Annotated in this window: 43 protein-coding genes; 20 read left to right on the top strand and 23 right to left on the bottom strand. The window is 65.5% G+C overall.

Translation table 11 applies throughout. From position 1 onward, the window contains the following. The first annotated feature begins 152 nt into the window (after positions 1-152). The 7 genes from VFG49_RS03610 to VFG49_RS03580 all read left to right on the top strand — a co-directional run bounded on the left by VFG49_RS03610 (position 153) and on the right by VFG49_RS03580 (position 7,066). On the top strand, positions 153-755 hold the full coding sequence (locus VFG49_RS03610) for a hypothetical protein (RefSeq protein WP_324858140.1): 603 nt from the start codon (positions 153-155) through the stop codon (positions 753-755). A 14-nt stretch (positions 756-769) separates the two neighbouring features. Beyond that, on the top strand, positions 770-964 hold the full coding sequence (locus VFG49_RS03605; RefSeq protein ID WP_324858139.1) for a helix-turn-helix transcriptional regulator: 195 nt from the start codon (positions 770-772) through the stop codon (positions 962-964). A gap of 48 nt (positions 965-1,012) precedes the next feature. Further along, positions 1,013-2,599: an alpha/beta hydrolase gene (locus VFG49_RS03600; RefSeq protein WP_324858138.1), complete on the top strand. Its 1,587-nt coding sequence runs from the start codon at positions 1,013-1,015 to the stop codon at positions 2,597-2,599. Continuing rightward, positions 2,596-3,330 (top strand): ATP-binding cassette domain-containing protein, encoded by a 735-nt coding sequence (locus VFG49_RS03595; RefSeq protein ID WP_324858137.1) that lies wholly within the window; start codon positions 2,596-2,598, stop codon positions 3,328-3,330. Before VFG49_RS03600 ends, VFG49_RS03595 begins: the two co-directional genes overlap by 4 nt. 2 nt (positions 3,331-3,332) lie before the next feature. Beyond that, positions 3,333-4,535, top strand: a complete 1,203-nt coding sequence (locus VFG49_RS03590; protein WP_324858142.1) for an ABC transporter permease — start codon at positions 3,333-3,335, stop codon at positions 4,533-4,535. Positions 4,536-4,765: 230 nt separating this feature from the next. Then, complete coding sequence (locus tag VFG49_RS03585; RefSeq protein WP_324858136.1) at positions 4,766-6,466, top strand: dipeptidyl-peptidase 3 family protein; 1,701 nt, start codon at positions 4,766-4,768, stop codon at positions 6,464-6,466. Positions 6,467-6,577: 111 nt separating this feature from the next. Beyond that, positions 6,578-7,066: an REP-associated tyrosine transposase gene (locus VFG49_RS03580; protein WP_324858135.1), complete on the top strand. Its 489-nt coding sequence runs from the start codon at positions 6,578-6,580 to the stop codon at positions 7,064-7,066. Positions 7,067-7,290: 224 nt separating this feature from the next. Here the strand turns inward: VFG49_RS03580 and VFG49_RS03575 are convergent, their stop codons facing one another. Then, on the bottom strand, positions 7,291-9,165 hold the full coding sequence (locus tag VFG49_RS03575; RefSeq protein ID WP_324858134.1) for an aspartyl protease family protein: 1,875 nt from the start codon (positions 9,163-9,165) through the stop codon (positions 7,291-7,293). Between the two features lie 74 nt (positions 9,166-9,239). Then, positions 9,240-10,037, bottom strand: coding sequence for an AraC family transcriptional regulator (locus VFG49_RS03570; protein ID WP_324858133.1), 798 nt, complete (start codon positions 10,035-10,037; stop codon positions 9,240-9,242). A gap of 227 nt (positions 10,038-10,264) precedes the next feature. Between VFG49_RS03570 and VFG49_RS03565 the strand changes: the two genes are divergently transcribed. After that, entirely contained in the window at positions 10,265-10,708 is a 444-nt protein-coding gene (locus VFG49_RS03565) for a hypothetical protein (protein ID WP_324858132.1), read from the top strand. A 23-nt stretch (positions 10,709-10,731) separates the two neighbouring features. On the opposite strand, the gene VFG49_RS03560 is transcribed toward VFG49_RS03565, so the two are convergent. Together VFG49_RS03560 and hemH are read right to left on the bottom strand one after the other, a co-directional pair. Then, entirely contained in the window at positions 10,732-11,595 is an 864-nt protein-coding gene (locus VFG49_RS03560; protein WP_324858131.1) for an alpha/beta hydrolase, read from the bottom strand. Further along, positions 11,592-12,644 carry a ferrochelatase gene (gene hemH / locus VFG49_RS03555; RefSeq protein ID WP_324858130.1) on the bottom strand — a complete coding sequence of 351 codons (1,053 nt, stop codon included), beginning with the start codon at positions 12,642-12,644 and terminating at the stop codon, positions 11,592-11,594. The genes VFG49_RS03560 and hemH overlap by 4 nt, the downstream gene beginning before the upstream one ends. A gap of 110 nt (positions 12,645-12,754) precedes the next feature. Between hemH and VFG49_RS03550 the strand changes: the two genes are divergently transcribed. From VFG49_RS03550 to VFG49_RS03530, 5 genes are all read left to right on the top strand, one after another. Next, positions 12,755-13,444: a lipid-binding SYLF domain-containing protein gene (locus tag VFG49_RS03550; protein ID WP_324858129.1), complete on the top strand. Its 690-nt coding sequence runs from the start codon at positions 12,755-12,757 to the stop codon at positions 13,442-13,444. Positions 13,445-13,510: 66 nt separating this feature from the next. Beyond that, positions 13,511-13,744 (top strand): twin-arginine translocase TatA/TatE family subunit, encoded by a 234-nt coding sequence (gene tatA / locus VFG49_RS03545; RefSeq protein ID WP_324858128.1) that lies wholly within the window; start codon positions 13,511-13,513, stop codon positions 13,742-13,744. A 24-nt stretch (positions 13,745-13,768) separates the two neighbouring features. Further along, positions 13,769-14,176, top strand: a complete 408-nt coding sequence (gene tatB / locus VFG49_RS03540) for a Sec-independent protein translocase protein TatB (protein ID WP_324858127.1) — start codon at positions 13,769-13,771, stop codon at positions 14,174-14,176. Continuing rightward, positions 14,163-14,927 (top strand): twin-arginine translocase subunit TatC, encoded by a 765-nt coding sequence (tatC, locus tag VFG49_RS03535; protein ID WP_324858126.1) that lies wholly within the window; start codon positions 14,163-14,165, stop codon positions 14,925-14,927. The genes tatB and tatC overlap by 14 nt, the downstream gene beginning before the upstream one ends. Continuing rightward, entirely contained in the window at positions 14,924-15,403 is a 480-nt protein-coding gene (locus VFG49_RS03530) for a cupin domain-containing protein (protein WP_324858125.1), read from the top strand. Before tatC ends, VFG49_RS03530 begins: the two co-directional genes overlap by 4 nt. Before the next feature lie 305 nt (positions 15,404-15,708). On the opposite strand, the gene VFG49_RS03525 is transcribed toward VFG49_RS03530, so the two are convergent. Then, entirely contained in the window at positions 15,709-17,073 is a 1,365-nt protein-coding gene (locus VFG49_RS03525) for a S41 family peptidase (RefSeq protein ID WP_324858124.1), read from the bottom strand. Positions 17,074-17,197: 124 nt separating this feature from the next. After that, positions 17,198-18,397 carry a murein hydrolase activator EnvC family protein gene (locus VFG49_RS03520; protein ID WP_324858123.1) on the bottom strand — a complete coding sequence of 400 codons (1,200 nt, stop codon included), beginning with the start codon at positions 18,395-18,397 and terminating at the stop codon, positions 17,198-17,200. Positions 18,398-18,781: 384 nt separating this feature from the next. Between VFG49_RS03520 and gltB the strand changes: the two genes are divergently transcribed. The 5 genes from gltB to VFG49_RS03495 all read left to right on the top strand — a co-directional run bounded on the left by gltB (position 18,782) and on the right by VFG49_RS03495 (position 29,786). Then, positions 18,782-23,227 (top strand): glutamate synthase large subunit, encoded by a 4,446-nt coding sequence (gene gltB / locus VFG49_RS03515; RefSeq protein WP_324858122.1) that lies wholly within the window; start codon positions 18,782-18,784, stop codon positions 23,225-23,227. Beyond that, a complete protein-coding gene (locus VFG49_RS03510; RefSeq protein ID WP_324858121.1) occupies positions 23,224-24,669 on the top strand; it encodes an FAD-dependent oxidoreductase in 1,446 nt (481 codons plus the stop codon). Before gltB ends, VFG49_RS03510 begins: the two co-directional genes overlap by 4 nt. Positions 24,670-24,858: 189 nt before the next feature. Beyond that, positions 24,859-25,731, top strand: a complete 873-nt coding sequence (locus VFG49_RS03505) for a methylglyoxal synthase (protein WP_324858120.1) — start codon at positions 24,859-24,861, stop codon at positions 25,729-25,731. Positions 25,732-26,121: 390 nt separating this feature from the next. After that, complete coding sequence (locus VFG49_RS03500) at positions 26,122-28,926, top strand: TonB-dependent receptor (RefSeq protein ID WP_324858119.1); 2,805 nt, start codon at positions 26,122-26,124, stop codon at positions 28,924-28,926. A gap of 95 nt (positions 28,927-29,021) precedes the next feature. Then, complete coding sequence (locus VFG49_RS03495; protein ID WP_324858118.1) at positions 29,022-29,786, top strand: NRDE family protein; 765 nt, start codon at positions 29,022-29,024, stop codon at positions 29,784-29,786. A gap of 200 nt (positions 29,787-29,986) precedes the next feature. Here VFG49_RS03495 and VFG49_RS03490 read toward each other — a convergent pair whose 3' ends face one another. The 15 genes from VFG49_RS03490 to folE form a co-directional block, all read right to left on the bottom strand. Beyond that, positions 29,987-30,409, bottom strand: a complete 423-nt coding sequence (locus VFG49_RS03490) for a YchJ family protein (protein WP_324858141.1) — start codon at positions 30,407-30,409, stop codon at positions 29,987-29,989. 65 nt (positions 30,410-30,474) lie between these two features. Continuing rightward, complete coding sequence (locus VFG49_RS03485) at positions 30,475-31,068, bottom strand: DUF938 domain-containing protein (RefSeq protein ID WP_324858117.1); 594 nt, start codon at positions 31,066-31,068, stop codon at positions 30,475-30,477. Next, positions 31,069-31,266 (bottom strand): hypothetical protein, encoded by a 198-nt coding sequence (locus VFG49_RS03480; RefSeq protein ID WP_130619198.1) that lies wholly within the window; start codon positions 31,264-31,266, stop codon positions 31,069-31,071. It lies immediately after the preceding gene. 69 nt (positions 31,267-31,335) lie between these two features. After that, positions 31,336-31,914 carry an NnrU family protein gene (locus VFG49_RS03475; RefSeq protein WP_324858116.1) on the bottom strand — a complete coding sequence of 193 codons (579 nt, stop codon included), beginning with the start codon at positions 31,912-31,914 and terminating at the stop codon, positions 31,336-31,338. A 192-nt stretch (positions 31,915-32,106) separates the two neighbouring features. Further along, positions 32,107-32,661 carry a HutD family protein gene (locus tag VFG49_RS03470; RefSeq protein ID WP_324858115.1) on the bottom strand — a complete coding sequence of 185 codons (555 nt, stop codon included), beginning with the start codon at positions 32,659-32,661 and terminating at the stop codon, positions 32,107-32,109. Beyond that, positions 32,658-34,760, bottom strand: coding sequence for an ATP-dependent DNA helicase DinG (gene dinG / locus VFG49_RS03465; RefSeq protein ID WP_324858114.1), 2,103 nt, complete (start codon positions 34,758-34,760; stop codon positions 32,658-32,660). The genes VFG49_RS03470 and dinG overlap by 4 nt, the downstream gene beginning before the upstream one ends. Before the next feature lie 101 nt (positions 34,761-34,861). Next, positions 34,862-36,496, bottom strand: a complete 1,635-nt coding sequence (locus VFG49_RS03460) for an NAD(P)/FAD-dependent oxidoreductase (protein WP_324858113.1) — start codon at positions 36,494-36,496, stop codon at positions 34,862-34,864. A gap of 163 nt (positions 36,497-36,659) precedes the next feature. Then, positions 36,660-37,313 carry a DsbA family oxidoreductase gene (locus VFG49_RS03455; RefSeq protein ID WP_324858112.1) on the bottom strand — a complete coding sequence of 218 codons (654 nt, stop codon included), beginning with the start codon at positions 37,311-37,313 and terminating at the stop codon, positions 36,660-36,662. A 148-nt stretch (positions 37,314-37,461) separates the two neighbouring features. Continuing rightward, the gene (locus tag VFG49_RS03450; protein WP_324858111.1) at positions 37,462-37,968 is read right to left on the bottom strand and encodes a DUF1993 domain-containing protein; all 507 of its coding nucleotides are present in this window, start codon (positions 37,966-37,968) and stop codon (positions 37,462-37,464) included. After that, positions 37,965-39,314: a TCR/Tet family MFS transporter gene (locus tag VFG49_RS03445; protein WP_324858110.1), complete on the bottom strand. Its 1,350-nt coding sequence runs from the start codon at positions 39,312-39,314 to the stop codon at positions 37,965-37,967. The genes VFG49_RS03450 and VFG49_RS03445 overlap by 4 nt, the downstream gene beginning before the upstream one ends. Positions 39,315-39,514: 200 nt before the next feature. Continuing rightward, positions 39,515-39,859, bottom strand: a complete 345-nt coding sequence (locus VFG49_RS03440) for a hypothetical protein (RefSeq protein ID WP_324858109.1) — start codon at positions 39,857-39,859, stop codon at positions 39,515-39,517. Then, positions 39,856-42,648, bottom strand: coding sequence for an AAA family ATPase (locus VFG49_RS03435; RefSeq protein ID WP_324858108.1), 2,793 nt, complete (start codon positions 42,646-42,648; stop codon positions 39,856-39,858). The genes VFG49_RS03440 and VFG49_RS03435 overlap by 4 nt, the downstream gene beginning before the upstream one ends. Beyond that, positions 42,641-43,378 (bottom strand): hypothetical protein, encoded by a 738-nt coding sequence (locus tag VFG49_RS03430; RefSeq protein WP_324858107.1) that lies wholly within the window; start codon positions 43,376-43,378, stop codon positions 42,641-42,643. Before VFG49_RS03430 ends, VFG49_RS03435 begins: the two co-directional genes overlap by 8 nt. Continuing rightward, entirely contained in the window at positions 43,371-44,666 is a 1,296-nt protein-coding gene (locus tag VFG49_RS03425; RefSeq protein ID WP_324858106.1) for a hypothetical protein, read from the bottom strand. Before VFG49_RS03425 ends, VFG49_RS03430 begins: the two co-directional genes overlap by 8 nt. Positions 44,667-44,679: 13 nt before the next feature. Continuing rightward, the gene (gene folE, locus VFG49_RS03420) at positions 44,680-45,282 is read right to left on the bottom strand and encodes a GTP cyclohydrolase I FolE (RefSeq protein WP_324858105.1); all 603 of its coding nucleotides are present in this window, start codon (positions 45,280-45,282) and stop codon (positions 44,680-44,682) included. A gap of 173 nt (positions 45,283-45,455) precedes the next feature. Here folE and VFG49_RS03415 point away from each other — a divergent pair, with 173 nt between their 5' ends. Further along, positions 45,456-46,322, top strand: coding sequence for an energy transducer TonB (locus tag VFG49_RS03415; RefSeq protein WP_324858104.1), 867 nt, complete (start codon positions 45,456-45,458; stop codon positions 46,320-46,322). A gap of 7 nt (positions 46,323-46,329) precedes the next feature. Here VFG49_RS03415 and VFG49_RS03410 read toward each other — a convergent pair whose 3' ends face one another. Together VFG49_RS03410 and VFG49_RS03405 are read right to left on the bottom strand one after the other, a co-directional pair. Continuing rightward, positions 46,330-47,190, bottom strand: a complete 861-nt coding sequence (locus tag VFG49_RS03410; RefSeq protein WP_324858103.1) for a hypothetical protein — start codon at positions 47,188-47,190, stop codon at positions 46,330-46,332. A 52-nt stretch (positions 47,191-47,242) separates the two neighbouring features. Beyond that, a complete protein-coding gene (locus VFG49_RS03405; RefSeq protein WP_324858102.1) occupies positions 47,243-48,013 on the bottom strand; it encodes a hypothetical protein in 771 nt (256 codons plus the stop codon). Between the two features lie 476 nt (positions 48,014-48,489). Between VFG49_RS03405 and VFG49_RS03400 the strand changes: the two genes are divergently transcribed. After that, on the top strand, positions 48,490-48,693 hold a 204-nt coding region (locus VFG49_RS03400), incomplete at its 3' end, for a helix-turn-helix domain-containing protein (protein ID WP_324858101.1).

Here is a 48,693-nt window from a genome sequence, read left to right as displayed (position 1 = left end):
TGTGTCACATTTTGAGAACTTTCTTATTGCTGAAGGCCTTAAGTTAGGCGTAAGGCTGCCGATAACCTTGGCGCTGTCAAGCGAGCTTGACAACAGCTCGAAATGTCCTCACTCTTGTGTCAAGTTCGCTTGACACAGGGTTGAGGCATTCCATGGCACGTCTATCCGGCAAGCAGTACGAGCAACGCATGCTTGGGGCCATGGCGGCCTACACCGCCTTCATGCTGGCGGGTTGGCCGATCGTGCGGACCACCGCTTCGCTGCCGCTCAAGGTGCTGCTGGCGCTGGCCCCGCTGCTCCCCATGTTCTACGTGCTGGCGCTGATGGCGCGGCGCATCCGCGAGAGCGACGAGCTGGAGCAGCGCACCCATCTGGTCGCCCTGGGCGTAGCCACCGGCGTCACTGCGGCGCTCAGCCTGGCCGGCGGCTTCCTGTCCATTGCCGGGCTGGTCCCGCTGGACGGCTCGGTGCTGATCTGGATCTTCCCGCTGATGATGGTTTGCTACGGCACTACCCGCTGGCAGGTGGGGCGCCGCTACGGTGTGGACGTGGGCTGCGATGAACACGACCGTCCCGGGCGGCAGGTCCGCTTCCTTCTCATGGGCGTCATCCTGGCGGTATGCGCGGCCTACGCATGGCTACGCCACTGGGACGACTTCAAGGTCGGGCTGCTGTGCGGACTGGCGCTTTCGTTCCTGGTGGTGGCTGCGCTGATGGGCCTGCGCCGCCGCGCGGCGGAATTCCCGGACGAGTAACCGGACCCCGGCCCATGAACAACCACCTGCGTGAACTGCGTAACGACCACGGCTGGTCGCAGGCCGACCTGGCCGAAAAGCTGGAGGTCTCGCGGCAGACCATCAACGCCATCGAGACCGGCAAATACGATCCGAGCCTGCCGCTGGCCTTCAAGATCGCGCGGCTGTTCGGTCTTTCCATCGAATCGATTTTCGAACCCGCGCCATAGGCTGCGCGGGCCTGTACTGCAACCCGAAGGGGCGAGGGGTAAGCGGATATGGCAATCAACGGACGGACGGTTCTGCGCATTGGTGTGGTGGCCATCGGCCTCGCCACGCTGGGCTGGAACCACTTCAATCATCGCGCCGCGGCGCCGGACCAGGATGAGCAGGTCGTCGAGGCCACACCTCAGGCCAGCAAGCCCTTGGCGCCCGCCAAACCGCAGACCTGGCAACTGGGTTCGCTCACGCTGACACCTTGCGAACTGGGCCAGCCCAACAGCGGCCTCTCGACGGCGGCGTGGTGTGCACCTTTTGAAGTGCCTGAGAATCGCGACGATCCGCACAGCCGCAAGATCGAGCTGAAGCTCGCGATCATCCGCAGCAGTGCCCAGGTAGCCAGCAAGGACATGCTGGTGATGCTGGCCGGCGGCCCCGGCCAGGCCGCGACCGAATCGTGGCCGGGCGTGGCGGCGGCGCTGCAGCCGCTCACCGCGCATCGCCACGTGTTGCTGCTCGACCAGCGCGGTACCGGCGGCTCACACCCGCTTACCTGCAAGGAAGACGAATCCGCCGGCACCGAAGGCGGCGTCGACAAGCCCGAGGCTGGCGTCGAACGGGAGCGCGAGGAAACCGAGCGCTGCCTCAGGCAGCTCGCCGGTCATGCCGACCCGCGCTACTACACCACCACCGTCGCCGTGCAGGATCTGGAAGACGTGCGCAAGGCGCTCGGCTCGCCCACCTTCGACCTCGTCGGCGTGTCCTACGGCACGCGCATGGCGCAGCAATACGCCATGCGTCATCCCGATGCCGTGCGCAGCCTCGTGCTCGACGGCGTGGTGCCCAACGAACTGGTACTGGGCGAGGATTTCGCGCAGAACCTGGACGACGCGCTGAAGGCGCAGTTCGCGCGCTGCGGCAAGGACGACGCCTGCCGCCAGCGCTTCAACGATCCCTACCAGACGCTCTACCAGCTGCGCGACGCGCTGCGCGCGAACCCGCACAAGGTGACGTTCCGCGATCCGCAGACCTACCAGAGCGTGCAGCGCGTGCTCAACGAGGCATCGCTGGCCAGCGTGGTGCGCATGTTCGCGTACACGCCGCTTACTTCCGCGCTGCTGCCGCTGTCGATCGATGCCGCTGCGCACGGTGACGTCGGCCCCCTGCTGGGACAGGCGAAGCTGCTGTCCAGCGACCTTTCGGACACCATGAACGGCGGCATGCAGCTGTCGGTGATCTGCAGCGAGGACGCCGACCTGCTCACGCCGCGCCCGCAGGATGCGCACACCATTCTTGGCACGCGCATGATCGATACGCTGGAGAACGTCTGCGCGCTGTGGCCCAAGGGCACGCGACCGGACGACTTTCACCAGCCGTTGAAGACCGACACGCCCACGCTGCTGATGTCGGGCGAGTTCGACCCCGTCACGCCGCCGCGTTACGGCGATCAAGTGGCCAAGAACCTTTCGAATGCGCGCCATGTGGTGCTCAACGGGCAGGGCCACAACGTCATCAATGCGGGCTGCGCGCCGCAGCTGGTCAAGCATTTCATCGAAGACCTCAAGCCCCAGTCACTCGACGTGAAATGCCTGGCTCACTTGCGCGCCACGCCGATCTTCACGGACTTCAACGGAGCTTCGCCATGATCGAGGTAAAGGATCTGCACAAGGCCTTTGGCACCGTGAAGGCGGTCGATGGCGTCAGCTTCACCGCACGCGACGGCGAGATCACCGGCCTGCTTGGCCCCAACGGCGCCGGCAAGACCACCTCGCTGCGCATGCTCTACACCCTGATGAAGCCCGACCGCGGCCAGGTATTGGTAGATGGCATCGATGCCGCGGAAGATGCGCTGGCCGTGCGCCGCCGCCTGGGCGTGCTGCCCGACGCGCGCGGCCTCTACAAGCGCCTTACTGCGCGCGAGAACATCGACTATTTCGCGCGCCTGCAGGGCCTGCCCGAGGACGTGCTTGCCACGCGCCGCGAAGCGCTGGTGCAGGCGCTGGAAATGGAGGACATCGGCGACCGTCGCACGGAAGGCTTTTCGCAGGGCCAACGCGTGAAGACCGCGATTGCCCGCGCGCTGATCCACGATCCGCGCAACGTCATTCTCGACGAGCCCACCAACGGCCTGGACGTGATGGCCACGCGCGCGCTGCGCCAGTTCATGCAGCGGCTGAAGGCGGAAGGCCGTTGCGTGCTGTTTTCCAGCCACATCATGCAGGAGGTCGCCATGCTGTGTGACCGCATCGTGGTGATCGCCAACGGCCGCGTGGTCGCCGACGAATCGCCCGCCGCGCTGCGCGAGCAGACCGGCGAGGCCAACCTGGAAGATGCCTTCGTGAAGATCATCGGCAGCGAAGAGGGACTCGCCGCATGAACATGGATACTCGCCTGACGCTCGGTCGCACGCGCGCCTTCCTCACCGTCTTCCTCAAGGAAGTGAAGGAAAACCTGCGCGATCGCCGCACCATCATCAGCGCCTTTCTCACCGGTCCGCTGCTGGGGCCGCTGATCCTGGTGATGCTGCTCAACATCAACCTCAACCGCGAACTCGACAAGGCCGAAAAGCCGCTGCCCGTGCCCGTGATTGGCGCCGAATACGCGCCCAACCTGATCGGCGCGCTGAAGGCCGAAGGCATCGTGCCGCAATCACCCGTCGCCAATCCCGAAGTGGCCGTGCGCAAGCAGGACGCCGACGTGGTGCTGCGCATCTCGCCGGACTATCCCAACGCCTGGCACAAGGGCGAGTCGGTGCAGGTGGAGCTGATCTACGACTCGTCGCAGCGCGATGCGAACACTGCCGTGATGCGCGTCAGCCAATTGGTGGAAACCTATGCGCGCCAGCAGGGTGCCATGCGCCTGGTTGCGCGCGGGCTGTCGCCCGGCACGGCATGGCCGGTGGTGGCGGCGCGACGCGACCAGGCCACGGCACAGGCACGTGCCGCGTTGATGTTCTCCATCCTGCCGTACTTCTTCGTGCTCAGCGTGTTCATGGGCGGCATGTATCTCGCCATCGACCTCACCGCAGGCGAGCGCGAGCGCCAGTCGCTGGAACCGCTGTTCGCCAACCCGGTGCCGCGCTGGAAAATCCTTGCCGGCAAACTCGCGGCGATCTGCGTGTTCTCGGCGGCCAGCCTGCTGATCTCGCTGATGGCATTCGCCGTGGTGGGACGCTTCATTCCCACCGAAAAGCTGGGCATGGAACTGGAGCTTGGTTTCAGCTTCGGCAGCCGCGTGCTGCTGTTGATGCTGCCGCTGATCGTGCTGCTGGCGGCGTTGCAGTCGATGGTGGCGGCGTTCGCCAAAAGCTATCGCGAGGCGCAGACCTATGTGTCGCTGCTGATGTTCGTGCCAGTGATACCGAGCATCCTGCTCTCCACCATGCCGATCAAATCGCAGATGTGGATGTATGCGGTACCGCTGCTGGGCCAGCACCTGGGCATCATGCAACTGCTGCGTGGCGACGGCATCGAGCCGCAGCAGCTGGGCCTGTGCCTGCTGGGCAGCCTCGTGGCCGCGGCACTGGGCGTGCTGGTGACGGCAAGGTTGTATCAGTCGGAGAGGCTGGCGATTTCGGGCTGACGCCTTTGACTCCTTCTCCCCTTCGGGGAGAAGGCTGGGATGAGGGGCGGGTGCTCGCGGTACGGTTTCATCAAAAAAGCCCGCTCAAGTAATTGCTACGGCAAGACTGCCCCTCACCACCGTAAAGGCATTGCCACCTTCACGGTGGTGGCAACGCCCCAACCCTCTCCCCGGCGGGGAGAGGGAGTCAGTCGCGGTACCATGGCGCTTTCCTCCATCCGGAACACGCCATGCGCCGCCACCTGCTCGCCCTGAGCCTCGTCGCCGTCCTCGCCGGTTGCAGCTCGCACGACAACACGGGTGCGACGCAAACGTCCGCGCCAGCGCCGGCCGCCACGGTCCCGGCAGTGCCGCCGCCGTCCACCGATGCCGACAACGCCACGCAGCGTCTGGCCAACTACGCCTCCGTCAAGCTCACCGCCGACCTTTCCGGTTTCGACGACAAGCAGAAGCAGATGATCGCCTTGCTGGTGCAGGCCGCCGATGTCACCAACGACATCTACTGGCAGCAATCGTGGGGCGACAAGGCCGCGCTGATGGCGCGCATTCCCGACGACGTCACGCGTCGCCTGGCCGAAATAAACTATGGCCCGTGGGACCGCCTCGACAACGACGAGCCGTTCGTGGCTGGCGAGGGTCCGCGCCCGGCCGGTGCGCAGTTCTATCCCACCGACATGAGCAAGGACGAATTCGAAAAGGCCGACCTCAAGGACAAGGCCGGCCTCTACACGCTGCTGCGCCGGGATGCGCAGGGCAAGCTGGTCACCGTGCCGTATCACGAGGCGTACAAGGCCGACCTCGATCACGCCGCCGGCCTGCTGCGTCAGGCCGCGGAGCTGTCTGCCGACAAGGATTTCGCCGGCTATCTCAAGAAGCGCGCCGAAGCGCTGCAGAGCGACGACTACCGTCCCAGCGACTTCGCCTGGATGTCGATGAAGAGTAATCCGGTCGACATCGTCATCGGCCCCATCGAAACCTACGAAGATCAGCTCTACGGCTACAAGGCCAGCTACGAAAGCTACGTGCTGGTGAAAGACCAGGCCTGGAGCGCCAAGCTCGCACGCTTCGCCAAGTACCTGCCCGAGCTGCAGCGCGAGCTGCCGGTGGACGACAAGTACAAGGCCGAGAAGCCCGGCTCCGATGCCGATCTCAATGCCTACTTCGCCGTGTATTACGCGGGCGACGCCAACGTCGGTGCCAAGACCATCGCCATCAACCTGCCCAACGACGAGGAAGTTCAGCTGAAGAAAGGCACGCGGCGCCTGCAGCTGGAAAACGTGATGCAGGCGAAATTCGACAAGATCATGCTGCCGATCGCCAAGGCGCTGATCGCCGACGACCAGCAATCGCACCTCACCTTCGATGCATTCTTCGAGAACACCATGTTCCACGAAGTGGCGCACGGCTTGGGCATCAAGAACACGCTGGGCGACAAGGGCCTGGTGCGCACCGCGCTGAAAGACCAGGCGTCCAGCTTCGAGGAGGGCAAGGCTGACATCCTTGGCCTCTACATGGTCAGCAAGCTGGCCGATAAAGGTGAGTTGGACAAGTCGAAGCTGATGGACAACTACGTCACCTTCCTTGCCGGCATCCTGCGTTCGGTGCGCTTCGGCGCCAGCGACGCGCACGCCAAGGCCAACATGGTGCGCTTCAACTTCTTCCAGCAGCAGGGCGCCTTCACCCGCGAGGCCACCACCGGCCGCTACCGCGTCGACTTCGACAAGATGACCGCCGCGATGAACGCCCTCTCCGCCAAGCTGCTCACCATCCAGGGCGACGGCGACTACGCCGCCGCCAAGCAGCTCACCGACCGCATGGGCAACGTCGACGCCACGCTCGCCAGTGACCTCAAGCGCCTGGACCAGGCGAAGATTCCCGTGGACGTCACCTTCGAGCAGGGACTGGACGTGCTGGGGTTGGCCAAGCCGTAGCGTGTTCCACCGTAGGAGCGCACCCAGTGCGCGATAAACGCCTGGTTGTCATCGCTCCGCCGGCTTTTCGCGCACTGGGTGCGCTCCTACAGAAATGCGACCGGGTAGCTGATGTCTTCGCAACCCCGACAGTGCGACGTTGGGGTGATGACACGATATGGACACCAGGCGTTGCGCAAAGGGCGTGCTTCACTGCCAGGGCACGCCTATGTACTGACAACGACCACCGCGCATCGTCGGCCCGTTTTCAGGAATGCCGAATCCGCACGAGTCGTGGCGCGAAGCTCCATCGATCCTTCCTGCTGGGGTGACGCGCGCCTGCTGTGCTGGGTACTGATGCCCGACCATTGGCACGGTCTTGTGCAACTGGGCGATCGCGACAGCATCTCCCTGGTTATGAACCGGTTCAAGGCGTTCACCGCGCGACGCATGCATTGCACGCAGCCTGGAGTCGTTTGGGATCGAGGCTTCCATGACCGGGCCGTGCGGAAGGAAGACGACGTCAGGGCGGCAGCACGCCATATCGTTGCCAATCCGGTACGCGCTGGTTTGGTAAGCAGCGTATTGGACTACCCGTACTGGAACTGCGTCTGGCTGTAGGAGCGCACCCAGTGCGCGATGGGCGCCTTGCAGTAACTGCTCCGTAGGCTTTCGCGCACTGGGTGCGCTCCTACAAGTGGTCTAAATCCATTCGCTTTTGGCGCTCATTTCAAAGCGCCGCGCACGCTGATTGCAGGAGCGCACCCAGTGCGCGTTGGGCGTTGCCGCGTCACCGCGCTGCAGGCTTTTCGCGCACTGGATGCGCTCCTGCAGAAGATCAATGCCTACCTTGGCGCCACATCCCGCGCCATCATCTCCAGCACCCGCCCATCCCCCAGTGTCAGCGACAGCGGCGTGCCCTCCGGCAGGTGTGCACTCATGTCCCGTAGCGTGCCGAAACTGAGTGTGGAGGCCGGCTTGCCGTTGGCGGCGACGATGGCGTCCCCCTGCTTCAGTCCTGCTTTCTGCGCGGGGCTCCCCGGCATGACGTTGATCACCTTGAACCGATCCGGCTGCGCCTGTTCCTTCTCCGCGCGAAAGCCCGCCATGCCGTAATGCCAGTCAGGCGTCTTCGCGCGCGGCATCAGCACCATCTGCTGGCGGCGATAGTCGAAGTGCACGTTGAAGCGCGAAAGGATGTCCTGGCCGATGTTGCCCGCTTCGCTGGGGTTACCGGTGGCGCCGGCATCGTCGCGCGTCAGCATGGCCACCACGTTGTCCAGGCGCTGCTTGCCCAGCTCAAAATCGTGTGCATGCGCGACGTGCGCGGTGAACAGTCCGCCGACGCCGCCCGTGGGAATCGGCAGGCCCGCGGCATAGCGTGCTTCGATGCCCGCCCGCCGGGCCCATTGCGGGAAGGTCAGCACATAGCCCGCGTTGCCGGTGTCGATGCCGAACATGCCGCCTTGACCGTCCAGTGACGCATTCACCAACGGCATGTCGTCGGTGAAGCGCAGCGTGATAGCGTCACCCTTCATCGCGGGTGGCGTCTCGCCCTGGTCGTATGGCGCGAGGCGAAGTTCGCTGCGGTCGTAGTCGAAGGTGATCGCGAACCGCTCGAACATCTCCAGTCCAAGGATGCCGGCGATCGGCGTGTCGGTGCCGCGCTCGTAGAAGCCGTAAGGGTAGGGCAGCACGGTATAGGTGAGATCGCGCACGTGTGCATCGCCCAGCGCGGTGTCGTGCACCTTCGTATACGACGTGCTCATGGTGCCGGAGCCTGATCCGCCGCTGACGCCGTTGCCCTTGGTGGCGAAGCCGAGTTGTTTCGCCGCGTCGGCGGTGAGGATCGCGTGCCCGCCGGTGTCGAGGATGAACGGCATGGGTGGCCGGCCATCGATGCCCACGTCCACCAGCACGATGCCGCCTTCCAGGCGCAGCTTCGTGGTGGCGATGTGGGCACCGTTGGCCATGGTGATGTCGCGCACCTTGCCTTCTGGCCGACGCAGGGCCGCAGCCGGGATCGCATCGAGGAGTTGATAGCGTTCGACCACGTCCACCGCCGAACCATCCGCGTTGCCGGCGAGATTGGTGCGCGAGGTATCGATGCGATGCGGCAGCAGCAGGCCGTTGACGTCGCGGTAGTCGCCATAGCGCTGCGTAACGATGACGAACGAACTGGCCCAGGTTGCATGATCGACACGATGCGTGACGGGGTCGATCCACAAGGTGACCGCACGGCCACCTTCCGGCGTGGCTTCAATGCGCTGCCAGCGGTGCCCGTTGTCCTGCGCATCAGGCAGTGGACGGTAGTTCACCGCGGCATGGATATCGAGAAAGCCGAAGCGACGCAGCCAGGCTTCGCTCACGCCCACCGTGCGCGCTTCGTCCGAGTCGAGCGGATGCAGGAGGCCGGTGACGTCCTCGCGCCACTGCCCCTGGGCATCGGCGCCTTCAGCGGTCGCGAAGACTTCGTTGCGCATGTGCGAAGTGAACTGCCCGCTGCGAAGGTCGACCGTCATCTGCCAGGGGCCGGTCAGGTCGTCGCCTGTTTCCTTGCCCTCCGCCTGCAGCGCAGCCACGCCTGACCATCGCGCGCCGCCATAGGCCTGGCGCACGCTGTCGAGCAAGCCTGATGTCGGAGAGGCGGGCGAGGCCACGGCGCCGGACAACGCGCCGACGAGCAGCAGGCCCAACAGTGGGCGATGGAACGGGGACATGGGCGTGGCTCCTTGCACGGGGTGGCGCCATCGTCCATCCCGCCGCGATCAGGGTCTAGGACGTGCGTGATCTATCAGGACGCGCGTTGCGCCTTGTGCCGGTAGTCACGGGGTGTTTCGCCGGTCAGCCGCTTGAACACGCGGGCAAAATGGCTCTGGTCGCTGAAGCCCGCCGTCATCGCCACTTCGGCAATGGAGAGGCGAGGGTCGTGCAGCGCGAGTCGCGCCCGTTCGATGCGCAGGCCGCGTTGGTATTCGCCCACGGACGAACCCTGCAGGCGCTGGAAGCTGCGCGCCAGGTGCGAAGGATGCACGCCCGCGAGCGCGGCCAGGTCCTGCAGCGAGGGCGTGCGCAACGGGTCGTCATGCAATCGCTGCAGGACGCGTTGCAGCCACGCAGGTCGTCGTTCGCCGTGGGCGCGACACGCAGCGGCCGCCAGCTCCATCACCGCCGATTGCAGGGCCAGCTCGGCTGCATCGTCGGTGGCGAGCAGTTCGCGTTCGATGCGCTCCAGCAGTCTTCCTGCCTCGGGCAGCTTCAACTGGCGATGCTCGCCCAGCAATCTGGCGACACCGTCGCCAGCGCCATCGGCAAAGAAGATGCTGATGCAGCGTGCGCCTTCCGGTGCGAAACGATTGGCATGGCGGTGGCCGCGGGGATGCGCCAGCAGCAGCCCGGGCGAGCAATCGAATGCATCGCTGCCGGACTGCTGCATATAGCGCCCATTCGCCACGAGACACAGGTAGGCCTCGTCATGCTCATGACAGGGCAAGGCGCTGCCGCCGGCATAGGCCGTGGCGGATATCTGCAGGCCACCCAAGCGGCAGATCCGCTCGGGTTGCCCGTAGTTGGCGCGCTGGAAGTGCTGCATGACGCCAGTCTAGGCCGCTGGCTCGCCGGGGCATGTGCCGTCGGTCAGGCATCGGTTCGGTCGTGCCGGTTGCGCCGGCGTCGAGACAGGCGCACATTGCGCCCCAGGCGGCGCCGGGGAATGCGCCGTTTCCGCTGTTCGATGACCGTGTCCTTTGACGTTGTTCAACTCAGGGAGAGCATGTCGTGCGCGATAGCAAATCAACCAGGAAGGGATGGAAGCTGGCCATGGCTCTGGCTGTGACGGCTGTGGCCGCGATGGTGCATGCCGAAGCCGTCAAGGAATCGCAGTATCTGCCAGCCTTCGAGTCGGCCGCTGGCCCCAAGGGCACCAGCATGACCGTCAAGGGCAAGCTCGGCGGCTTCGTGCTGGGGCCGAACAAACTGGTCTTCGTCGACAAGTCCAACCAGAACCTGTGGCTGGTGACCACGCAGGACGGCTGCGAGCAGCCGGCGATCACCGACCAGGGCAACGTGGTCACGGAAGATGCGCAAGGCAACGCCGCACCCTGCCACTTCGAGACGATCCAGCCGATCAACCGCGAGAAGCTCAGCCGCGTGATCAGCGCGCGCATGGGCAACAATGACATCTTCGCGAGCCTGCCCATGCTGGGGCCACCGAAGCTGGACAACAGCATGAACCACATGAGCAACACGGCCGGGCAGCACTGAGGCCACGGCGGCCGCGCGCCTGCTCAGGCCGTCGCGCGACCTTCGAGATGTGCCGCGGCCCACGCGGCCACGGCCGCCGGATGCTCCAGATGCAGGTGATGTCCTCCCTGCATCGTGCTGACCGCGATGTCCGCCACGCAGGCGGCGCGGGCATGCATCTGAGTGTGCGGCAGGTAGGGCGTTTGCGGATCGGACAACAGCAACGCGGTGGGCGATTCGATACCGCGCAGCAAGGCGTGGACCTGATCCTCCGCGGTGCGCAGCGGCGAGGGACGGTTGAGCCGCGGATCGCTGCGCCAACGCCAGCCTTCGGGCGTTTCCCGCAGTCCGCGCTCGACGATGGGGCGGGCCTGCGGCCCCGGCAAGCCGCTGGCCATCGAGCGCGCGCTGATTGCGTGTTCGATCGACGGGAACGCGCGCAGTGAGCGACCGGTAGCCGCACTCGCCATGGCGTCGCGGAAGCGGCGCAGCGTGTGGTGTCCGTCATCGGCGATCGGACCGAGGCCTTCGATCAGCGCGAGCCGCTCGATACGCTCCGGCCTGGCGGCCGCCACCAGCGCGGCGATACCTGCGCCCAGCGAGTGCCCCAGCAGGTGGTAGCGCTCCAGCGCCATGGCATCGGCGGCGGCCAGCACGGCGCGCACGTAGTCCACAAAGTGATAGTGCGCACCGGGAGGCAGGTGATCGGAATGCCCGTGGCCCGGCAGTTCCAATGCGATCACGCGCCAGCGATGGGCAAGGCGCGGCGCGAGGTACGCATAGCTGCCCGCGTTGTCCAGCCAGCCGTGCAGGGCGAGCAGCGGCGGCGCGCCTTCGTCGCCCCAGACCTGGGCGCGCAGGCGCAAGTGAGGCAACGCGATGTCGAGCTCGGCGGGCGAAAGGTTCATGTGGGCGGTGCAAAGGCCGGCCAGCCACCGGCATGGCGCAGCACCAGCCCGGTCAGGCTTTCGACCTGCTCGTCGCTATCGTTGAGCGCCGGGATGTAGCGCAGCTCGTGGCCACCCGCTTCGCGGAAGAAGTCCCGGTTCTGCATGGCGATCTCTTCCAGCGTTTCCAGGCAGTCCACCGCAAATCCGGGACAGGCAACGTCCAGCGTCCGCACGCCCTGCGCCGCCAGTTGGCGCACGGTCGCGTCGGTATAAGGATCGAGCCATCGCTCGCGGCCCACGCGCGACTGGAAGCTCAGCACCAGCTGCGTGTCGTCCAGCCCGAGCCGCTGGCCAAGTGCGCGAGCGGTGGCTTGGCATTGGTCCAGGTACGGGTCACCCAGGCGCACGTAGCGCTCGGGAATGCCATGGAAGGAGAGCAGCAGCTTTTCGCCCCGGCCGTGTTCGGCCCACCACTGCTCGATGCTGCGTGCGAGCGCCTCGATGTGCGCCGAGTCGTCATGGTAGTCGTTGACGAACCGGAGCTCAGGCGGCCAGCGCAATGACTTCATGGCGTCGGCCACCGCATCGACCACTGAACCGGTGGACGTGGCCGAATACTGGGGATACAGCGGTAGCACCAACAGCTGACGCACGCCTTCGCGCTGCAACTGCTCGATCTGCCGCTGCACCGACGGTTCTCCGTAGCGCATCGCCAAGGCCACGCGTACCGGTTTCGCGCAGCGGCGCGACAACGCTTCCTGCAGTCGTGTCGCCAGTGCCTCGCTGCCCACGCGCAACGGTGACCCTTGTGGCGTCCAGATGCGTTGATAGGCATGCGCGGAACGCGCGGGGCGTACTCGGAGAATCACTCCGTGCAGGATCAGCCACCACAGCCAGCGCGGGTAATCGATGACGCGCCGGTCGCCAAGGAATTGGGCCAGGTAAGGCCGCACCGCTTGCGCGGTGGGCGCTTCCGGTGTGCCAAGGTTCACCAAAAGCACTGCAGCCTGAACGGGCAGGTCGCGGGCAAGGCCGGCGGGGCCGGTATAGTCATGGCTGCGTGGCATCGTGGCGCTGACGGAGAAACCGCCGCAGAGTCTGCCACAAGCCGCCAGTTGTGCCGCGGGCACCGTAGCCGCAGGCGGCGCGACACCCTTATCCGCTCCAGGAGTTATCCATGTTCAAGGCATCGTTGCATCGTGTGTTGCTTGCCCTGTCGGTCCTGCTGCTGCCGGCCATGGCAGCGCACGCCGAGGATCCCCCGCTGGTGCGCGCGCAAAACTCGGTGCGGGTACTCAACGAGATCATGCAGGCGCCGGACAAGTCCATTCCGGTCGACCTGCTGAAGGAAGCCAAGGCCATCGCGGTGATCCCTGACCTGCTCAAGGTCGGCTTCGTCTTCGGCGGCCGCCGCGGCGAAGGCCTGATTTCTGTGAAGGGCGCCGACGGTACCTGGTCCAACCCCAGCTTCATCACCATGACGGGCGGCAGTGTGGGCTTCCAGGCCGGCGCCTCGTCCAGCGACATCATCCTGGTGTTCCGCACGCAGCGCGGCGTGGATTCCATCGTCAACGGCAAGTTCACGCTGGGCGCGGACGCCGCCGCTGCGGCAGGGCCGGTGGGCCGCACCGCCCAGGCGTCCACCGACAGCGACTTCAAGGCCGAGATCTATTCCTACTCGCGCTCGCGCGGCCTGTTCGCCGGCGTGGCCCTGGACGGCTCCGCGCTGCGCATCGACTACGACGCCAACGAAGCGATCTACGGCAAGGGTGTCACGCCCCGCCGCATCTTCGAGGGCGGGGTGGCGAACGTCCCGGGTCCTGTAGTCGATTTCAGGGACCGCCTGGAGGAGTACACTCAGCGCTGATGTGGAGCGGCGGCGCGATGGCGTGACGGCTTCGTTCCGCCGCTTTGACATCCTGAGGCCCGTTAAATGAGCATTACCCATCTCCTTATCCTGCTGGTCGTAGTCGTGCTGATCTTCGGCACCAAGAAGCTGCGCAATATCGGCGGCGACCTGGGTGGCGCCGTGCGTGACTTCAAGAAGGGTCTGGATGGCGATGAAGGCGCCGCCAAGCCGACTAACCCGGACGAACGCCTGCGCGCGGACCCGCCCGCGGGCACCAACCAGAACCAGAGCCAGCACGACACCACGGAGCAGAAATAAGCCGGTCGGCGAGAGCCTGCTCCAATGATCGAGATCAGCTTCGGCAAGCTGGTATTGCTTGCGCTCATTGCGCTGATCGTGCTCGGCCCCGAAAAGCTGCCGCACGCCGCCCGCACCGCGGGCGCCTTGTTGCGTCGCGTGCGCTCGGGCTGGGACAGCGTGCGCTCGGAAGTGGAACGCGAACTGCAGGTGGAGGAGATCCGCCGGCAGGCGCGTGAAGCGGCCGCCCGCGCGGAAGCCGCCCAGGCCGAACTGGACGAAACCCTGCGCAAGATGCGCCCCACCGGCGGCACGACTGCCGCCGATGCGCCCGCGCCTGCAGCGGCACCAGAGTCCGCAGTGACACCCGCGGCCGAGGCAGCCCACGCAGCCCAGACGACTGCGACGGTTGAGGTGACGTCCGCCAAGGAGGCCCCGCATGGCGACGCCTGAGCTGGAAGGTCCCGACGATGGCGGCCTCGAACAGGGCCTGTTCTCGCACCTGATCGAACTGCGCTCGCGCCTGATGCGCGCCATCGTGGCCGTGCTGGTGGTGCTGGCCGCCTTGATTCCCTTTGCCAACCGGCTCTACACGGAGCTGGCGGCACCGCTGGTTTCGCGCCTGCCTGCCGGTGCGCACCTGATCGCCACCGAAGTGGCGAGCCCGTTCGTGACGCCGCTCAAGCTGGCGTTCTACGCCGCGCTGTTCATCGCGATGCCGGTGGTGGTCTATCAGTTGTGGGCCTTCGTCAGCCCAGGTCTTTACCGCAACGAGAAACGTCTCGCACGACCGCTCTTGGTGGCCGCGCTGCTGCTGTTCTATCTCGGCTGTGCGTTTGCCTATTTCCTGGTGCTGCCCGCCGCGTTCCGCTTCCTCACGGCGGTGACGCCGCAGGGCGTGGAGATGATGACGGATATCACGCATTACCTCGATTTCGTGATGCTGATGTTCTTCGCCTTCGGCCTGTGCTTCGAAGTGCCGGTGGCGGTGGTGATTCTCGCGGCGATCGGCGTGGTCAGCCTGGAGCAGCTGCGCAGCGGTCGCCGCTACGCGATCGTGGGCGCCTTCACCATTGCCGCCTTCATCACGCCGCCGGACATCACCTCGATGATCATGCTGGCCGTGCCAATGTGTCTGCTCTACGAGATCGGCGTACTGGCCGTGCGCTGGCTGCTGAAACCTTCCGGCGCGAGCGCGACATGAGCGAAGCGAGCGAGCGCATCGACGAGATCAAGGCGACGCTGCAGCTGCAGCCGCATGTCGAAGGCGGTCACTATCGCCGCTTCCATCCGCCCAAATCCGCTGAAGAAAACAGCCTGGCGCGACATGCGATGAGCGCCATCCACTACCTGCTTGAGAGCGGCCAGTGCAGCAGCTGGCACCGCGTGGATGCGGAGGAAGCCTGGCACTTCGCCGAAGGCGATGCGCTGGAACTGCTGATCTACAACCCCGCATGCAAGAGCCTGGAACGATGCCGCCTGGGGAGCCTGGCCGATGGCCACCGTTCCGTCGCGATCGTGCCCGCCGGCGCGTGGCAGGCGGCGCGACCGCTGGGCGCGTACACCCTGGTGACTTGCCTGGTGGCGCCGGGATTTGAGTACGAAGGGTTTGAACTGCTGGCGGAAGACGATCCGCTGGCGGGTCACCTGATGGGATTGGCGCCCGAAATCGGGTTCTGACCTTCCTCCTGCTTCCGGCGGCAACCTCTCACCTGTAGGAGCGCACCCTGTGCGCGATCTCCTTCCGCGCCAGTCATTCCCATGGCTACCCGGCGTACGTGTGCCTCGACGACAGCGCGCAGATCCTGCTTGCGAGGCGCGTTGCAAACGCGCCAGGCTCGCCTGATTCCCGACGGTTGGCTGTCACCTGCGCGCAGGCGTGCCATGGCGAGAAACATCCACAGTCGTGGATGAGGCACCAGCGGGAACCTGGTCGCGCACAGGGTGCGCTCCTGCAAAGGAGTCGCCCCTATGCAGGAGGACCATCAGTGCTTCGTCGGGATCGCCGGCGCGACGCGGTTCAGCGCCAAACCCTTCAACACGTTCAACGCCTGCGAAAGCGCGTAGTCCTGCGTCGCCAGCTTGGCGTTCTCCGCGCTGCCGTCGTTGTCGATGTCCTGGCCCGTCTTGCTGTTCTCGTTGGCCAGATGGTTGGGCAGGTCGGCTTCGGAGCCGATGAGGGTGGCGGCGCTGTCGGCCTTGTTGACCGAAAGGTCGGCCAGGGCGATGTCGGGCTTGATGCCCTCCGCCTGGATCGAGACGCCGCTGGGCGTGTAATAGCGCGCCGTGGTGATCTTCACCGCGTGGTCGTTGTCCAGCGGCAGTACGGTCTGCACCACACCCTTGCCGAAGGTACGGCGGCCGATGATCAGCGCGCGGCGGTTGTCCTTCAGTGCACCGGAGACAATCTCCGCGGCCGATGCCGTGCCGTTGTCCACCAGCACGACCATGGGCGCACCGTGGAGCAGGTCGCCCTGGTGCGCCTCGAAGCTGAGGTTGGAATCCTGCAGGCGCCCGCGCGTGGTGACGATGGTGCCCGAATCGAGGAAATCGTCGCTTACGCCCACCGCGGCGGTAAGCAGGCCGCCGGGGTTGGAGCGCAGGTCGAGGATGGCGCCCTTCTGCGCGCCGTTCTTGCGGATCAGCTCGCCCAGCTTCTTTTCCAGGTCGGGCGCGGTGTCGTCCTGGAATTGGCTGATGCGGATATAGGCGTAGCCCGGCTCGATCTCGCGCAGCTTCACGCTGGTCACCGAAATGCGCTCGCGCACCAGCGGCATGTCGATGGGCTTGTCGCTCTTTTCGTGGAGGATGGTGAGCGTGATCTTGGTGCCCGGGTCGCCGCGCAATTCCTTGAACATCTCGTCGATGTCCTCGGCGTCCACGGGCTTGCCGTTGACCTTGATGATGGTGTCGCCGGCCTTGATGCCGGCACGCGCGGCGGGCGTGTCGTCGATGGGGGCGATGATGCGCAAGGTGCCATCCACCTGCAGCACTTCGATGCCCAGTCCACCGTACTGCCCGGTGGTGTCCTCGTTGAGTTCTGCCAGGCCGTCCTTGTCCAGGTATTCGCTGTGCGGATCCAGCCCGCTGAGCATGCCGCTGATGGCGGCCTTCATCATGGTCTTGTTGTCCACCGGCTCCACGTACGCCTGGCGCACGATCTCGTAGACGCGACTGAAGTTGCGCACATCGTCCAGGTCCATGCGATCGGGCACCGACGAGGATGACGCTGGCGCCGGCGTGCTGGCGGCGGGTTTCTTGGTCCCGCTGGAGGGCGTGGCCGAGGTCTGGGCCTGTACGACGGGTGCCGCCAGCAACAGGGCAGCCAGGCTCAAGGTGGAAAACCGCATGGAAGGGGACTCCGGGGAAAACCAATGGGGGCGGCGGGCCGCGCAGCGCTGCTTGGACCGCCCGATCCCGCCAGAATTCAATGTCATGGCGCGCAGCGTAGCCTGCGACGCCGCATGGCCGGCGTCAACGCCGCTGGCTTAGCCATGTGCGCGGGTCGACGGGCTTGTTGTTCTGGCGCAACTCGAAATAGACACCGGTGTTGACCCCGGTCGGTGCAGTCGCGGTGCCGACCACTTCGCCGACCGATACCTGGTCGCCCACGCCGTGCAGCAAGGTTTCGTTGTTGCCGTACATGCTCAGCCAGCCGTTGCCGTGGTTGAGGATGACCAGCATGCCGTAGCCGCGAAGGAAGGCCGCATAGACCACCTTGCCGCTGGCTACCGCGTGCACCTCACTGCCCCCGGATGCCTTGATGAGGACGCCGTTGCCGTACGTATTGACCACGCCGCTGGCCGGCCACGGCAGGTTGCCGCGGATGTTGGCCAACCCCTTGCCGGGCGAGGGAGTGGCCGTGCCCGCATTGGCCTTGGCGGCACGCTCGGCCTCGCGGGCGGCCTCGTCGATGGCCTTCTGCAGCTTGTCCACCAACTGGTTCAGCGAGGCCTCGTTCTGCTTGAGCGCGGCCAGCCTGGCGCCCTGGTCCTTGTATTGGGCATCGGTGTCCGCGACCAGCTTGGCCTGCGCGGCGCGCTGCTGTTCCAGGGTCTTGGCCTGGGTCTCGCGTTCGGCGCGACTGGCCTGGAGGGCCTGCTGCTGGGCGGTGATCCGGGTTTCCAGATCCTGCAGCTTGGCCAGGTCGCCCATCAGCTTCTGCACCCGCGCGACGCGGTCTTCCTGGAAATACTTGGAGTAGGCCAGTGCCTGCGCGATGCGGGCAACATCGTCGTCGCCCATCAGCAGGCGCAGGTCCGAGCCGCGGCCCAGGGCGTAGGTGGCACGCAGCAGTTCGGCGATGGCCGCGCGCTGGCCTTCCAGGTTCTTCTGCAGCTCCGAGCGGTCGGCCTGCAACTGATCCAGTTCCTTTTGCTTGGCGGCCAGCTGGGTATCGGTTTCGCGAACGGCCTTGGCGGCGCTGGCCACGGCATTGGCCTGCCTGGCCAGCTCGGTGGTGGCGCTGTCGCGCTTGGCCGCGGTCTCGGCCTGTTCCTTGGCGAGCGCTTCCACCTTGCTGTGCACGTCGGTCAATTTCTTCTGCGCCTCGGCCTGCTCCGTGCGCGTCTTGCTGTCCTGCAACGACCAGGCCGGCAGAGCGGTGAGGGAGAGGACGAGGGCTCCGGCCGCGGCGCGGAGGAGGGGGCGGGCACGACGGACTGGTATGCGCATCGGCCGATTATCACAGAGCGCAGTGACAACGCGCGAGCCGCCGTGGACCGGGCGACGAACCTTGGCCGGCGTACCTCCAGCGCGACATGGTCCGCGCACTGGTATGGCCGGCATCGCATCGATGTGGCGCGCACGGATCTCGCGCATGGCTTCCGCCACGTGCGAAGTCACCTCGCATGCGTCGTCACGCAGCATTGCGTGCCACGCGCATCGATGTCCTGCGGACAAGAATTGCTTCCACCTGAAACTTTCATTTGGACGTAAAGATGTCTTTGACGCGACGCACCAATTGTGTTCTATTCGAGCTCACACTCGGATACGTGGCGGCGACACCTTCGGTGTCGTTGGGACAACGTGTCCCCATCCATCGGCCGGGGAGGCAAGATGGCGCAGGCAGTACCAGCGACGCTTTACGACGCTGCGTTTGAGCACGACAGCTGTGGCTTCGGCCTGGTCGCCAACATCGACGGGCATGCCAGCGCATGGGTGGTGGACACGGCATTCAATGCGCTGGCCAAACTTTCCCATCGTGGCGGCGTGAATGCCGATGGCGTGAGCGGCGATGGCTGCGGCGTGCTCTTCCATCGTCCGCTGGTCTGGCTGAAGGCGCTCGCCAACGAAGCAGGCATCGACGTGGGTACGCGTTTCGCAGCCGGCGTCGTGTTCCTCGATCCCGCCGGCGGTGACGAGTCCGCGGCCACTTTCGAGAGCTTCGTGCGCGAAGAAGGCCTGTGCATTGCGGGCTGGCGCGACGTCGCCGTCAATACCGAGGCCTGTGGGCCGCTTGCAGCGGCAGCGCAACCGCGCGTGCGCCAGGTGTTCGTCGAGCCGTCGGCCACGATGGATGACGGCCAGTTCGAGCGCGCGTTGTTCCGCGCGCGTCGCCGTGCCGAAACCGCGCTTTCCGAAGACCCGCACTTCTACGTGGTCACGCTTTCGTCCCATGTCGTTGGCTACAAGGCCATGGCGGCGCCGGGGCGATTGCGCGAAGTGTTTGCCGATCTCGCGCATCCCTCGCTGAGCGCCGACGCGGTGGTGTTCCACCAGCGCTACTCCACCAATACGCTGCCGCAATGGCGCCTGGCGCAACCGTTCCGCCTGCTAGCGCATAACGGCGAGATCAACACCATCCGCGCTAACCGCCGCTGGATGCAATCGCGCGAATCGATCCTGCATTCGCCGCTGGTGGATCTCTCGGATATCGGCCCGCTGGTGCGCCAGTCCGGTTCCGATTCGGAGAGCCTGGACAACGCATTGGAAGTGTTGCTGGCGGGCGGCCTTGATCTCATCGCCGCGATGCGCGTGCTGGTGCCGCCGGCCTTCGCCGCGCGCGAGGGCATCGACGAAGACCTCGCCGCGTTCTACGAGTACTACGCGTTGCACAGCGAGCCATGGGACGGTCCTGCAGGGCTCGTCATGTGCGACGGCCACTACGCAGCCTGCACGCTGGACCGCAACGGCCTGCGCCCCGCGCGCTGGGCGCTGTCGGCGGACAACCACCTCATCGTTGCCTCCGAGGCGGGCCTGTGGGATGTGCCGTCATCGCAGGTGGTCGCCAAGGGTCGACTGGCTCCCGGCGAGATGATCGCGGTGGACCTCAAGGAGCATCGCCTGCTGCGCGATGCCGACATCGACGACATCAACCGCAAGCGCGCGCCGTTCCGCGACTGGCTGCGTGCGGGCGTGAGCTATCTCGAATCGGACCTGATCGATCCGTCGCTGGCGGCCGAGCCGCTGCCGCAGGACGAGCTGCGCCGCTACCAGAAGCTCTACGGCCTGTCGCGCGAGGAACGCGAGACAGTGCTGAAGGTGATGGTGGAACTGGAGCAGGAAGCTACCGGTTCGATGGGCGACGACACGCCGGTGGCCGCCATGTCGCGCCAGGTGCGTCCGCTGTTCGACCGTTTTCGCCAGGCCTTTGCGCAGGTGACCAATCCGCCGATCGATCCGCTGCGCGAAAAACTGGTGATGTCGCTGGTGACGCAGATCGGACCGGAAAGCAACGTGTTCGACCTGACGCCGGAGAACGCGAAGCAGATCCTGATCAACTCACCCGTGCTCTCGCAGCGCAAGTTGCGCCAGCTACTGGCGTTGCCGCAGTTCACCGGCACGCCGCGCTTCGACCTGATGTATGCGCCGGAGGAAGGGCTGGAAGCGGCGCTTCGCCGCCTGTGCCACGACGTGGAAAAAGCCGTGCGCGACGGCTGCCAGCTGGTCTTCCTCAGCGACCGCTATCCGAGCCAGAGCCTGTTGCCGATCCATTCGCTGCTGGCGGTGGGCGCGGTGCATGCGCATCTCATCGACAAGGCGCTGCGCTGCCAGTGCAACATCCTGGTGGAGACGGCAACGCCGCGTGACCCGCACCAGTTCGCGTGCCTGCTCGGCTTCGGTGCCACCGCGATCTATCCGTGGCTGGCCTACCAGAGTCTGTTCGAGCTGGGGCGCGAGGGACACATCGCCAGCGATCGCTTCGAGATCGGGCGCAGCTATCGCCGCGGCGTGCGCAAGGGCTTGCTGAAGATCCTGTCGAAGATGGGCATCTCCACCGTGGCCGGCTATCGCGGCGCGCAGCTGTTCGAGATCGTGGGCCTATCGCCGGAAGTGGTGTCGTTGTGTTTCCCCGGCACCCCCTCGCGCGTCGGCGGCGCCACCTTCGAAGACCTGGAGGGCGACCAGCGCCTGCTTGCGGCCGAAGCGTGGAGCGATGCGCTGCCGCTGCGCGCCGGCGGGCTCTACAAGTTCGTGCACGGCGGCGAGTACCACATGTACAACCCCGACGTGATCGCCAGCCTGCAGAAGGCCGTGCGCACCGGCAATGCGGGCGACTATCGCGCCTATGCCAATTTCGTCGACCGTCGGCCGCCGTCGGCGTTGCGCGACCTGCTTTCGCCGCGGCCACTGCGCGAATCCATTCCGCTCGATGACGTGGAGTCAGCCGAAAGCATCCTGCGTCGCTTCGATTCTGCCGGCATGTCGCTGGGCGCGCTGTCGCCGGAGGCGCACGAAGCGCTGGCCATCGCGATGAACCGTCTCGGTGCACGCAGCAATTCCGGCGAAGGCGGCGAAGATCCGGCGCGCTATGGCACGGAGAAGACGTCCAAAATCAAGCAGGTCGCCTCCGGTCGCTTCGGTGTCACGCCGCAATACCTGGTCAATGCCGAAGTGTTGCAGATCAAGATCGCGCAGGGCGCCAAGCCCGGCGAGGGCGGCCAGCTACCGGGACACAAGGTAGACAGCACCATCGCGCGCCTTCGCTACGCCAAGCCAGGCATTGGTCTGATCTCGCCGCCGCCGCATCACGACATCTATTCCATCGAAGATCTCGCCGAGCTGATCCACGACCTCAAGGAAGTCAATCCCGAGGCGCTGGTGTCGGTGAAGCTGGTGAGTCACGCCGGCGTGGGCACCGTGGCCGCGGGCGTGGTGAAGGCGGGCGCGGACCTCATCACCGTAAGCGGCCACGACGGCGGCACCGGCGCGAGCCCACTCACCTCGATCAAGTACGCCGGCACGCCGTGGGAACTGGGTCTGGCCGAAACGCAGCAGACGCTGCGCCGCAATGACCTGCGTGGTCGCGTGCGACTGCAGACCGACGGCGGCCTCAAGACCGGCCTGGATGTGGTGAAGGCCGCCATGCTTGGTGCGGAAAGCTTCGGCTTCGGCACCGGCCCGATGGTGGCGCTTGGCTGCAAGTACCTGCGCATCTGCCATCTCAACAACTGCGCTACCGGCGTGGCCACGCAGCATCCCGTACTGCGCAAGGATCATTTCATCGGCCTGCCGGAGATGGTGATGAACTATTTCCGCTTCATTGCCGATGACGTGCGTGCGCACCTGGCACAGCTGGGTGCGCACAGCCTGGACGAGCTCATCGGCCGCGCCGACCTGCTTGAACAGGTCGATGGCACCACGCCGGTGCAGCACAAGCTCGACCTGCAGCCCTTGCTCGGGAACGCCGCGTTGGCGGCAAACGTGGATTTTGCCTGCACGCTGCCGCGCAACCCGATGCGCGACGATGCGGCATTGGCCATGCGCATCGACGAAGCGGCACGCACGGTCGTGACAGACAAGCTCGGCGGTGAGTTTGCCTTTGACATCGTCAACACCGATCGCGCGATCGGCGCACGCCTTTCCGGCGCGGTGGCACGGCTGTGGGGCGATCACGGCATGGACCAACATCCGGTGACGCTCAAGTTGCGCGGTGCTGCAGGCCAGAGCCTTGGTGCGTGGAACGCGGGCGGCGTGCATATCGATCTCGTGGGCGAGGCCAACGACGGCGTCGGCAAGGGCATGGCTGGCGGTCGCATCGTGGTGCGTCCGCCGGACGATTCGCCGTTCGCCACGCAGGATGCGGCCATCATCGGCAACACCTGCCTGTATGGCGCCACCGATGGCGAGTTGTTTGCCGCGGGTCGCGCGGGCGAACGCTTCGCCGTGCGCAACTCCGGCGCGCTGGCCGTGGTGGAAGGCGCCGGCGATCACTGCTGCGAATACATGACCGGCGGCGTGGTCGCCGTGCTCGGCAAGGTCGGCCTCAACTTCGGCGCGGGCATGACCGGCGGCTTCGCCTACGTGCTCGACATCGAGCGCACCTTCGTCGACTGCTACAACCACGAGCTGGTGGACATCCTGCGCATTTCGCCCGAGGGCATGGAGCACTACATGCAGCATCTGCGCAGCCTGGTGGCGCGCCACGTCGAACTCACCGGCAGTGACTGGGGTCGTCGCATCCTCGCGGACTTCCGCGGCCTGCAATACAAGTTCTGGCTGGTGAAGCCCAAGGCGGCAAGTCTCGCTGCGCTGGCGGAAGAGCTGAGGAGCGCGGCATGAGTGCAGGCTCCAAGGATTTCCAGTTCCTCAATGTGCAGCGGCAGACGCCGCGCACCGTGCCGGTGTCGATCCGCGTGCTGGGCTATGGTGAGATCTCGGGCGATTTCGCGGGTGCGCAAGCGGGTACGCAGGCGGAGCGTTGCATCGATTGCGGCAATCCGTATTGCGAACACGCCTGCCCGGTGCACAACTACATTCCCAACTGGCTGAAGCTGGTGCAGGACGGCCGTGTCATGGAAGCGGCGACGCTCATGCACGAGACTAATCCGTTGCCGGAGATCTGCGGCCGCGTGTGCCCGCAGGATCGCCTGTGCGAAGGCGCGTGCACGCTGGAACAGACTGCGTTCGGCGCGGTGACCATCGGCAGCATCGAACGCTGGGTAACCGACGAGGCTTTGCGCCAAGGCTGGCGGCCGGATCTTTCCGCGGTACGCGAAACCGGCCGGCGCGTGGCGATCATCGGTGCCGGTCCCGCGGGCCTGGCCTGCGCGGACCGACTGCGCCGCGCGGGTATTGCCGCGGACGTGTATGACCGCCAGAGCGAGATCGGCGGGCTGCTCACGTTCGGCATCCCGCCATTCAAGCTCGACAAGGGCGTGGTGCGCACGCGCCGCGACGTGCTTGAAGGCATGGGCGTACGCTTCCTGCTCAATCGCGAAGTGGGGCGCGACATCGAATTCGGCCAACTGCTGGACGACTACGACGCAGTGTTCGTGGGTACCGGCGCGTATACCTACGTGGATGCCCAGTTGCCGGGCCGCGACCTGCACGGCGTGCACGATGCCTTGCCGTTTCTCATCTCCAACACCGAGCGCCTTCTGCGCGACGAAGGCACTGCGCACGCGTTCGACTTCCGCGGCAAGCATGTCGTGGTGCTCGGCGGCGGCGATACCGGCATGGACTGCAACCGCACGGCGATCCGCCTCGGTGCCGCCAGCGTCACCTGCGTCTACCGTCGCGACGAGGCGAACATGCCCGGCTCGGCGCGCGAGGTGAATTACAGCCGGGACGAAGGCGTCAATTTCCTGTTCCAGCGCCAACCGCTGGAAATCCTCGGCGGCTCGCGCGGCAACGTGCGCGGCGTGCGCGTGGTGGAGACTGCGCTGGTCGATGATGGCTCCGGCCGCCTGCGTCCGCAGAACGTGGCCGGCAGCGAGTACGTGATCGATGCCGACGTGGTGATCCAGTCGTTCGGCTTCCTGCCAAGTCCGCCTGACTGGTTGCGCTCGCATGGCGTGTCGCTGGACAAGTCGGGCCGCCTCATCACCGGCGCCAACGGTGCCTTGCCCCACCAGACCAGCCACGCGCAGATTTTTGCCGGCGGCGACAATGTGCGTGGCGCCGATCTGGTGGTGCGTGCGGTGTATGACGGTCGCGAGGCAGCAGCGTCGATCGTGCAGATGCTGCAGCAGGTGGACGCCCCGGCCTTGGCGCACGCCTGAAGCCGGTACCGGGGCCTTTCTGTAGGAGCGCACCCTGTGCGCGAACGCGGCCCACGATCGATATCACTTCGCGACGTCCCCTTGGGGGATAGGCTTGTCGCGCACTGGGTGCGCTCCTACAGGTGAAGCTACTATCCGTGTCGGCTGCCGGCAGGCGGTCGAACTTTCATTCCTCCCGGAGCAAAGCCCATGCGCCTTGGCCTCGCCGCCAACCAGTTGCACCACGCCCATGCCGATGCCGCACTGTTCCGCTGGCTGCGCGCCAGCGAAGCGGGCATCCGCGAACTCGAGCTCGGCTTGCATGCGGTGGGGCGGACCTATGATGCGATCCATCGCGCCGGCCATCTCGAAAGCTACGCACCATTGCGCCGCTATCCCTACGGTCGCGAGGGTGGCCTGATGAAGCTGGTGGCCGAAGTGGTGGGGCTGGACGACGAGCGCACACTCGATGGCGCGATCTACCTGATCGATCCGGTCGATCCCTCGTCCATTTTCCCCGAGGCCATCGCGCTCAAGCGCCAGTGCGTGATCCATGGCAAGCCTTTCATCTCCACGGTTGCATCGGCACGCGATTGGATCGAGATGGAGCGCATCCATGCGGGCCTCGCGGCGGATCGTGGCGCGGATGTCTTCTACGGGATGGAAGCGCAAACCATCGCGTTGATAGCGCACGATGCCATGAAGCCGCAAATGCTTGCCTATGCCGCCGAACATTTCGATGTGCTGTCGCGCTTCGCTCATCGCGTGGGCACCGGTACCACCGGACAGCGGCTCAATGAGTTGGCGTGGAGCCGCGGCTGGCCGAAGGACGTGGCGTGGGTCGAGCGTTACCAGAGCGGCCCGATGGGCGGTGATGCGCAGATCGCAGACCTGGTGCTGGAGCGTCGCTGCCAGCGCGCGATCTTCTTCGAGGATCCGCATGTCGCGCGCCAGCATGAGGCCGATATCCAGCTGCTCGAACGGGCTGTCACCACGCGTACCGATGAGACCGTCTGCATGACCTCGCCGAGGGTGGCATCGCGCTGGTCGGAGGCTGTTCGCAAGCGCAATGGATTGCGTTGATGCGCGAAAATACGCGTTAATTGTTAAGCCGCGTCGCGCAGCCACCACGAAGTGGATCGGCGCGCCTTATGCTGGCGAGTTTTTCAAAGCCGTATGGACGGCCAAACGATGACGATGATCTGAAGTCATCCTGGCCGATCTCCGCTGATCGGCTCCGTACGCCGCAGCGTGGCGGAACGGTTTCAGTTGCATCGAATAATGCGCACGAAATTGCGTCGCCCGCTTATTGTGCGGTCGACGTTACATACTTGTGATGCGCGCGCAGTGGTGAAATAGTGCGATCGCGCCCCAGCTGGCAGCTTGCCGGCTCCTCACATCCCCGATCCCCGATGCACTGCCGCCGCGGACGCGCATGGGCCCTTCCCCAGGCCCCACAACGAGGAGATCGCCATGAAGCGCAACAAGCTTGCCTTGTCGATGGCTGGACTCTTTTTGTCTTCAACGTCCGGCATCGTGTTCGCACAGGACAATAATCAGGCCATCCAGGAGGAGCAGGCCAAGCAACTGCAGACCATCACCGTGACCGGTTCGGCGGTGCCACGCATCGACGTGGAGACCCCGTCACCCGTTACCGTGATCACTGCCGCACAGATCGAGCGCAGCGGCCTCAAGACCGTAAGCGATGTTGTGCGAGCCATTTCCGCTGACAACAGCGGTTCCATTCCTTCGGCATTCACCGCCGGCTTCGCTGCCGGTTCCGCTGGCGTGGCGCTGCGCGGCCTCACCGTCAATTCGACGCTGGTGCTTATCGACGGCAGGCGCAGTGCGAACTTCGGACTGGCCGACGACGGTCAGCGTACGTTCGTGGATCTCAACACCATTCCCGTCAATGCGATCGACCGCATCGATGTGCTGAAGGACGGCGCGTCATCGCTCTACGGTGCCGATGCGATCGCCGGTGTGGTGAACATCATTCTCAAGCCGAGTTACAAGGGTGGCGAGGCCACCGCAGAAATCGGCACTTCGCAGCACGGCGGAGGCACCACCAAGCGTTTCACCGGACTGCTGGGTGGGGGCGATCTGGAAAAGGACGGTCACAACGCTTACATCAGTGTCGAATATCAGAAGGACGATCAGATAAGGACGAAGGATCGTGATTTTCCGTTCAATACGCCGGACCTTTCCTCGATCGGCGGCAACAACCTGATCCAGGGTCAGCCCAGCCTCAATCTGGGGTCCACCTACGGCACCGTGACACCTGCGATGCTGACCAGGCCCGGTGACATCAAGTCTGGCGTGCCGCTTCCGGGCGCGGTCGCGCAACCGCTGCGTCCATGCGGGTCTGATTCGACGCTGGTGACGGACGATCCCAACAATCCCGGGAGCTACTGCGCGCAAAACCAGTCCGGGGAATTCACGCAGATCGCACCCGAGCAGGAACGTCTCGGTCTATATGGGCGCTTTACCATCAGGTTTAGCGACGAGTTGACCGGTTATTTGTCTGCGAGCTACTACCAGAACGAAGTGCAGTCCACGGCATTTCCGCCGCAGATCCAGACCAGCACGCCCAACAACACCAACAGCATCACCCTGCCGCCCACGCTGGCTGACGGATCGCTCAATCCGAACAACCCGTTTGCGGCCCAAGGGCAATACGCGCTGATCAACTTTGCCTTTCCCGGGCTGCAGTTTGGCGCGATCGACAACACCAACCACAACCTGCGCGTTGCCGCAGGCGTGCATGGACGTGCCTGGGATTGGGATTACGACTCGGCGCTGGTGATCAACCACACCTGGTTGGACATCACCAACTTTGGTTTCCTCAACTACAACCAGCTGCTCAGCGACATCAACGACGGAACGTACAATTTCGTCAATCCATCGGCGAATTCCAGCGCCACGCTCAGCGCGCTGGCGCCCCCGTTGAGCAAGACCTCGACGACGGACATGGATTCGATCGACTTCCGGGCGTCTCGCCAGCTGTGGGACCTGCCGGGCGGGCCGATGGGACTTGGCGTGGGCGCAGATTTTCGCCACGAGAAGCAAGACGATCCCGATCTGAATCCGGATCTTGCCGCGCAAGGCCTGGGCATCGCGCATACCATCGGCAGCCGCAACGTCTACGGTGCGTACATGGAAGTGGACATGCCATTGCTGGAGTCGCTGGAGCTGGACCTCTCGACGCGCTTTGACCACTACTCCGATTTCGGCAACAACACCTCGCCGAAGGCAGGCTTCAAGTGGAAGCCGTTCGACATGCTCGCGGTTCGCGGCACGTATTCGAAAGGTTTCCGCGCGCCGAGTTTTGCAGAGAACGGTTCGAGCGCATCCGAGGGTTTCGCTACGTTGACGTTGCCTGAGGACTTCCAGGCCGCGCACGGCAACAACGGCTATGTCCAGCCTTACCCGGTGGGTTTCCTCACTTCCGCCAACCCGAACATCAAGCCGGAAAAATCCGAGAGCTACACCTTCGGCATCGTGCTGCAACCGTGGCAACCCATCAGCCTTTCGCTGGATTACTACGACATCAAGAAGCGGGGCGTGATCGCAGCGGCCGATTCCAGCGCCGTGCTGGACGCGTACTTCGCGGGCCAACCGTTGCCGCCGAATACGGCCGTCATCGCGGACAACCCCGATCCGCAGTTCCCGAACGCTTTGCCGAGGCCTGCCGTGGTCGAGGCCTTCTATGTCAACGAGAACAGCCTGGAAACTTCCGGCCTGGATGCCGACTTGCGGGCCGACTTCAAGTTCAACGGCAACTGGCGCTGGATCAGCGAACTCAACGCCACACAGATCTTCGAGTGGAATCTGTATCTGCAGGACGGCTCGGAGCAGCGTTTCGTGGGCACGCATGGACCCTATTCGTTGTCATCGGGCGCAGGCACGCCGCGTACGCGCGCCTCCTGGGCCAATTCGGTGATCTGGGGTCCGCTGACGGTAACCGGCACGGCGTACTACACCAGCGGCATGTCGTTCGAGGTGCCTGACATCGCTCCCGGTTGCTTCTCCACCAACACGATTACCGGCGCGGATTTTCCGGCGAACTGCCATATGTCGTCGATCACCACGTTCGACCTGACCGGTAGCTACGACATCAACGATCACATCTCGATCTTCGGCTCGATCTTGAATGCGTTTGATCGCAAGCCGCCGCTCGACCCGATCAACTACGCGGCCCTCAACTACAACCCGACCTACGGGTATGCCGGCATCGTGGGGCGTTTCTTCAACCTGGGTGTGAAGGTGAAGATGTAACCCGCGCGGCTGTTGTCGCCCATCGCGGTGCGCTGCTTCGGCGGCGCACCGCATTTTCGCTGGCGTTGCCCGCAGGAGTTGCCGACAATGCCGGCATGTGCCTGATCGCATTCGCCTGGAATCATCATCCGCGCTGGCGCCTCGTGCTGGCCGGCAACCGCGACGAGTTCCACGCGCGTCCCAGCGCACCGCTGGCGCGCTGGGACAAGCCGGCGATCCTTGCCGGCAAGGATCTGGAGGCAGGTGGCACCTGGCTTGGCGCCACCGACGATGGGCGCTGCAGCGTGGTGACCAATGTGCGCGATCCGCGCGACCCGCAGTTGGGCCGTTCGCGCGGACTGCTGGCGCTGGATTTTCTCGGCGGCGCCGCCAACGCGACCACGCATGCAGCATCGCTGGTGGCCACCGCGGGCGGCTATCGACCATTCAACCTGCTGACCTTCGACACCCAGTCCGGCTTCTATCTCGGCAACCGGCCGGATGCGCGCGCGCAGGCCATCACGGCCGGTGTCCATGGCCTTTCCAATGCCGACTTCAACACGCCGTGGCCCAAGACGAAGGCATTGATGATGCGCCTGCAGCTATGGCTGGACAGCGGCGACATGGGGGATTTCGCGCCACTGTTTTCCGCCTTGGCGGATACGCGTGGCTACCCGGACGAGCAGCTGCCCGACACCGGCGTGGGGCTCGAGCGCGAGCGCCTGCTGTCGCCGGCCTTCATCCGCGGCGAACACTACGGCACGCGCGCCAGCACCATCGTGGCGATCGGCCATGATGGCCGCGGCGTAATCGTGGAACGACGCTTTGGGCCGCTGGGTCGTGAAGAAGGCGAGACGGCCATGCCGTTTGCGCCGCAGTAATTCCCGCGCCCACTTCTTCCATGGGAGCGCACACCGTCTTATGTAGGAGCGCACCCCGTCTTATGCAGGAGCGCACCCAGTGCGCGAAAAGCCTGCGAAGCGATGAAGCCGCAGTCTCTCGGGACGACTCCCATTCGGAATATCCACCGATCTCCGCGGTCGCGCATAGGGTGCGCTCCCACAGTACAGGGCAGGGTTTCTCACTCCCCGCCTTTCGCCGGAAATTCCCCTTCCACGTAGAACCAGTGGCCATCCTCGCGCACGAAGCGGCTGATCTCGTGCATGCGCTGGGCCTTGCCGCCGCCATAGCGCAGGCGCGCCACGAATTCGACGATGGCTTGGTCGCCGTGGCTTTCGTGTCGCTTCACCGAGAGGCCGAGCCAGGTGGGTGCCGGTTGCTGGGTGCCGAGCTTGAGGTGGGCGGGACGCGTGCTGTGGTGCCAGGTGGCCAGCAGGTAGTCCTCGCGCTTGAGCACGTAGGCACTGTAACGCGAACGCATCAGTTGCTCGGCCGTGCTGGCCACGGCGCCGCCATGCAGCAACCCGCAGCAGCGGGCATAGCCGGCATCGTTGCCGCAGGGGCAGGGCGTGAGTGTGTCGATGGCTTGCACGTAGGGTCGCATGGCGTGGTTGGTCACCTCCGGCGTTCATCCTGCCGCCTTCGGTGCCAGATGCCAATGGTGCGCCCTCAACGGGTGCGTTGCCAGATCCGGGTCCGGTTGTTGGCAGGCATGGCGATGTCGTCGATCAGGTCGAATCCCGCCACTTCGGCCAGGGCATCCACGGCCTCCGCATCGCGGATGCGCATATGCTTGCCGCGGGCCTGCAGCCAGTCGTCGAAGGCGGCGTTGCTCTCGCTGGTGTAGCGACCCTGGTAGTTGAACGGGCCGTAGATGGCGAGAACCGCATCCTCCGTGGTGACGGAGGCCAGGTGATCGAACAGCAGCTCCACCTCGTCCCACGACATGATGTGCAAAGTGTTCGCGCTGAACACCGCATCGAAGTCGTGCGATGGCCAGCGGCCGGCCACATCGAGTTCCACCGGCGCAGGCGTGTTGGGCAGCGCGGCCTCGTCCAGCCACATGCGGATGCCGGGCAGGCCCTCCGCACGATCGGAACATTGCCAGGTAAGCCACGGCATCGCCGCGGCGAAATGCACGGCGTGCTGGCCCGTGCCGCTGCCTATTTCCAGCACGCGGCGGCGATCCGCAAAGCACGTGCGCAACACGTCGAGAATGACGTCGCGGTTGCGCTCGCACGAGGGAGCGCTGGGCTTTTCCACTTACACGGGCCGTCCGCGCAATACACGCGCCGGCAGCATCAGCAGGGCACCAAGGAACGCGAATACCGCGCCCACCGTAATGCCCACCAATCGCAGCGGCAGCGTCAACAGCCAAACGATGGGATAGAGAACGATGGCGAGCAGCGCCAGCGGCCAGCAGAACACCAGCAGCAACAACCAGAGCAGGAAGGCAACCATGGCCCGATCCTCATGCCGGAAACGCGTCCACTGTAGCCCAGCGGCGCGCGCCGTCGTAGATGACTACCTTCACCCCATGGGCTTCACGCCGATCAACCAGCCGTGCAGCCAGAACGCAAACGCCGCCCAGGCCACGACGCCGGCCACCAGCACGATGACATCGCCCTTCGTCGTACCCGCCGGATAGCTCACGCCCGCAGCGCGATCACGACGCCGTGCGCTGATGAAGTCGACCACGGCCCAGAGCAGGAACGCGCCGAACAGCAGCACGTCATGCAACATGCCGGTAGCCAGCAGATGGCCGAATGCCCAGGCCTTCACGCCGACCAGCATGGGATGGCCCAGCCTCGCCTTGAAGTGGTTGCCAGGCACATAGGCGGCCACCACCAGGATGAAGGCGAGCAGGGTGAACAGCGCATTGAGGTGGCGCAGCGCCAGCGGCGGCACGTACAGCAGTACCGGGTGCTGCCGGGCGAGCCCGAAGCCCCAGATGATCAGCGCGAAGCCGGTGATGGATACCAGCGTGTAGAGGCCCTTCCAACCCTTATCGCCCAGCCGGGCGACCTGCCGGCTGCGCCAGTCGTTGGCAAAGATGCGGACGGAATGCACGCCGAGGAACAACACCAGACCGAGGATCAGCACTGCCATGGGCTCACCTGAGAGGTTGGCGGAACGGTCCGATCATACGGGCAAGTGGGTGCGGGGTGATGACAGCACCGCGATTCGCAACTGCAGGAGCGCACCCAGTGCGCGATGGGGCTCCCGCGGAATTGGAACTGAAGGAGGATGATGCGCCACGTTCGCGCACTGGGTGCGCTCCTACAAAGTGGACGGCGGCCGTCAGCTCGCCTCCACCATCGCCAGCAGCACGACACTTCCCTCTTCCAGCTTGAACGGACTGCGATCGGGCAGCCACGCATCGCCGGCCTGCAGCTCGCCATCGATGGTCGTCACCATGCCACGGGCCACATAAACAAGCACGCACGAAGGGTCGGGTTCATGGCTGCCCGGTTGCGCGAGCGGTCGCACTTCGCCACGTCCCCACGCACGACGGATCATCAGGTTGAAATCGCGTGTGGCACCACCAGCCATCGCCACGTCCACGCGCGCTTCGCCGGGAAACGCGAACGGTTCGAACGGCACCACCAGCGCGTGCTCGTGTGCGCCATCGAGCGTCATGGTGAAACCATCGCCTTCCAGCAGCACGATTTCCCTGTCGATGCCGGGGAAAGCGGAAAACGGCGCGGCGCTGCTCACCTCGGCCACGCTCACGCGCCACAGGAAATCCTCGCTACCGGCGTTGGCGGGAAAGCGCGCGATCTCCCGCGTGGTGCCCATGCCGTTCTTCCACGACTGCGGCTGCGTATCGGCGACCCGGATGATGTGAAAGCTCATGCGACTTTCTCGATGACGCGGGTGAAGGGCGGCAGCGCCTTGAGCATCCGCTCGCCATAGCGCTTCAGCACCACGCGGCGATCCAGCAGCACGATGCGGCCGCGATCGGTTTCGGTGCGGATCAGGCGGCCGCAATACTGCGTGAGCAGGCGCGTCGCTTCCGGCACGGTGACTTCGATGAAGGGATTGCGGCCGCGCGATTCCAACCACTCAGCATAGGTGGCGCCTACCGGATCGGTGGGCACCGCGAACGGCAGCTGCGTGATCACCACGGTTTCGCACAGCTTGCCGGGCAGATCGAGGCCTTCGCCGAATGAAGCGAGGCCAAACAGCGTGCTGCCCTTGCCCGCTTCCACGTCGACGATGTGCTCGGCGACCAGCTGCGACTTGCCCAGCGAACCTTGTGCACGCACTTTGCGCACGTATTCGATGGGGAGCTTCTGCAGCACGCGGTCGAGTTTGGCGCGCGAGGTGAACAGCACGAGGTTGCCGGCTGACCAGTCCAGCTGCGTCGCCAGCCAGTCGCAGATTTCCTGCACGTGCTCCTCGCGCGCATCCGGCAGCGCGCGCAGCGCTGGCACTTCCAGTCGCGCCTGTGCGGCGAGGTCGAACGGCGAGGGCAGGCTCAGCGTCACCGCTTCGTCGGGCAAGCCCACTGCGTCGGCGAAGCCGCGGAAATTGCCGCCCGCGCTCAGCGTGGCGGACGTCATCACCACCGCGCTCGCATTGCCCCACAGCACGCTGCGCAGCAGGCCGCCCGCGGAGACCGCCGATGCGTGGCAGATCAGTTGCTGGTCGGCGCCCAGGGTGACCCAGCGTGCGAGCGGTGGCGCGTTTTCGCTGTCCGAGGTGGACCATGCGCGCCAGGTGCGCAGCTGGCGGTCGATGCGCTCCAGCGCCATGCCAAGTTCGCGCGAAAGTGCTTCGTGCGTGGGGCCGCTTTCGGTCATCTCCAGCACGGCGCGGCGCACGGCGCCGATCCATCGATCGATCTCCGCAGTGAATACGTACAGGGCCCGCGCATGCTCCACCCATGCATCGGGCAGCTGGCCGAGCGAACCGCGATACATCGGTTCCTGGTCGTCAACCGAAGGTAGCCAGCTGAGGCGGATTTCCTTTTCCAGTTCCTCCAGCGCGTCGCTGAGTTCCTGCAGTTTCACGTCACCCGCGTCGAGCGAGAGCTTGCCGATCACTTCCTTGTCGGTCAGCGAATACGCCGCGTGGATCTGCCGGCCCAGGCGACTCAGCTGGCGAACGGCCGCATTCATATAGACCTCGGCCGCGCCGCGGTCGATCGCCTTCGACGGCACGTGATGGCCTTCGTCGAAGATGTACAGCGTCTCGTCCGGCTTGGGCAGGATCACGCCGCCAAAGCCGTCTTCCTCGCGCGGCATGGTGAGATCGGCCAGCACCAGATCCTGGTTGGCGACGATGATGTCGGCGTCGCCCACCGCGCGACGCGCGGCGAAAAATGGGCAGTGCATGAAGTGCACGCACTTGCGTCCCGTGCAGCCGCCGGCGCTGGTGGTGATCATCGGCCGCAGCACGTCGCTGATCGGCTCGGGCGAAGCGTCGATATCGCCGTTCCACTCGCCGCGATCGAACAGGCCGGCCAGCTTGGACAAGGCCTTCTTGTCGCGTTCCTGCGGCGGCTTGGTCCACAGCGCCAGGTCGGCATCGAAGCCGAGGCCCATCTGCGCGGTGTCGTTGAGGCTGTTGCTGGCCATGGCCAGGTTGCGCGGACACAGGTAACGGCCGCGGCCCTTGGCCAACGCCACCTTCGCCTCGGTGCCGTTGAGCTTGAGGTACAGCGGAATATCTCGCTGGACGAGCTGCTCCTGCAGCGCCACGGTGGCAGTGGCGATGAGCAGCTTCTTCTTCTGCGCCCGCGCCACTTCGGCGCCGGCAATCAGATAGGCCATCGACTTGCCGGTGCCGGTCGGCGCCTCGATCACCGCCGCGCCGCCTTCCTGCGCCAAGGCCTTGGCCACCTCGGCGATCATCTTTCCCTGCGACGCGCGCGCGCGAAAGCCCGGCAGGCCTTCTTTCAGGCGCGTATAGGCGGCGCGGATCGCGTCTTTGGTGTCGTCGGTGAGCATGGGCAGATCAGGGGCGCGTCGTTTCGCGGCGGCTAGCCATTCTCGCACGGCGGGGATCGGGGTGCCGTCCGGGCGCTCCCGGTCCATGGAAGCCGCTGGAATCAGTGCTCCGCGTTGATCCTCAACGCCACGGCCTCGGCCACGCGAATGCCGTCGACGGCGGCGGAGAGGATGCCACCCGCGTATCCCGCGCCTTCGCCGGCGGGATACAGGCCACGCGTGTTGAGGCTCTGGTAGTCCTCGCCACGGCGGATGCGCACGGGCGAGGAGGTGCGCGTTTCCACGCCGGTAAGCACGGCATCGCGCATGGCGAAGCCCTTGATCTGGCGATCGAACGCGGGCAATGCCTCGCGGATCGCTTCGATGGCGTAGTCGGGCAACGCGGGCGCGAGATCGGTAAGGTGAACGCCCGGCTTGTACGAGGGCTGCACGCTGCCGAATTCCGACGATGGTTTGCCGGTGAGGAAGTCGCCCACCAGCTGACCCGGCGCGCTGTAGTCGCGCCCGCCGAGTTCATAGGCGCGCGATTCGAGCGCGCGCTGCAACGCGATGCCGGCGAGCGGGCTGCCGCTGTCGTCGAACGCGGCGTAATCCTTCGGATCGATGCCGACCACGATGGCCGCGTTCGCATTGCGCTCGTTGCGCGAATACTGGCTCATGCCGTTGGTGACCACGCGCTCCGGTTCGGATGCCGCGGCCACCACGGTGCCGCCGGGGCACATGCAGAAGCTGTAGACCGAGCGACCGTTCTTGCAGTGATGCACCAGCTTGTAGTCTGCCGCGCCGAGGATCGGATGACCGGCCTGCACGCCGAATCGCGCCTGGTCGATGATCGACTGCGGATGCTCCACGCGGAAACCGATAGAGAACGGCTTCGCTTCCATGTACACACCGCGCTCGTGCAACTGGAAGAAGGTGTCGCGCGCGCTGTGACCCACGGCGAGCACCACGTGGTCACTCAGCAGTTGTTCGCCACTGGCCAGCGTCACACCGCGAATCTGGCGCGTGCCATCGGCGTCGGTGTCGACAAGGAAATCGTCCACGCGCTCGGAGAAGCGGATCTCGCCACCCAGCGACTCGATGGTTGCGCGCATGTTTTCCACCATCGTCACCAGCCGGAACGTGCCGATATGCGGCTTGCTGACGTAGAGGATTTCCTGAGGCGCGCCGGCGAGCACGAACTCGTTGAGCACCTTGCGGCCATGGTGGTGTGGATCGGAAATCTGGCTGTACAGCTTGCCGTCGGAGAACGTGCCTGCGCCGCCCTCGCCGAACTGCACGTTGGATTCGGGTTCCAGCTTGCGCTTGCGCCACAGGCCCCAGGTATCCACGGTGCGCTCGCGCACCGCCTTGCCGCGGTCGAGGATGATGGGCCGGTAACCCATCTGTGCGAGCAGCAGGCCGGCGAACAGGCCGCATGGGCCCAGGCCAACTACGATGGGGCGCTGGGCCAAGTTTTCCGGCGCCTTCGCCACGAAGTGGTAACTGGTGTCGGGCGTGGGCTGCACGTGCTTGTCGTCGGCATGACGCTTGAGCACGCGGGCCTCGTCGGCCAGTTCCACGTCCAGCGTGTAGATCAGCTGGATGGCGCCGCGCTTGCGCGCGTCGTAGCCGCGGCGGAACACATGGACGGCGCGCAACCCGTCCTTGCCGAGCCCGAGCTTTGCACGCGCGGCAGCTTCGATGGCCCCTTCGGGGTGGTCGAGCGGAAGCTTGATGTCGGTGAGTCGGATCATGCGGGGTGCGGCGTCGGACGTGGATAGTTCGGCATTTTCGCACGGCCGGGCGGTGGGGCGGAGGTGCGGGTCGGCCGCGGCCCGTATCGCGCACTGGGTGCGCTCCTATAGAGCCCTTGGCCCTTGGGGGAGCGCACCCTGTGCGCGACGGCAACCTGTCGGATTACTGCTCCGCCGCAATCTTGCGCAAGGTCTGTTCGAACACGTCAGCCGGCTGGCCGCCCTGGATCAGGTAACGGTCATTGACGATGACCGATGGCACGGCGCGGATGCCTTGCGACTGGTAGAACTGCTCCTGCGCGCGCACGTCCTGCGCATAGCGGCTTTCCGCCAGCACGTGGCGCGCTTCCACGCCATCGAGGCCGACCTGCGTGGCGACATCCACCAGCACATCGTGCGAACTCACGTCGCGGCCGTCAGTGAAGTAGGCCTTCAGCAGCGCCTGCTTGAGCTCGGCCGGGTGGCCTTCCAGTGCGGCCCAGTGCAGCAGGCGATGTGCATCGAAGGTGTTGACGATGCGCGTGCGCCTGTCCATGTTGAAGGTGAAGCCGACATCGGCACCGCGCTGGCGGATGGCTTCCTGGTTTTGCGCCATCTGCTCCGGCGTGCTGCCGTACTTGCGGGCCAGGTGCTCCACCACGTCCTCGCCTTCCGCTGCCATCTGCGGATTGAGCTCGAAGGGCTGGAAATGGATGTCCACAGAAACGTCGTCGCCCAGGTTCTGCAGCGCGCGCTCCAGTGATTTCAGACCGACCGCGCACCACGGGCACACCACGTCGGAAACGAAATCGATCTTGAGGACGGCAGGCGCGGACATGGGAGCGTTCCTTTCGGGCGGGCGAAACCCTTTTCTGGGAGCGATGCTGCTTGATATCAAGGGGCTGAGAAGCGAGTGAAGAGAAGCGAGAAGCGAGAGAAAGCCTGCTTCGCTCTCGCTACTCGCTCCTCTCCACTATTTCCTGCTCTTAAGCCTTGCCGATGAAATCCGCCTTGCCCAGATCCGCACCTGCTTCACGCAGGATCGCGTAGGCCGCAGTGCAGTGGAAGAACAGGTTGGGGATCACGAAATGCAGCAGGTAGCCCTGGCCTTCGAAGTGCTGCTCGCCATTGCGCGTCTTGATGGTGACGGCGCGCGTTTCGCTGCCGTCGATCTGCTCCGGCTGGAAGCTCTTGATGTAGTCGACGGCGCGCTCGATGCGGGCGTGCAGTTCGGCGAAGCTGGCCTCGTTGTCCTCGAACTTCAGCGGATCCACGCCAGCAAGGCGCGCGCATCCGTTCTTGGCCATGTCGGTGGCGATCTGCACCTGGCGCGTCAGCGGCAGCATGTCCACGGTCAGGCGGCCCTGCAGCAGCAGCGACGCATCGTACTTGCGCGCCTCGGCATGCGCTTCACCCCTGCGCAGCACGTGCTGCAGGTTGTTCAGCGCGCGCAGGAAAACGGGGACAGAGGCCTGGTACATCGACAAAGTCATGGGGAGTGCTCCGGTGGTTCAGTGGTGGTGACGGTGCCGTGCAGCGTGACGACCGACGAGGGTTCGCCTCGTGGCGCGGCATCGACGGAGGAATCGGCTTTCGCCAGGTCGTGGACGTTCCGGGTAACGCGCCAGGCGATCATCGTGCCGACAGCGAGCATCGCGGCGGACAGCACGAAGGCCAGGCCCGGCACGTGGATGGGCGAGGCCGGCGAGATGGAGAAGGAAAACACCTGGGCGAACAGGAACGGCCCGAAGATGCCGGCGAAGCTCGCCAGGCTGCTGATCGCACCTTGCAGGCGGCCCTGTTCGCTTGGGTCGACCTGATGCGTCATCAGCGACTGGATCGGTGGCTGCGACAGTCCCCACAACGCCATCAACGGGATACCGGCGAGAAACATCCAGCCGGTATTGGCCAGGCCCATCACCAGGAACGAGCCGATGCCGCACAGCATGCCGCCCATCATCAGGCGCCGCTCGCCCACCCTGGGCGCGAGGCGAGGCGTAAGCACGGCCTGCACGAGGCCATCGCACGCACCCACCAGCATCAGCACGTAGCCCACCGCCCGCGGACCCCAGCCGTAGCGGTAATCCGCATAGAGCACGAAGGTGGTCTGCAGCACGTAGTGCGCCAGATAGACGAGGAACATCACCACCGCCAGGCCCATCACCAGCGGGTAGCGACGCACCAGTTTCAGCGAGCCCAGTGGATGCGCGCTGTGCATCTCGAAACGCGCCGTGCGCTTTTCCTTCGGCAGCGACTCGGGCAGCACGAACAGTCCGTACATGAAATTGCATGCCGCCAGGCCCGCAGCCACCCAGAACGGCAGGCGCAGGTGGATATCGCCCAGCAGACCGCCCAGGCCCGGGCCGATGATGAAACCCAGGCCAAACGCGCTGCCCAGGATGCCGTACGCCGCGGCGCGCTTTTCCTTCGGCGTGATGTCGGCGATATAGGCATTGGCGGTGGTAAAGCTCGCCGCCGTCATGCCCAGCACCACGCGCGCCACGAACAGCAGCCACAGCGTGGGGGCGAGCGCCAGCACCAGGAAATCGATCGCCAGGCCCAGGTTGGAAATCAGGATGACCGGACGCCGCCCGAAGCGGTCGGACAACGCGCCCTGCACCGGGGAGAAGACGAATTGCACGATGGCGAACACGGTGCCGAACACGCCCACCCACCACGCCGCCCGGGCGATGCCGCCGCCGGCCAGCTGTTCGATCAGGTGCGGCAACACCGGGATGACGATGCCGAACGCCAGCATGTCCAGCACCACGGTGACGAAGATGAATACGAGCGCGGCGCGGCGGCGCGGATGGAGCTCGGGGCTGGTCGGCTGGTCCATGGGGAGGCGCTGGCAGTGAAGGGCGCACGATAGCCGATTGTGTGTGACGGGGTGTGTGCAGTGCAGTACGCGCCGTACGGTTCCCGGCAACCCTTCCTGCAGGAGCGCCCAGTGCGCGAGAAGCCTACGGAGCGTTGATGTCGTTACGCCGCGTTCGCGCACAGGGTGCGTTCCCACAGGGCAGCGAAAGGAAACTTCCGTCAGCCCTGCGGCGGCTGGGTCAGCTCACGCGCGTCGAGATAACCGTCATGGTTGCGATCCAGCTTGTGGAACTGCCGACGCAGGTTGTCCTGGTATTGCTTGAGCGTGATGGGCTTGCCGTGCCCGCCCGGGAGTTCGTCGGTTTCCAGCACGCCGTCGCGGTTGCGATCGAGTCGCTGAAACCCTTCACTCAGGTGCGCCACGTATTCCGCCTCGCTCACGCGTCCGTCGCCATTGGCGTCGAACAGGCGCAGGTACTCGTCCGGCGTGTTCTGCGCATGCGCGAGCGCGGGCAGCAGCAGAAGCAGAAGCAGAAGCAGCAGGCCGAGGCGGCGCACCGTCATGCGGCCTCGGTACGACGGCGCAGCACCGCCAGCGGTTGCGCCCAGGTGGCGCCCGGACGGCGCTTGCTGGTCACCAGGGTGAGGTCGCTGGGCTGGAACACGTTGATATTGTGCGTGGCCGGCGTGGTGAGGATGTATTGGGCGCGCGTGGACTTGAGGAAGGCGCCCACCTTGTCGATGTTGAAGATGTCCAGGTGCGCGAACGGTTCGTCGATGAACACGAAGCCACCGGGGCGGTCCTCGTCGCGCATCAGCGCCACCAGCAGCAGCAAAGACTTCATCACCTGCTGGCCGCCGGAGGCTTCGCCGTCGTCCATGCCGATCCAGCCCTTCTTGTCGAACTCGAAGCGCACGTTGAGGCCGGCCTGCGTCAGCGCCAGATCTTCGTTGGACAGCTCCGGCAGCTCCACTTCCACGCCGATGCCGGCGAGGTCGGCCAGCACCTTGAGGTTGCGTGCATAGCGCTTGACTGTATTGCGCAGCACGTTGAGGTAAGCGGCACGCGCCTCATGGGTAATGCGCGCGGCGCGTTCCAGGTGCACGCGGCGACGCTGCAGGTCCTGCTTCAGGCCGTCGTGGTCGTTGGCGAACTTGTCGCGCAGCGGCAGCACGCCGTCATCGGTTTCCCAGTGACCTTCGTTGAGGCGGCGCTCGATACGCTCGATCTCGCGGCGCACGGCGGCGGGCGACTCGTAGCGTTCGCGCAGTTCCGCGATCGCGCGGCGGTTGCGGTGCGCGGGGCGCACATGGCTGCGCTTGTGGCGGAACGCCTTGAGGCGGTCGACCTGTTCGTTGCGGAACTGGTGGAACTGGCGCGCGCTGTCGGCCAGCTGCTGCTGGACCTGGCGGTGCTCGCGTGCTTCGTTGTCGCGCTGGCGCGAGTTCTGCTGGCGCTTTTCGCGCACGCCTTCGTAATGGACTTCAGCGGCGGCGTAACTGTCGGCGCAGCGTTGCACGTCGTCCTGCAGGGCCGCCTGCGCTTCGTGCGCGGCGGCGAATTCGTCCGCGCGGTCGGCTAGCTGGCCGCTGGCGTTGGCGCCGCGCAGCAGGCTTTCCGCATCGCTGGCTTGTTGCTGCCAGTCCTTGCGCTTGTCGGTGATGGTGCGCAGCTGTTGCTCGATCGACTGCAGGCGGGCCTCGCCTTCGCGCAACTGGCGCTCGCGCGCAGCGCTGCCGAAGTAGACATCGTCCACGCCCAGGTGACGGCCACCGCGACGTTCGCGGAAGTAGCCCTGCGGGGTGATCCAGTCCTGATCCTTGGCGAGCTTGGCACCGTCGGCCACATCCTCGACGCGACGGATGCGATCGAGCTGGCGTAGCAGCCATTCCGGCGCGGCCGCGGTGAAGTCGACCACCTCCAGCAACGAACCGCGGGTCGGCGTCATCGCTGGTGCGCGCTCGGCCACCACGAAATGCTTGTAGCGATGCTGTTCACCCAGGCGCCAGGCCGACTCACGGTCACGCGGATGATCCAGCAGCACCACATGGCGATAGCCGGCCAGCACCGCTTCCACCGCCGCCTGCCAGCGCGGTTCGGTGATCTCCACGATCTCGCTGAGCATGCTGTGGCCGATGCCGGCGTCAGCCAGTGCACGACGGAACGATTGCTCGAATTCGGGTGTGTAACGCTGGCCACGACGCCACGCGCCGAGCTGGGCGGTAAGCGTACTCAGCTGCTCGCGCAGTCGTGCTTCGTCGTTCTGCAAACGGCCGAGCTGGCTGCGTGCTTCCACCAGTTGCTTGCCCTGGCTTTCGTGATCGGCGCCGTCCTGCTCGGCGACCAGCTTGCGCAGGTGTTGTTCCTGCTTGAGCAGGGTGGCGTTTTCGGTTTCCCCGCGGCGCGCTTCGTCCAGCTGCTGCTTGGCCTGCTGACGCGACTGGTCGGCGGCATGCTGCTCGGCGCGCAGCGATTCTTCGCGCGCGTCCAGCGCCTGCAGTTGCAGTTGCAGCTCCACATCGCGTGCGGAAAGATCGCGGCACTTGCGCTTGAGCCCCAGCAGTTGCGGGCGTGCACCACGGATCGCCGCATGCAGCTCGGCCAGTTCGGTACGCGGCAGCGTCTCGGCCACCAGGTCGGTGTGTTCGTGCTTGAGCGCGTCCCACTCCTGCCAAGAACGCACTCGGCCTTCGGCCTCCTGCAGGCTCACGCCGATCAGCGAAAGCTGGTGCTCCAGCCCGTGCAGTTCGCGGTCGGCCTCGCCCTGCTCGTTGCGGGCGCGCTGGTAGTCCTCCAGCACGGCCTTGTCGCCGAACACGTCGAACACCAGGTCGAGCAACGCCTTGGGCGGCAGCTGGCACAGTTTGTCGGTGGCACCCTGTTCCAGCGTGAGCACGCGGCGGATCGCCTGCGAAAGGCCCGCGCCTTCCAGGCGGACGCGGTATTCGCGCAGGCCCAGCCAGTCGTTGCGCGCCTCGATCTCGTCGATGCTGACGTCGCCGCCCATCACCGCGTACTGGCGCTGCCACTCGCCGCCCTTCTTCTGGATGCGCATGGCCAGCGTCACTTCGCTGTCCATGATCGGGAAGAACGGCCGCTCGCCGCGTGGTCCCGGCAGGTTGCCGACGCGGGCGCGCAACCACGCGAACGGCTTGCCGTTGTGGCGCAGGTAACTCTTGTAGTCGCGGTTGCCGGCGCAGTCGATGGTGAGCAGCGTGCGCAGCGCATCAAGCAGGGTGGTCTTGCCCGAGCCGTTGGGGCCAACCACGGTGACGATGTTGGTATCCAGCGGCAGGCTGAAGCGCTGCCAGTAATCCCAGTGGATGACTTCGAGGCTGCGGAAATCAAACATCGTGGGTCACTTCGCTGTCTTCGCTGATGTCATTCACGCCACCGTCGAGCTCGTCGTACAGCGGCTCGTCGTTGTCGTTGTCGTTCACATCGTCGCGCGGCGTGAGGCCGGCGAGCAGATCGCCCAGCGCGCCGTCCAGGATGCGTCGGGCGGTGCGCTCGTAGTCGAACACCAGGTCGAGCAGTGGACCTTCAGCCAGGTCGCCCTTGCGGCGCACGATGAAGCCGTGGCGGCTCAGAACGCCGAGATTGAAGTTCACGCGCGTCTTGCCGCCCAGACGGTCACCGAAATCGGCCAGCAGGGTGCGCTCGGCCACCACCGGCGACAGCGAGGCATCGCGCGAGATCGGCTTGGCCTCGGCAAACATCAGCGCCTGCGAGGCATCGGCCTCGGCCTGCTGACGCTCCAACTGGCGCTGGCGCTTGGGCAGCACGATCAGCGCCCACAGCACCACCAGCAGCGCCACGGCGTCACGATCCAGCTGCAGTGTGTTGGAGATCCAGCTGTCGCTGCCGCCGAACACCTGGCGCTCGGCGCTGCGGGTGACGGCCACGCCGATATAGGCGGAGTAGGGATGCTCGCGCAGCTCCAGGCCTACCCCGGCGAGGCGGCGGTCGAGTTCTTCGCGGAAGGCCTCATCGAGCAGCAGCTTGCGTGCCTGCGCGTCGTCGCGCGGCAGCCAGCGCTGCGAGAGCAGCCGGGCGACCAGCGTCGCAGTCTCGTCATGCATGTCTATTGTCCTTGGGATGCAGGCGACCCGCGCTGACCAGCGCGATCGTCGCCAGGCCTGGGTCGACCAGGCGGGGTTCGATTTCCAGCCGCAGCGGCAACCGCGCGAGATCGGCGGTGGCCCCCTGCAGCGCAGAGGATTCGGGATCGCCGAGCAAGCCGAGCAGCGAGAGGCGATACGCACTCAGCGCATAGTCGTCGCCGCGCAGCGCGTCGGTGAGTTCCAGTGGTTGCGTCACGGCGGCCAGCTCGCCATGCCAGGCCAGCAGCGGAGACAGATCTTCCTCATCGATCGGCAGGTCGTGCGTGGTGGGCGTGGCTTCGGCGCTGGGCAGCGTGGTGTTTTCGGCGGCGGCGCGTTCGCGTTCGAGCAGTTCGTATTCAGCCACGTCCAGTGCGATCTGGTCCTGCACGAACGGCGGATGCAGTGGCAGCAGGTGCGCTTCGTCGGCGTGCCCCGCCAGCGTGTCGGCGGTGAGCGAGCGCAGCCATGCCACGAGGTCCGACGAAGAAAGACCAGTGCGGCCCAGGTGCACGCGGTGCTGGTCGATCTTGTTGAGCTCGCGCTGGAACACGCCGGCCTGACGCAGCAGCGCGCTCTGTGCGCGACCCACGGCCTGGGCGAGCCGGTGCGTTGCCGAGTCCAGTTTGTCGCTGTCGGCAATCGAACTCACCACCTCGGTGCCTTTCTCCACCCACGTCCACACCGATTCCAGGTGCAGCGCGGCACGGCGGATACGGTGTTCGGAACCCGACAGCACGGCGCGGTCGAAATCTTCCTTCAGCTCGGAGAGGCGTGACAGCAGATGGCCAAGCTCATCGACCGAGATACGGCCCACCGCGTGGCCGGCGGCGAGCTGCGCGGTGATGTAGCCGAGGCCGTCCTCGTCGTCACGCTCGAACTCCAGCAGGGTGGATACGGCAGCCAGCGCCTTGCGGCCCAGCGGGCTCACGCGATAGCGCAACGTCTCGCCGTCCCAGGTCAGCAGCTCGTGTTCCTTCAGGCGCTGCACCACGGTTTCCAGCTTTACCGGCTCGACGAAGGCGAGCTGGTCGCGGATTTCCGAGGGCATCCATTCCGGTGCGTGCGCGCGTGCACCCAGTGTGCGTAGCACCAGCAGGCGCAACAACACCTGGGCGTCGCCGCCGTGGAACAGTGCGCTGAAGGCACGCAGCAGGGTGCGCCCGCGCAGCAGCGGGAACACCGCAGGCAAGTCCTCGGCGGAGATACCTTCGCGCAGTACGTCCTGGAGACGCTCGTCGGCGCCTGCGTTATCGATCGGCAACATCAAGCGCGAGGCGTCAGCGGCCAGCGCCGTGGATGCCGATGAACTGCAGGAACTCGGCACGCGTGCGCGCGTCGTCGCGGAAGGCGCCCAGCATCTGGCTGGTGACCATCGACACGCCGCGCTTGTGCACGCCGCGCGTGGTCATGCACTCGTGGCTGGCGTCGATCACCACGGCTACGCCGGCCGGATGCAGGTTTTCCTGGATGCACTGCGCGATCTGCGCGGTGAGTTTTTCCTGCACCTGGAATCTGCGTGCGTACGCATCGACCACGCGCGCCAGCTTGCTGATGCCCACCACGCGGTTGGTCGGCAGGTAGCCGACATGCGCGCGGCCGATGATCGGCGCCATGTGGTGCTCGCAGTGGCTTTCGAACTCGATGTCGCGCAGCACGACCATTTCGTCGTAGCCGGCCACTTCCTCGAAGGTGCGGCGCAGGTATTCGCCCGGATCGACGTCGTAGCCCGAGAACCAGTCCTTGTATGCCTTCACTACGCGCTTGGGCGTATCGAGCAGACCTTCGCGGGCCGGATCCTCGCCCGACCAGCGGAGCAGGACGCGCACGGCCTCCTCGGCCTGTTCGCGGGTGACTTCGGTCGGCTCGTTGCGCTCGGTCATGCGGGTTCCTTCGTACCTCTTTCAGACGCGCCAGTGTAACGCCACCGTCAAGCTTCCGGCCGTAAGGCAGCATGTTGTTTCGGGGGATCAAGGACTTGGCTCCAGGCTTGGGCGGTGCTTATCAACGCGGTGGGTGCCGGATAGACTCCGTCCGCGGCCAACGGGGGAAGGGCATGAAGCTGGGACACTGGATGGGATGCTGCCTGCTGCTGGAAGTGGCGGTGGGCGTGACGCACGCGCAGACAGCCTTGCAAAAGGAAGTACTCAAGACGGCCGAGGCCAGCATGGTGCTGACCGGCACCATTGACGTGAATCCGGATGGCAGCCTGCATGGCTACACCATCGACAAGCGCGAGAGGGTGCCTGCGGAAGTAGCTTCCATTGTCGACAGGAACGTATCGCACTGGACGTTCAAGCTGTCGGCGCCGGCAACCGACGTGATCCATACCAAGATGAGCCTGCTGGTACGGGCCAAGCCGGCGGGCGACGGCACGTATCTGGTCGACGTGTCCGGCACGTCGTTTGGCGAAAGCGACAACAAAACCGGCGCCTGGGTGAGCTACAAGTCGCGCAAGCAACCGGCTTATCCCCGGGATGCCGTCGACGCGCGCGTGTCGGGCACGGTGTTCCTGGTGCTGCGCATCGGCCGCGAGGGCACCGTAGAGGAAGCCGTCGTCGAGCAGGTGAATCTCGACCGGTATGGTGCCAAGAGTGCCATGGAGTCGTACCGCAAGATGCTCGCGGGCGCGTCGCTTCGGGTTGCCAAGGATTGGACGTTTAACCTGCCAACGCACGGCAACGCAGTCGACAATCCCTACTGGGAAGTGCGCGTGCCCGTGAAATTCTTCTTGGTGGAGTCCGGCGTAACGATTGCCGACCATCCATACGGCACATGGAGTCCCTACTTCCCCGGCCCTCGCCAGAGTCCGCCATGGTTGAGCAAGGCCCTGTTGAGCGAAGCGCCCGATGCCTTGCCTGGCGAAGGCCTGCATGCCGGCGACTCGGGCCTGCAACTGGCAACGCCGCTTGGCGGCGCGTAAGCCTCTCTCAAGGCGTCACGGGATAGAACACGGTAATCCGGTTGGCCTCGCACGGGCCAGCCGGTTGCAGCCACGCCTCTTCAGCGATGACGCCGGCGCATGGTCCGAACGTAACAATGCGCACGGGGCGTCGCGCTGATTCATTCCGCAATGCATCCAATACCGTGCGCAGGATGTCGCCGGTGAACGGCGTGTACAGATAGAACACCGTTCCCTGCGACAGGTCCGCATCGCGCACGTCCTGCGCGATGAACGTCAACCGATCCAGCTGCAACGAAGCCGCCGTTTGCTGCGCCAATCGGGCATAGACGGGTTCGCGTTCGATACCCACGCATTGCGCACCGGTGAGGATGGATGCCAGCATCGGCACGTGCCCCAACCCTGAGCCGAGGTCGATGAAGACATCGTCTCGCGTGACAACCGCGCGTTGCACCAGGTCGAAGATATGTCGCACGGGCGTGGGCTGGTAGAACACCATGCCGGGTTCCAGCGGACTGATCGCTTCGTTGGGTTCGTCGAAGGCGAACACTTCGCCAAGCAGCGCATCGAGGTGGTCGTAACCTTCGACGGCATCGATGTCACGGCCTGGCGACCAGCGACGCAGGGCTTGTGTGCCGCCGCCTTTCCGGATGTCCGCGCGGATCGACCCGCACAGCTGCCGCTGGACAGCGGTCAGCCGCATCAGCAAGCTGCGCGCCCGTGCACGAAGCGGATCGGCCTCCGCTGCATCATCGAGCCATTCCTCCAGGCGTTCGATCGCGTGGACGCGCTCACGCAACTGGGCGGGTAGTTCGAGCAAGTGGTTTCGCTCGAGCGTGTCGATCAGTGCGTGGGAAATATCGGGCATTCGCGGTGCGTTGTCGGACATGGCATGGACATGCTGCCATGCGCGCAATGGTGGTGCATGCCTTGCGCGAACTTCAACGTGGATCGGGCACGAAGTGGCCTGGGAACGGGTCGGGCAACGGTGCCGTCGGCCGCGCTGGCGAAGGAATGACGCCTTGCGCAACGAGACGCTCGCGCGTGTCGTAATACAGTGCGATCACATCGTCCGGCGAGTCCGAGGCTCGCTCGAAATCGGTATAGCTCACCACCGAGGTTTCGCGTTGCCCGTGCCCGGTGCCAATGGGACCGCTGTCCGATAGCGTCTTGGCGAGAGGAGCCGAGGCCGCGGGCGCATAGCGCATCTGGTCGACGGGAGCGCTCCGGGATTCCTCCGCCATCGGTTTCATCGGCGGTGGCATGGGGCGTGCGCGGAATACCGCCATGCCTATCACGCCCACGTTGTCCGGTCGCCCGGTACGCACCGCATAGCTGTTCGATGCATCGGCGAATACGAAATCGGCAACTTCGGAAAGACTCTTGCGCCAACCGCGGATCTCGGTGGCGGTGAAGGGATCAAGTACGTAGCCGGTCTGCGACCAGTCGGCGGTGTCGCCCGAGAGCACGTTCACGCCATCCACCGAGAGCACGCCCAGCACGCGTTCTCCCCCGCGACTGCGCAGCCGGATCTGGTAGCGATGACCCGGTTGCCCCGCCACGTAGTAGCGGCCGTCGTGGCGGTAGACCGGCAATTCCTGCTGCGACGTGCGGTCGTAGACCTTCAGGTCGACCAGCCGGCCGATGGCACGTGCCTGCGTACTGGCGGCGAGTGTGGCCAGCAGGGCGAGGGCGAGATGGGAGGGTTTCATGCGAGCGCTCCGGCAGGCATCGAGGGCGATGCATGGGATGGAACGTCTCAACGGAGGGAATGGGGTTGATTGGGTCTGGGGTGTTGGGGTGGGTTGCAGTTGGTGGGGAAAGGATGGAGGCGGCCGCCTCATTTTTCGCTGCCCACCCTTGTAGGAGCGCACCCTGTGCGCGATGGCCTTTCGCCTCGGTCTTCATGCTCGTTATCCCGGCGAACGCAGGACAAGCGCGAAGCGCGCAGAACGCCCGTAGGGCGGCCCCGAAGGGCGGTCGTGGCGAGTCATCCAGTGACTGTGCTCTTAGTTCTTTGATTCGGCGCTACCGCCAGCGTGCCGCCTACGACCGAAGGAAGTCCCTGTGGGACGCAGCGGGCGTTTCGACGTCCTGCCGGACGCCGAGTCACCTTTCTTTTGCTGGCCCAAAAGAAACGTGAGGCGGTATCTAAGATCAAGTGCAACACCCGGGGACGAGGTGATGCATGGGCCGGCACTACAATCATCTGAGCGCCGAAGAACGCGGTGCGATCATGGTCGGCAAGGCGCGTGGCGAGAGTGCGCGGCAGCTGGCACGGGTCTTGGGGCGCTCCCCCAGCACCATCTCGCGGGAGCTTGCTCGTAACGGGCATCGAGAGCCGTCCGAGACGCCGCAGTTAGGGCGGCCGACACTGGGTTATGACGCCAGT

It is taken from the genome of Dyella sp. (genome assembly GCF_035685885.1).
Classification (GTDB): Bacteria; Pseudomonadota; Gammaproteobacteria; order Xanthomonadales; family Rhodanobacteraceae; genus Dyella.
The sequence above is the reverse complement of the archived record's forward strand: the minus strand, read 5'-3'. Positions and strand labels throughout refer to the sequence as shown.

What these genes read in the sequence shown, in the direction of transcription:
- VFG49_RS03610 (WP_324858140.1), top strand. Translation starts at nt 153, where the DNA reads ATGGCACGTCTATCCGGCAAGCAGTACGAGCAACGCATGCTTGGGGCC.
- VFG49_RS03605 (WP_324858139.1), top strand. Translation starts at nt 770, where the DNA reads ATGAACAACCACCTGCGTGAACTGCGTAACGACCACGGCTGGTCGCAG.
- VFG49_RS03600 (WP_324858138.1), top strand. Translation starts at nt 1,013, where the DNA reads ATGGCAATCAACGGACGGACGGTTCTGCGCATTGGTGTGGTGGCCATC.
- VFG49_RS03595 (WP_324858137.1), top strand. Translation starts at nt 2,596, where the DNA reads ATGATCGAGGTAAAGGATCTGCACAAGGCCTTTGGCACCGTGAAGGCG.
- VFG49_RS03590 (WP_324858142.1), top strand. Translation starts at nt 3,333, where the DNA reads ATGGATACTCGCCTGACGCTCGGTCGCACGCGCGCCTTCCTCACCGTC.
- VFG49_RS03585 (WP_324858136.1), top strand. Translation starts at nt 4,766, where the DNA reads ATGCGCCGCCACCTGCTCGCCCTGAGCCTCGTCGCCGTCCTCGCCGGT.
- VFG49_RS03580 (WP_324858135.1), top strand. Translation starts at nt 6,578, where the DNA reads ATGTCTTCGCAACCCCGACAGTGCGACGTTGGGGTGATGACACGATAT.
- VFG49_RS03575 (WP_324858134.1), bottom strand. Translation starts at nt 9,165, where the DNA reads ATGTCCCCGTTCCATCGCCCACTGTTGGGCCTGCTGCTCGTCGGCGCG.
- VFG49_RS03570 (WP_324858133.1), bottom strand. Translation starts at nt 10,037, where the DNA reads ATGCAGCACTTCCAGCGCGCCAACTACGGGCAACCCGAGCGGATCTGC.
- VFG49_RS03565 (WP_324858132.1), top strand. Translation starts at nt 10,265, where the DNA reads ATGGCTCTGGCTGTGACGGCTGTGGCCGCGATGGTGCATGCCGAAGCC.
- VFG49_RS03560 (WP_324858131.1), bottom strand. Translation starts at nt 11,595, where the DNA reads ATGAACCTTTCGCCCGCCGAGCTCGACATCGCGTTGCCTCACTTGCGC.
- hemH (WP_324858130.1), bottom strand. Translation starts at nt 12,644, where the DNA reads ATGCCACGCAGCCATGACTATACCGGCCCCGCCGGCCTTGCCCGCGAC.
- VFG49_RS03550 (WP_324858129.1), top strand. Translation starts at nt 12,755, where the DNA reads ATGTTCAAGGCATCGTTGCATCGTGTGTTGCTTGCCCTGTCGGTCCTG.
- tatA (WP_324858128.1), top strand. Translation starts at nt 13,511, where the DNA reads ATGAGCATTACCCATCTCCTTATCCTGCTGGTCGTAGTCGTGCTGATC.
- tatB (WP_324858127.1), top strand. Translation starts at nt 13,769, where the DNA reads ATGATCGAGATCAGCTTCGGCAAGCTGGTATTGCTTGCGCTCATTGCG.
- tatC (WP_324858126.1), top strand. Translation starts at nt 14,163, where the DNA reads ATGGCGACGCCTGAGCTGGAAGGTCCCGACGATGGCGGCCTCGAACAG.
- VFG49_RS03530 (WP_324858125.1), top strand. Translation starts at nt 14,924, where the DNA reads ATGAGCGAAGCGAGCGAGCGCATCGACGAGATCAAGGCGACGCTGCAG.
- VFG49_RS03525 (WP_324858124.1), bottom strand. Translation starts at nt 17,073, where the DNA reads ATGCGGTTTTCCACCTTGAGCCTGGCTGCCCTGTTGCTGGCGGCACCC.
- VFG49_RS03520 (WP_324858123.1), bottom strand. Translation starts at nt 18,397, where the DNA reads ATGCGCATACCAGTCCGTCGTGCCCGCCCCCTCCTCCGCGCCGCGGCC.
- gltB (WP_324858122.1), top strand. Translation starts at nt 18,782, where the DNA reads ATGGCGCAGGCAGTACCAGCGACGCTTTACGACGCTGCGTTTGAGCAC.
- VFG49_RS03510 (WP_324858121.1), top strand. Translation starts at nt 23,224, where the DNA reads ATGAGTGCAGGCTCCAAGGATTTCCAGTTCCTCAATGTGCAGCGGCAG.
- VFG49_RS03505 (WP_324858120.1), top strand. Translation starts at nt 24,859, where the DNA reads ATGCGCCTTGGCCTCGCCGCCAACCAGTTGCACCACGCCCATGCCGAT.
- VFG49_RS03500 (WP_324858119.1), top strand. Translation starts at nt 26,122, where the DNA reads ATGAAGCGCAACAAGCTTGCCTTGTCGATGGCTGGACTCTTTTTGTCT.
- VFG49_RS03495 (WP_324858118.1), top strand. Translation starts at nt 29,022, where the DNA reads ATGTGCCTGATCGCATTCGCCTGGAATCATCATCCGCGCTGGCGCCTC.
- VFG49_RS03490 (WP_324858141.1), bottom strand. Translation starts at nt 30,409, where the DNA reads ATGCGACCCTACGTGCAAGCCATCGACACACTCACGCCCTGCCCCTGC.
- VFG49_RS03480 (WP_130619198.1), bottom strand. Translation starts at nt 31,266, where the DNA reads ATGGTTGCCTTCCTGCTCTGGTTGTTGCTGCTGGTGTTCTGCTGGCCG.
- VFG49_RS03475 (WP_324858116.1), bottom strand. Translation starts at nt 31,914, where the DNA reads ATGGCAGTGCTGATCCTCGGTCTGGTGTTGTTCCTCGGCGTGCATTCC.
- VFG49_RS03470 (WP_324858115.1), bottom strand. Translation starts at nt 32,661, where the DNA reads ATGAGCTTTCACATCATCCGGGTCGCCGATACGCAGCCGCAGTCGTGG.
- dinG (WP_324858114.1), bottom strand. Translation starts at nt 34,760, where the DNA reads ATGCTCACCGACGACACCAAAGACGCGATCCGCGCCGCCTATACGCGC.
- VFG49_RS03460 (WP_324858113.1), bottom strand. Translation starts at nt 36,496, where the DNA reads ATGATCCGACTCACCGACATCAAGCTTCCGCTCGACCACCCCGAAGGG.
- VFG49_RS03455 (WP_324858112.1), bottom strand. Translation starts at nt 37,313, where the DNA reads ATGTCCGCGCCTGCCGTCCTCAAGATCGATTTCGTTTCCGACGTGGTG.
- VFG49_RS03450 (WP_324858111.1), bottom strand. Translation starts at nt 37,968, where the DNA reads ATGACTTTGTCGATGTACCAGGCCTCTGTCCCCGTTTTCCTGCGCGCG.
- VFG49_RS03445 (WP_324858110.1), bottom strand. Translation starts at nt 39,314, where the DNA reads ATGGACCAGCCGACCAGCCCCGAGCTCCATCCGCGCCGCCGCGCCGCG.
- VFG49_RS03440 (WP_324858109.1), bottom strand. Translation starts at nt 39,859, where the DNA reads ATGACGGTGCGCCGCCTCGGCCTGCTGCTTCTGCTTCTGCTTCTGCTG.
- VFG49_RS03435 (WP_324858108.1), bottom strand. Translation starts at nt 42,648, where the DNA reads ATGTTTGATTTCCGCAGCCTCGAAGTCATCCACTGGGATTACTGGCAG.
- VFG49_RS03430 (WP_324858107.1), bottom strand. Translation starts at nt 43,378, where the DNA reads ATGCATGACGAGACTGCGACGCTGGTCGCCCGGCTGCTCTCGCAGCGC.
- VFG49_RS03425 (WP_324858106.1), bottom strand. Translation starts at nt 44,666, where the DNA reads ATGTTGCCGATCGATAACGCAGGCGCCGACGAGCGTCTCCAGGACGTA.
- folE (WP_324858105.1), bottom strand. Translation starts at nt 45,282, where the DNA reads ATGACCGAGCGCAACGAGCCGACCGAAGTCACCCGCGAACAGGCCGAG.
- VFG49_RS03415 (WP_324858104.1), top strand. Translation starts at nt 45,456, where the DNA reads ATGAAGCTGGGACACTGGATGGGATGCTGCCTGCTGCTGGAAGTGGCG.
- VFG49_RS03410 (WP_324858103.1), bottom strand. Translation starts at nt 47,190, where the DNA reads ATGTCCGACAACGCACCGCGAATGCCCGATATTTCCCACGCACTGATC.
- VFG49_RS03405 (WP_324858102.1), bottom strand. Translation starts at nt 48,013, where the DNA reads ATGAAACCCTCCCATCTCGCCCTCGCCCTGCTGGCCACACTCGCCGCC.